The 54,171-nt window shown below is 68.8% G+C and carries 38 protein-coding genes, 1 tRNA gene and 1 pseudogene (1 of these 40 running past the window's edge); 16 read left to right on the top strand and 24 right to left on the bottom strand.

The window, feature by feature from the left end; all coding sequences use genetic code 11:
- The 4 genes and pseudogenes from ABDW59_RS13895 to ABDW59_RS13880 all read right to left on the bottom strand — a co-directional run.
- Window positions 1-311, bottom strand: a pseudogene (locus tag ABDW59_RS13895) (hypothetical protein); the annotation flags it as partial.
- 11 nt (window positions 312-322) lie between these two features.
- Entirely contained in the window at window positions 323-1,273 is a 951-nt protein-coding gene (locus tag ABDW59_RS13890; RefSeq protein ID WP_343630429.1) for a hydrolase 1, exosortase A system-associated, read from the bottom strand.
- Complete coding sequence (locus ABDW59_RS13885) at window positions 1,270-2,154, bottom strand: hydrolase 2, exosortase A system-associated (RefSeq protein WP_343630428.1); 885 nt, start codon at window positions 2,152-2,154, stop codon at window positions 1,270-1,272. The genes ABDW59_RS13890 and ABDW59_RS13885 overlap by 4 nt, the downstream gene beginning before the upstream one ends.
- A gap of 38 nt (window positions 2,155-2,192) precedes the next feature.
- Complete coding sequence (locus ABDW59_RS13880; protein ID WP_343630427.1) at window positions 2,193-2,444, bottom strand: phosphopantetheine-binding protein; 252 nt, start codon at window positions 2,442-2,444, stop codon at window positions 2,193-2,195.
- Between the two features lie 144 nt (window positions 2,445-2,588).
- Between ABDW59_RS13880 and ABDW59_RS13875 the strand changes: the two genes are divergently transcribed.
- The 5 genes from ABDW59_RS13875 (at window position 2,589) to ABDW59_RS13855 (ending at window position 10,569) form a co-directional block, all read left to right on the top strand.
- Window positions 2,589-4,217 carry an acyl-CoA ligase (AMP-forming), exosortase A system-associated gene (locus ABDW59_RS13875; protein WP_343630426.1) on the top strand — a complete coding sequence of 543 codons (1,629 nt, stop codon included), beginning with the start codon at window positions 2,589-2,591 and terminating at the stop codon, window positions 4,215-4,217.
- A 37-nt stretch (window positions 4,218-4,254) separates the two neighbouring features.
- Window positions 4,255-5,508, top strand: coding sequence for a pyridoxal-dependent decarboxylase, exosortase A system-associated (locus ABDW59_RS13870; protein WP_343630425.1), 1,254 nt, complete (start codon window positions 4,255-4,257; stop codon window positions 5,506-5,508).
- A 140-nt stretch (window positions 5,509-5,648) separates the two neighbouring features.
- Window positions 5,649-6,605, top strand: coding sequence for a sialate O-acetylesterase (locus ABDW59_RS13865; protein ID WP_343630424.1), 957 nt, complete (start codon window positions 5,649-5,651; stop codon window positions 6,603-6,605).
- Window positions 6,606-6,772: 167 nt separating this feature from the next.
- Complete coding sequence (locus ABDW59_RS13860) at window positions 6,773-8,614, top strand: aspartyl protease family protein (protein ID WP_343630423.1); 1,842 nt, start codon at window positions 6,773-6,775, stop codon at window positions 8,612-8,614.
- Between the two features lie 104 nt (window positions 8,615-8,718).
- On the top strand, window positions 8,719-10,569 hold the full coding sequence (locus ABDW59_RS13855; RefSeq protein ID WP_343630422.1) for a retroviral-like aspartic protease family protein: 1,851 nt from the start codon (window positions 8,719-8,721) through the stop codon (window positions 10,567-10,569).
- 40 nt (window positions 10,570-10,609) lie between these two features.
- Here the strand turns inward: ABDW59_RS13855 and ABDW59_RS13850 are convergent, their stop codons facing one another.
- From ABDW59_RS13850 to ABDW59_RS13835, 4 genes are all read right to left on the bottom strand, one after another.
- Complete coding sequence (locus tag ABDW59_RS13850) at window positions 10,610-11,077, bottom strand: DUF1203 domain-containing protein (RefSeq protein WP_343630421.1); 468 nt, start codon at window positions 11,075-11,077, stop codon at window positions 10,610-10,612.
- A gap of 116 nt (window positions 11,078-11,193) precedes the next feature.
- Window positions 11,194-12,378 carry a type II toxin-antitoxin system HipA family toxin gene (locus ABDW59_RS13845; RefSeq protein ID WP_343630435.1) on the bottom strand — a complete coding sequence of 395 codons (1,185 nt, stop codon included), beginning with the start codon at window positions 12,376-12,378 and terminating at the stop codon, window positions 11,194-11,196.
- 31 nt (window positions 12,379-12,409) lie between these two features.
- Window positions 12,410-12,655: a helix-turn-helix transcriptional regulator gene (locus ABDW59_RS13840; protein ID WP_343630420.1), complete on the bottom strand. Its 246-nt coding sequence runs from the start codon at window positions 12,653-12,655 to the stop codon at window positions 12,410-12,412.
- Window positions 12,656-12,739: 84 nt separating this feature from the next.
- Window positions 12,740-13,339 (bottom strand): nucleotidyltransferase family protein, encoded by a 600-nt coding sequence (locus tag ABDW59_RS13835; RefSeq protein WP_343630419.1) that lies wholly within the window; start codon window positions 13,337-13,339, stop codon window positions 12,740-12,742.
- 152 nt (window positions 13,340-13,491) lie between these two features.
- Between ABDW59_RS13835 and ABDW59_RS13830 the strand changes: the two genes are divergently transcribed.
- Window positions 13,492-14,511 (top strand): hypothetical protein, encoded by a 1,020-nt coding sequence (locus ABDW59_RS13830; protein WP_343630418.1) that lies wholly within the window; start codon window positions 13,492-13,494, stop codon window positions 14,509-14,511.
- Between the two features lie 15 nt (window positions 14,512-14,526).
- On the opposite strand, the gene ABDW59_RS13825 is transcribed toward ABDW59_RS13830, so the two are convergent.
- The 7 genes from ABDW59_RS13825 to ABDW59_RS13795 form a co-directional block, all read right to left on the bottom strand.
- On the bottom strand, window positions 14,527-23,349 hold the full coding sequence (locus tag ABDW59_RS13825) for a glucoamylase family protein (RefSeq protein ID WP_343630417.1): 8,823 nt from the start codon (window positions 23,347-23,349) through the stop codon (window positions 14,527-14,529).
- Window positions 23,346-23,576, bottom strand: coding sequence for a hypothetical protein (locus ABDW59_RS13820; protein ID WP_343630416.1), 231 nt, complete (start codon window positions 23,574-23,576; stop codon window positions 23,346-23,348). The genes ABDW59_RS13825 and ABDW59_RS13820 overlap by 4 nt, the downstream gene beginning before the upstream one ends.
- Window positions 23,577-23,760: 184 nt before the next feature.
- Entirely contained in the window at window positions 23,761-24,294 is a 534-nt protein-coding gene (sodC, locus tag ABDW59_RS13815) for a superoxide dismutase [Cu-Zn] SodC (RefSeq protein ID WP_343630415.1), read from the bottom strand.
- Between the two features lie 137 nt (window positions 24,295-24,431).
- Window positions 24,432-25,061 (bottom strand): LysE family translocator, encoded by a 630-nt coding sequence (locus tag ABDW59_RS13810; RefSeq protein ID WP_343630414.1) that lies wholly within the window; start codon window positions 25,059-25,061, stop codon window positions 24,432-24,434.
- Window positions 25,062-25,130: 69 nt separating this feature from the next.
- Window positions 25,131-25,221 (bottom strand) — tRNA-Ser (locus ABDW59_RS13805).
- Window positions 25,222-25,293: 72 nt separating this feature from the next.
- Window positions 25,294-26,220, bottom strand: coding sequence for an SPFH domain-containing protein (locus ABDW59_RS13800; protein WP_067063302.1), 927 nt, complete (start codon window positions 26,218-26,220; stop codon window positions 25,294-25,296).
- A gap of 48 nt (window positions 26,221-26,268) precedes the next feature.
- Complete coding sequence (locus tag ABDW59_RS13795) at window positions 26,269-26,700, bottom strand: NfeD family protein (protein WP_343630413.1); 432 nt, start codon at window positions 26,698-26,700, stop codon at window positions 26,269-26,271.
- Window positions 26,701-27,001: 301 nt separating this feature from the next.
- Here ABDW59_RS13795 and ABDW59_RS13790 point away from each other — a divergent pair, with 301 nt between their 5' ends.
- Window positions 27,002-29,362 (top strand): arginine/lysine/ornithine decarboxylase, encoded by a 2,361-nt coding sequence (locus tag ABDW59_RS13790; protein ID WP_343630412.1) that lies wholly within the window; start codon window positions 27,002-27,004, stop codon window positions 29,360-29,362.
- Between the two features lie 127 nt (window positions 29,363-29,489).
- Here the strand turns inward: ABDW59_RS13790 and fabI are convergent, their stop codons facing one another.
- Window positions 29,490-30,272, bottom strand: a complete 783-nt coding sequence (gene fabI / locus ABDW59_RS13785) for an enoyl-ACP reductase FabI (protein ID WP_343630411.1) — start codon at window positions 30,270-30,272, stop codon at window positions 29,490-29,492.
- A 188-nt stretch (window positions 30,273-30,460) separates the two neighbouring features.
- Here fabI and rimP point away from each other — a divergent pair, with 188 nt between their 5' ends.
- From rimP to typA, 6 genes are all read left to right on the top strand, one after another.
- Window positions 30,461-31,147 (top strand): ribosome maturation factor RimP, encoded by a 687-nt coding sequence (gene rimP / locus ABDW59_RS13780; RefSeq protein ID WP_343630410.1) that lies wholly within the window; start codon window positions 30,461-30,463, stop codon window positions 31,145-31,147.
- Window positions 31,144-32,622: a transcription termination factor NusA gene (nusA, locus tag ABDW59_RS13775; protein WP_343630409.1), complete on the top strand. Its 1,479-nt coding sequence runs from the start codon at window positions 31,144-31,146 to the stop codon at window positions 32,620-32,622. Before rimP ends, nusA begins: the two co-directional genes overlap by 4 nt.
- Window positions 32,623-32,698: 76 nt before the next feature.
- On the top strand, window positions 32,699-35,656 hold the full coding sequence (infB, locus tag ABDW59_RS13770; protein WP_343630408.1) for a translation initiation factor IF-2: 2,958 nt from the start codon (window positions 32,699-32,701) through the stop codon (window positions 35,654-35,656).
- A 76-nt stretch (window positions 35,657-35,732) separates the two neighbouring features.
- Window positions 35,733-36,113, top strand: coding sequence for a 30S ribosome-binding factor RbfA (rbfA, locus tag ABDW59_RS13765; protein ID WP_343630407.1), 381 nt, complete (start codon window positions 35,733-35,735; stop codon window positions 36,111-36,113).
- A gap of 57 nt (window positions 36,114-36,170) precedes the next feature.
- Window positions 36,171-37,130 carry a tRNA pseudouridine(55) synthase TruB gene (gene truB, locus ABDW59_RS13760; protein ID WP_343630406.1) on the top strand — a complete coding sequence of 320 codons (960 nt, stop codon included), beginning with the start codon at window positions 36,171-36,173 and terminating at the stop codon, window positions 37,128-37,130.
- Window positions 37,131-37,230: 100 nt separating this feature from the next.
- Window positions 37,231-39,054, top strand: a complete 1,824-nt coding sequence (typA, locus tag ABDW59_RS13755) for a translational GTPase TypA (RefSeq protein WP_343630405.1) — start codon at window positions 37,231-37,233, stop codon at window positions 39,052-39,054.
- A gap of 230 nt (window positions 39,055-39,284) precedes the next feature.
- Here typA and xdp1 read toward each other — a convergent pair whose 3' ends face one another.
- The 3 genes from xdp1 to ABDW59_RS13740 all read right to left on the bottom strand — a co-directional run bounded on the left by xdp1 (window position 39,285) and on the right by ABDW59_RS13740 (window position 43,729).
- Complete coding sequence (gene xdp1, locus ABDW59_RS13750) at window positions 39,285-40,097, bottom strand: exosortase-dependent surface protein XDP1 (protein ID WP_343630404.1); 813 nt, start codon at window positions 40,095-40,097, stop codon at window positions 39,285-39,287.
- 169 nt (window positions 40,098-40,266) lie between these two features.
- Window positions 40,267-43,071, bottom strand: coding sequence for an XrtA/PEP-CTERM system TPR-repeat protein PrsT (gene prsT, locus ABDW59_RS13745; protein WP_343630403.1), 2,805 nt, complete (start codon window positions 43,069-43,071; stop codon window positions 40,267-40,269).
- A gap of 163 nt (window positions 43,072-43,234) precedes the next feature.
- A complete protein-coding gene (locus tag ABDW59_RS13740) occupies window positions 43,235-43,729 on the bottom strand; it encodes a YajQ family cyclic di-GMP-binding protein (RefSeq protein WP_343630402.1) in 495 nt (164 codons plus the stop codon).
- A gap of 175 nt (window positions 43,730-43,904) precedes the next feature.
- On the opposite strand from ABDW59_RS13740, the gene murB reads away from it, so the two are divergent.
- Complete coding sequence (gene murB / locus ABDW59_RS13735; protein WP_343630434.1) at window positions 43,905-44,930, top strand: UDP-N-acetylmuramate dehydrogenase; 1,026 nt, start codon at window positions 43,905-43,907, stop codon at window positions 44,928-44,930.
- Here murB and ABDW59_RS13730 read toward each other — a convergent pair.
- The 3 genes from ABDW59_RS13730 to ABDW59_RS13720 form a co-directional block, all read right to left on the bottom strand.
- Window positions 44,882-46,315, bottom strand: coding sequence for a hypothetical protein (locus tag ABDW59_RS13730; RefSeq protein WP_343630401.1), 1,434 nt, complete (start codon window positions 46,313-46,315; stop codon window positions 44,882-44,884). The two genes, murB and ABDW59_RS13730, sit on opposite strands and share 49 nt — an antisense overlap.
- 273 nt (window positions 46,316-46,588) lie before the next feature.
- The gene (locus ABDW59_RS13725) at window positions 46,589-48,568 is read right to left on the bottom strand and encodes an ATP-binding protein (RefSeq protein ID WP_343630400.1); all 1,980 of its coding nucleotides are present in this window, start codon (window positions 48,566-48,568) and stop codon (window positions 46,589-46,591) included.
- 2 nt (window positions 48,569-48,570) lie between these two features.
- Window positions 48,571-49,101, bottom strand: coding sequence for a molybdopterin-dependent oxidoreductase (locus ABDW59_RS13720; protein WP_343630399.1), 531 nt, complete (start codon window positions 49,099-49,101; stop codon window positions 48,571-48,573).
- Window positions 49,102-49,387: 286 nt separating this feature from the next.
- Between ABDW59_RS13720 and ABDW59_RS13715 the strand changes: the two genes are divergently transcribed.
- A complete protein-coding gene (locus ABDW59_RS13715) occupies window positions 49,388-51,100 on the top strand; it encodes a long-chain fatty acid--CoA ligase (protein ID WP_343630398.1) in 1,713 nt (570 codons plus the stop codon).
- A gap of 209 nt (window positions 51,101-51,309) precedes the next feature.
- On the top strand, window positions 51,310-51,489 hold the full coding sequence (locus ABDW59_RS13710) for a hypothetical protein (RefSeq protein ID WP_343630397.1): 180 nt from the start codon (window positions 51,310-51,312) through the stop codon (window positions 51,487-51,489).
- A gap of 58 nt (window positions 51,490-51,547) precedes the next feature.
- Here the strand turns inward: ABDW59_RS13710 and ABDW59_RS13705 are convergent, their stop codons facing one another.
- Both ABDW59_RS13705 and ABDW59_RS13700 read right to left on the bottom strand, forming a co-directional pair.
- A complete protein-coding gene (locus tag ABDW59_RS13705) occupies window positions 51,548-52,396 on the bottom strand; it encodes a DUF924 family protein (protein ID WP_343630396.1) in 849 nt (282 codons plus the stop codon).
- A protein-coding gene (locus ABDW59_RS13700) for a prolyl oligopeptidase family serine peptidase (protein ID WP_343630395.1) crosses the window boundary here: on the bottom strand, window positions 52,393-54,171 show its 3' portion. Its footprint extends 420 nt past the window's final position; the window shows 1,779 of its 2,199 coding nt (coding positions 421-2,199); its start codon lies off the right edge, out of view — the gene reads right to left on this strand; it ends in the stop codon at window positions 52,393-52,395. The genes ABDW59_RS13705 and ABDW59_RS13700 overlap by 4 nt, the downstream gene beginning before the upstream one ends.

Genomic DNA, 54,171 nt, shown 5'->3' with positions numbered 1-54,171 from the left:
CGATGGTGATTGGGGAAGGCGCGCAGCGTGTAGTCGTACTCGCTGCCGAAGTTGCCGCTGGGGCAGCGGATCAGCGCCTCGCAGGGTTCCAGGAAGTGGGTGTCCTCGACCAGCATGATGGCGCTGCCGTCGCGGGCGCGGCCGCGCAGGTCCTTGTAATCGCGGTAGTCGAAGGGACCGAAGGTGTTGGCCAGCGTGCCGCATCCGGTCTGGGCCTGGGCGACCACGGCGCCCAGGGCGCAGGAGGCGATCAGCGTCACGCGCGCGGCGCGGACCGCGCGGTCGGTGAGGCGTCGGAGGAGGGTCGTCATGCGGGGCTCCGTCAGGCCGGACGGGCGTCGCGGACGAAGTCGGCGGTGAGCCGCTCCACCTGCGCGCGCCAGTCGGCGGTCGAGAAAGTGTGATCCGCCGCGGCCAGGTCGGCGCGGCGCAGTCCGGGGCGCGACAGCAGCCCCTGCCAGGCCGGGCCGCCGTCGCGGCAACGGTCCAGGAATTCCTTGGCGACGACGTCGTCGCCCGACAGCATCAGCAGCACCGGACCGGCGAAGCCGCGCAGGCCGTCGGCCATCTGCTCGGTGTAATGGCGGGTGTCTTGCCGCGTGTCTTGCCGATCGCCCGGGGCGCCGTCCGAGCCGGCGCGCGCGGAACGCGCCAGCGCCAGCTTGCCCAGCAGCTCGCGCAGCGCCGACAGGCCGACGCGGCCACTCAGCAGCTTGCGCCAGAAGGCGGGCTGGCGCAGCCGGCCCAGGTAGTAGTGCTTGACCTGGGCGCGGGCCAGGCTGGCCTCGGTGCGGACCCAGGGGTTGGCCAGGCACAGACCGGCCACGCGCGGATCGCGGCGGCGGTGGACGTAGAGCAGCGCGGCCGACGCAGCGTCGCACAGGCCCCAGAGCACCACGCGGCGCAGCTGCGGGCGCTCGCGCTGCCAGGCGTCGATGGCCGCGGCGACGTCGGCGTCGACATCGGCGAAGTCGCGCATCGCACCTTCGGCGTCGCCCATGCCGCGGTAGTCCAGACGCAGACACGGGGTGCCCGACGCGGCCAGCGCGCGCGCCAGCAAGGTGAACTGGCGATGCGCGCCGACGCGGTACTGCGGGCCGCCAACGATCAGCAGCACGCCGGTGTCGGAGGACGAGGCCGTGATGGCCGGCTCGCTCAGCAGCGCGACCAGCGCATCGCCGTCGCAGTCGACACTGAGCACACTGTCGCGGTGCGCGGGCGACTGCGTGCGCTCGGCCGTGTCAATCGTGGCGGTGAGGGGGCTGGCGCTCATGCGGGCTCCCGTTCGGCGATCTCGAAATCATCCCCGGCCATGAGCGCGGCGAGGCTGGCCTCGATCAGGCGCGGGGCTTCCTCGATCTCGGTGGCGGCCCAGAAGGACGGGCCCTGGCTGACGGACGCGCGCACTTGCGCGCCTTGAGCGCGCCAGGCCGACACCGCCATCTCGGCGGCCGGTGTGAGGCTGGCGTCCTCGCGCGGAGACAGCTCCATCCAGGCGACGCGCGCGATGCGCGGCGAGGGCTTGAGCTGCGCCGCTTCCAGACCCTCGGCCAGCGCGGGCGACAGCGCGTAGCCGGCGATCTCGACGGACTCGCCGCGGGCGAGTTGGTCGCGCATCGCCTGCATGGCGCCCTTGGCCTGACCGCCGATCAGATCGGCGGCCACGCGCAGGCGCATGAACTGTTGCAGCTGGACCTTGCCGGCGGTGACGGGCTGCCACAGCAGCAGGTTCACGGGGCGGAAGAAGTCCAGGCTGTCGACGTAGGCCGCCGGCGCCAGCAGCGCGCCGGCGCGCAGGCCCCAGAGCCACAGCGGCGGCTTGCGCTCATCGGTGACTTGAGCGCGCTGATCCAGCCAGCCCGCGCCCAGGCGGACGTCGTCCTGCCAGGCGGCCCAGCTCGCGTCGCCGAAGTCGCCGCTGCTGTCGCCGCAGCCCAGCAGGTCCATCGTCAGGACCTCGAAGCCGGCGGCGGCAAAAGCGCGGGCGCCCAGCGCGATCATCCGGCGCGACTTGTTCATCTCCTCGCCGAAGGGCGGGAGCAGCAGGATCTGGCCGCGCGCGCCGGTGGGGGCGGGCGATCGCGCCGGATAGTGCGCGCACAGGCGCTGACCGCGTGCGCCGGCATCGAGGAAGAAGACGGAGCTCGCGGCCATGTCGGGGTGCGGCGCGGCGGACGGGGACGGCGCGCCGCTCAGGCGGCCAGCTTGCCGTTGATGAAGTCCAGCAGCGATCCGACGGAGGCGAAGGTGGCGCCGTCGATTTCGTCGTCCTCGACGACGATGCCGAACTGTTCCTCCAGCGCGGTGATCAGGCTGACCACGGCCATGGAGTCCAGCTCCGGGATCGCGCCCAGCAGCGCGGTGTCGGCGTCGAATTCCTTGGCGCGGCCCTCGAGGCTGAGGACGTCGTCGAGGATGGCGAGCAGGTGTTGTTGGGTGTTCATGATCGGGGCGGATCTTAACTGTGGCCCCCTCGGGGAACCCCGGGTCGCGCCCCCCATTCCAAGGGGATCCCGCGCCCTTCGTGCGGTACTGCCGCCAGGGGGCGTGCGATACTTTTTTTCCTCACCGCCACGAGCGACCGCACCGTGACCCGCACAGCGACCGAATCCACCGCCTCACCGGCCGTCGACGCCCACCTGCTCCCGCAACTGATCTGGCAGGCCGCCGACCGCGATCCGGCCGCCGCGGCGCTGCGCGACGGCGCCCGCGCGATGGACTACGCCGCCCTGGCCGGCCAGGTCCGCGCGCTGTCCAACGGCTTGCTGGCCCTGGGCCTGGGCCGGGCCGAGCGCGTCGGCATCTACCTGGACAAGCGCCTGGAGACCGTGGTCGCCAGCTTCGCCGCCCCGGCCGCGGGCGGGGTCTTCGTCCCGGTGAACCCCATCCTCAAGCCCGAGCAGGTCGGCTTCATCGTGCGCGACTGCGAGGTCCGCATCCTGATCACCTCGCGCGACCGGCTGGCCGCGCTGCGGCCGGTGCTGGCGCAATGCCCGTCGGTGAAGCACGTCGTCGTCGTCGATCCGGCCGCCGACGCGACGCCGCAGGGCTGGCACCGCTACAGCGACCTGCTGGACGCGCCGGCCCAGAGCGCGCACCGCGTCATCGACACCGACATGGTGTCCATCCTGTACACCTCGGGATCGACCGGCCGGCCCAAGGGCGTGGTGCTGTCGCACCGCAACATGGTCGCGGGCGCCAAGAGCGTCGCCAGCTACCTGGGCAACCGGCCCGACGACCGGCTGCTGGCGGCGCTGCCGCTGTCCTTCGATGCCGGCTTCAGCCAGCTGACGACGGCCTTCCACGCCGGCGCCTCGGTGACGCTGCTCAACTACCTGATGCCGCGCGACGTGCTCAAGGCGCTGGAGCGCGACCGCATCACGGGCCTGACCGCCGTCCCGCCGCTCTACATCCAGCTGGCGCAACTCGAATGGCCCGCCGCGATCGACGAGAACCTGCGCTACTTCGCCAACACCGGCGGCCGCATGCCGCGCGAGACGCTGAACCTGCTGCGCCAGCGCGCTCCCTCGGCGCAGCCCTTCCTGATGTACGGCCTGACCGAGGCCTTCCGCTCGACTTATCTGCCGCCGGAGGAGGTCGACCGCCGGCCGGACTCGATCGGCAAGGCGATCCCGAATGCCGAGATCCTGGTGCTGCGCGAGGACGGCACGCCCTGCGCCCCCGAGGAGCCGGGCGAGCTGGTGCACCGCGGCGCGCTGGTGGGCATGGGCTACTGGAACGACGCCGAGAAGACGGCCGAGCGCTACAAGCTGCTGCCCGTGGGGGCCGCCGGTCGCGAGGCCGGCCTGCAGCTGCCGGAGTACGCGGTCTTTTCCGGCGACAACGTGCGCATGGACGCTGAGGGTTTCCTGTACTTCATCGGCCGGCGCGACGAGATGATCAAGACCTCGGGCTACCGCGTCAGCCCGACCGAGGTCGAGGAGATCCTGTACGCGACGCAGCTGGTGGGCGAGTGCGTCGCCTTCGGCGTCGACCACGAGACGCTGGGCCAGTCCATCCAGGTGATCGCCACGCCGCCCGTGGGCGCGGCGTCGCTGGACGCGGCCGCGTTGCTGGCGGCCTGCCGCGCCCGCATGCCCGCCTACATGGTGCCGGCCGGCTTCTCGGAGCAGGCCGGCCCCCTGCCGCGCAACCCCAACGGCAAGATCGATCGCAAGCTGCTCAGCACCGAGTGGATCGCGCAGTCGGGCGCTTGAGCCCGCTTCACCCCCAACACGACGACACGACGACACGATGAACGCCCCCGTCAAGGCCCCGCCGCGCCATGCGCCCATGGACCAGTTCGAGGTCCGCGACGGCGTGCTGCAGATCGGCGGCCAGCCGCTGACCCGCCTGGCCGATCGCGTCGGCCGCACCCCGTTCTACGCCTGCGACCGCGCGCTGCTGACGCGCCGCGTCGAGGAACTGCGCGCCGCGCTGCCCGCGACGCTGGAGCTGCATTTCGCGATGAAGGCCAACCCGATGCCGGCGCTGGTCGCGCACATGGCCGGGCTGGTGGACGGCATCGACGTGGCCTCCGGCGGCGAGTTGCAAGTGGCGCTGGACGCGGGCGCCGATCCGCGCGAGATCAGCTTCGCCGGACCCGGCAAGAGCGCGCTGGAGCTGCGTCAGGCGCTGGCCGCCGGCATCCTGATCAATGTCGAGTCCTTCCGCGAGATCACGCTGCTGCGCGAGCTCTGCCGCGAGACCGGCTATGCGGCGCGCGTCGCCGTGCGGGTGAATCCGGACTTCGAGCTCAAGTCCTCGGGCATGAAGATGGGTGGCGGTCCCAAGCAGTTCGGCGTCGATGCCGAGCAGGTGCCCGAGCTGCTGGCCCGCATCGGCGAGGCCGCGGCCGACGGTGTCGGCTTCGAGGGCTTCCACCTTTTCGCCGGCTCGCAGAACCTCAAGCCCGAGGCCATCGTCGAGGCGCAGCTCAAGAGCTTCGAGCTGGCGCTGCGGCTGGCGCAGCACGCGCCCGCGCCCGTGAAGGTGCTGAACCTGGGCGGGGGCTTCGGCATCCCGTACTTCCCGGGCGAGCAGCGCCTGGACCTGGGTCCCATCGCGGAGAACCTGGCGGCGCTGGTCGAGCGCGCGGCGGTCGAGCTGCCTCAGGCCAAGCTGGTGGTCGAGTTGGGCCGCTACCTGGTCGGCGAGGCCGGCATCTACGTGTGCCGCGTCGTCGACCGCAAGGTCTCGCGGGGTCAGGTCTATCTGGTCACCGACGGCGGCCTGCACCACCACTTGGCGGCGTCGGGCAACTTCGGCCAGGTGATCCGCAAGAACTATCCGGTGGCCATCGGCAACCGGATGGATGCCGCTGCGGAGGAGGGCGTGTCCGTGGTCGGGCCGCTGTGCACGCCGCTGGACCTGCTGGGCGAGCGCATGTCGCTGGCTCGCGCCGAGCCGGGCGATCTGGTGGTGGTGTTCCAGTCCGGCGCCTACGGCGTGACCGCCAGCCCGCAGAACTTCCTGAGCCATCCGGCCGCGGCCGAAGTGCTGGTCTGAGCGGGCGATGCCGCTGCGCGCCCTTGCGCGCGGCAGGGCTTCGCGCCGGACCGACAATGCCGGCCGGCCCCTGCCTGACTGGGCCCCGTGATTCCGCCGGCCCGTGAGCGCCGGCCCCAGCAAGAACGCGATCGAGATCGATGACTGAAGAACGGAAGATGCCGCCCTGGGTGGCGGTGGCCATCGGCGCGGTGGCGTTGCTGGCCTGTGGCGGCATGATCACCGCCGGCGTGGCGATGCTGCGCCAGCCTGAGAAAACGACCCCGGCAGCCGCCTTGGAGCGACGCGTGGCGGAGATCCACGGCATGCCGATGACGGCCGGCGATTGCGGCGCGGTCTTCAAGGGCCAGGATCCGGTGATCGTCGTCGTGCTGGGCCAATCGAATGCCGGCAACCATGCCGACCGCGCCGATCCGGCGCAGTCGCCGCTGCCCATGATCCCGGTGCTGCACGAGGGCGGCTGCGGCCTGTCCGGCGCGCCGCTGCCCGGCGGCACCGGCGACGGCGGCAGCCTGTGGCCCGCAGTGCATCAGGCGCTGGGTGGACGCTGGCAAGGGCGCCCCATCGTGTGGTCGGTGATCGCGGTGGAGGGGACTTCGCTGTCCGACTGGAATCGCCCCGACAGCGCGCTGCGGCGCTACTGGCAGACGCAGGTCGATCGCATCAAGGGCACGCACTGGCCGGTCGCGGCCGTGCTGTGGCAGCAGGGCGAGGCCGACGCGCGCGATCGCACCGCGATGGCGGAGTACCGCGACGACCTCGCCGCGCTGCGGACCGACATGGGCATGCGCGGGCTGCGCGCGCCGTGGTATCTGGCGCGCTCGACCTACTGCCCGCCGCATGACGGCGGCCAGGTGCGCGAGGCGGTGCGGGAGCTGCTCGCGATTCCGGACAGCGGCTTCCTGCCAGGACCGGACACCGATTCGCTGAGCCTGCCGCTGCGCAACGGCTGCCACTTCAGCGCCGCGGGCGTGACGCGCGCCGCCGCGCTGTGGGCCGAGGCCTTGCTGCCCGAGGCGTCGAAGGCGCCGGTGTCGACCGGAGCCGGTGGCGCCGCCGCGGGTGCGGGTGCGGCCTCCGGCGTGAAGGCGCCGTAAGCGGGCCGTGAAGCGAGCGGGAGGCGCTCGGCGACCGGCCCGCTCCCTGGTGAAACTCCCTGTGAAAGTCCCCCCATCGGGAGGAATTTTTCGGGCGCGCGAGCGCGTATCGTGCCGGGTCACGACGGGCGGAGGATCGCCCGCGATGCACCCCAAGGGAGGGACGATTGACTGCTCGCTGTGTTGCGCCGCTGTTGGCGCTGATCCTGGCCGCTGCGGCCGCCGACCTGATGGCCGCCGAGGCCGATGCGAACGCGAGTTCGGCGCCGAGCTCGACGCCAACGACGAGTCCGAATCCGAATCGATGCCGGATCGAGACCATGACGCTCCCGGTACGGCTGGTCGAGCAGCGCCCCGTCGCGACGGTCAAGATCAACGGCACGCCCGTGCCGCTGCTGGTGGACAGCGGCGCGTTCTTCAGCTTCCTCAGCCACGCCAGCGCCAAGCAGCTGGATCTCAAGACCCGCCCCATCCCGGACAACCTCCGGGTCTACGGCATCGGCGGGCGCGTGGAGGACCTCAAGGTCGCCAAGGTCGCCAAGCTGGAGCTGGAAGGCGCGGTGATCCCCAACGCTGATTTCATCGTTGGCGGCAGCGAGGTGAACGCCGGGATCATGGGCGTGCTGGGCCGCAACATCCTCTCGGCCGGCGACACCGAGTACGACCTCGCGCACGGCGTGATCCGGCTGGTCTTCCCCAGGGGCGATTGCGAGAAGACGACGCTGGCCTACTGGGCCGGCGAAGCGCCGGTGATCGAGGCGCCGCTGATCAACTACGGCCGCAACGACAGCTCGATCCGCGTGCCCACGCTGGTGAACGGCCAGAAGGTGGTCGCGCTGATGGACACCGGCGCGCCGCTGACCACCTTGCTGTCGGGCGCCGCCTCCAAGGTCGGCATTGCCGAGGCGGACATGAGGCTCATCGGCCGAAGCGGCGGCGCGGGCTCGCAGCTGTCGCGGCGCTGGATCGCGAAGGTGGAGCGCTTCGAGATCGGCGGGGAGAAGGTCAGCAACAACGAGTTCCGCGTCGCGGAGGCGAGTGACGACGAGCACGGCATGCTGCTGGGCCTGGATTACTTCCTCGCGCACCGGGTCTACGTGTCGCGCCTGCAGGGCAAGATGTACGCGACCTGGAACGGCGGCCCCGTCTTCGCCAAGGGCAAGGCGCCGGCCGAGGCCTACGACCAGCGCTATGCGGCCAAGGCCGAGGAGATCGCCGACGACGACGCCGAAGGCTTGGCGCGACGCGGCAATGCCTCGCTGGTGAGCGGCAATCCGGCCAAGGCGCTGGAGGACTTGGACAAGGCGCTGCGGCTGCAGCCGACGGCGATCAACTTCGAGTCGCGTGCGCGGGTGTACGTGGCGCTGAAGAAGCCCAAGGAGGCGCTGGCCGATCTGGACGAGGCGCTCAAGCTGGATCCGAAGATGATCGAGGCGCGTCTGCACCGCGCGACGCTGCGCATGGGCGTGGGCAATCGCGACGGCGCGGCGGCGGATCTGGCGGAGCTTGACGCCCGCCTGGCGCCAAGCGCCAACCAGCGCTTCGCGATGGCGGGCCTGTACATCCGTCGCGACGACATGCCGCAGGCGATCAAGCAATTCGACCTGTGGATTCCGACGCACCAGCGCGACATCGATCTTGCCCGGGCGCTGGGCGATCGCTGCTGGCTGCGGGCGCGGATGAACGTGGAGCTCGACAAGGCCGTCTCCGATTGCAAGGACGCGATCGACGAGGACGGCGATCAGCCGCTGTACCGCACCTACCTGGGCTGGGCGCGGCTGCGCAAGGGCGACGCGTCCGACGCGCGTCGGGACTTCGATCGTTCGCTCGAAAAGCGCAAGCAGCCGTGGGGCTTGTATGGTCGTGGGCTGGCGTTGATGAAGCTGGGCGAGACCGAGAAGGGCCTGCAGGATCTGGAGGCCGCGCGCAAGCTGATGCCGACGATCGACGAGACGCTGAAGCGCATCGGCTTCGAAGGGCTGATGACGGCGAGTGCGCCGGCGCAGTGAGGCGGCAGTGACGTTGCAGTCACGCCGCCGTGATGCGGCGGCAGTGACGACAGGTTGACGACGGGCGGACCACCGCCCGCGTTCGAGATCTCAGGGAGAGAACAATGACATCAGGGTTCCTGAAGGGCAGGGGCCTCGCGCCGCTGTGTGCGGCGCTGCTGGCGCTCGGACTGTCCGGTGCGGCGCGGGCCGCCGATGCGCCGGCCGAGGCGGAGAAATGCCGCGTGCATTCGGTCGAGCTCCCCGTCCGGGTGGTCGGGAGCCGGCCGCTCGTGACGGTGAAGCTCAACGGCCAGTCGGTGCCGATGCTGCTGGACAGCGGCGCGTTCTACAGCCTCATCAGCCATGTCAGCGCCAAGCAGTTGGCGCTGCCCGTGCGAGACGGTCCAGGGAACCTGACTGTCACGGGCTTCACCGGCAACATCGAGGAGTTGCAGGCCACGCGCGTCAAGAGCGTGGAGCTGGGCGGCGAGGAGATCCGCGACGTCGACTTCCTGGTCGGGGGCAACGACCTCGACACCGGGATCATGGGCGTCCTGGGCCGCAACATCCTGTCCATCGCGGACACGGAGTACGACCTCGCTCACGGCATGGTGCGGCTAATGTTCCCGACCAAACCGTGCAAGGAGAAGTCGATGGCCTACTGGGCCGGCGACGCCCCGGTGATCGAGGTGCCGTTGTCGCCGCATTCGACGTCCGGAATTCAGGTCACGACGAAGGTGAATGGAAAGAAGGTCGAGGCGCTCCTGGATACGGGCGCGCCCGGCACCAGCCTGACCATCGCCACCGCGCGCAGGGTCGGGATCGAGGAGTCGGACATGAAGATGCTGGGCCGCGTGGGCGGCGCCGGATCAAAGCATGCGCGGCTGTGGACGACGATGGTGAGCCAATTCGAGCTCGGCGGCGAGAAGGTGACCAACAACCGCTTCCAGGTCGCCGAGGTCAGCACCCGTGAATGGGGCATCTTGATCGGGCTGGACTACTTCCTGTCCCACCGGATCTACGTGGCGCGATCGCAGGGCAAGGTCTACCTGACCTGGAATGGCGGCGCCGTCTTCGCGCAGAGCGAGCTCGAGGGCGAGACGGGTCACTACGACCAGCGCTACGCGGCCAAGGCCGAGACGCTGGCGGACGACGATGCCGAGGGCCTCTATCGCCGCGGCAACGCGTGGCTGGTGCGCGGGCAGGCGACGCGGGCCTTGGAGGATCTGGATCGGGCGGTCCGCCAGAAACCGAACGCAGCGAACTTCGAGGCACGCGCGCGGGCGAAGGCGGCGCTGAAGCAGCCGCGCGAGGCGCTGGCGGATCTCGATGAATCGCTGCGCCTGGATCCGATCTCGACAGGCGCGCGGCTGTTCCGGGTGCCGCTGCGGATGGCGGTGGGCGACACGGCCGGGGCCGGCGCGGATCTGGCGCACCTGGATGCACAGCTCGCGCCGATCGCGAACCATCGCCGGGACCTGGCGACGCTGTACGCGCGACGCGGCGAGAGCGCGCTGGCGATCCGGCAGTACGACCTCTGGATCGCGTCGCACGCGCAGGACGCCAAGGTGGCGGCGGCCCGTGGTGCCCGTTGCTGGATGCGCATGCGGATGAACGCCGAGCTCGACAAGGCGATCGAAGACTGCCGCGAGGCGGCGGACATGGACAAGGGTGATCCGCAATCGCGCAGCAATCTCGGCTGGACCTACTTGCGCACCGGTGACCTGACTCAATCGCTGAAGGCCTTCGATGCGTCGATCAAGCTGATGTCGATGCCGATCGCGCTCTATGGCCGAGGCTTGGCGCGCCTGCGCTCGGGTGACACCGCGCGAGGTCAAGCCGACATCGAGGCGGCGCGCCGGGAGAAGCCGGGCATCGACGGGGAAGTGCGCCGGCAGGGCCTGGACGTCGCGCCGGACGCGCCGCCGGACGCACCGGGGGGCGACGCCTTCGCGGAGACCGAGGACCTTTGAAGATCAGCCTTGAGGGACAGGTCTTGCGGGGCAGCGGCGCTCAAGCCCGCTCGATCCGCGCCGCATAGCAGCCGCGCTTGGCGAAGTGCGTCTGCACAAAGTCGACACGGGGATCGGTGAAGAGGCGCTGGATCAGCGCCTCGATCTGATCGCCGTCGGTGACGTCGGCGTCGACCATCATCCCGGCGGCGTCGAAGGCCCGTAGCGACAGCAGCCGGCGGCGCAGCGCGGGCGGGACCTCGTTGACGCGGTCGAAGCGTTCGCCGTCGCCTTCGCGGATGTAAATGGCGTGCGTGCCGCGATAGGGCGTCGCGACGTCGAGATAGAGGTGATTCAGCAGCAGCACCGTGTCGCCGGGCGCGGCGTCGTCCAGCCCGATCCGATCGGGCGCCGAGCGGGGCGCGTCGACGCGCACGCGCAATGCGCCGAACTCGCGCAGGACGGAGTCGGTCAGCTTGAACAGCGGGCGGAAGGGCGCGGGATCGAGCCCGAGGATGCGGAAGTCCATGTGAGCGCGGCGCGAGGGCCGTCGTGGTCGTTGATGCCGCTCACGATAGGGAGGACCGCCGCGCGGGTCGCGCCGGAAACGGACGTGGAATTCGCTGGTGCGAGCGCGCGAAGCGATTACCGCTCGAAGGTGGACAGAAACCTTTTCGTTTCCGCCTCGACGATGCTCCGCATCCCTGGCACTCGCTCCACCAGCGGCGCCAAGTCATCGAGCGTCGCGAGCACGATTCGCGAGAGCTCGACGATGCGCGCATCCAATTGCGCGCGTGACATGTCGCAAGCCTTTCCGAACTCGAGGATGCCCAGGCGGGCCGCGAAGAAGCTCTTGCTGCCATCGAGGTTCAAGGCCAGGCTGTCCTCGCCGATGTAGACCCGCGTGCACACGATGTCGTAGGCCGGAGCCATGCCCACCGCGCCCGCGATGCCGTCGTAGAGCACGCCGAAGTTCTTCAAGTGCGCGTCGCCGTTGCCCAGCAGGCAGGACAGGACCACCATGTCGAAGAGTTGACGGGTGGCTTGTTGACTCCGACGTGGTGCGCAGTAGAGCTTGAGCAGGCGCAGCACCATCTCGTAGGACCCCTGGTACTTCTTGTCCGGCGCCCACGTCGTCAGGCTGAGGATGTCCTCGAACCCTAGCTGCCTCCCATCGGCGGGCCTGTCGAAACGCCGCATGATGAAGAGCTCCCCGTCCTCGGACAGAAAGAACTCGGGTACCGGGACCCCCGCACGCTTGACCGCGGTCATGCAGATGTATTCGTTGATCGACAGGGCAGGAAACTCGTCCAGACCGGACTTCACGATCAGATCCGAGGTGGGCAGCACGGCCTCGTACTCCGGCGCCATCGCCTCGCGTTCCGGCACGAGCACTTTGGGCTGCACGCCGCTCACGCCGCTGCGCATGACGTAGTCGTCGACCAGTCGAGCAAAGAGCTCGCGAGATCCTTTCGCCGCCAGCAGGTCGGCAAGTCGTTCGCCTTCGCCGGGCTCGCGCGCCGTTGGCGCGCTGCGGCTGTCGAGTGAGAAACGAAGGCGGCCTATCGGGTCCTGCGAGCCGATCACGCTCAGCAGGAACAGCGGATCCATGCCCGAGCTCTTTGCCAAGCGGTTCCGCAACTGCTCCAGCACGAACCCTTCGGGCAGGTTCATGTGGAAGACAGGATGCAAGGTGTCGTGCGTGTAGGGAAGCGCCCGCATTGGCATCGTCAGCGAAGGCGCACGGGCAGCATTGGCGTCGTCGGCGAACGTGAACACGTAGCCGCTTTCGCGCTGCAGCGTGCCGCTCAGACCCTCGGGCGTGAACACCGCCAAGCGATGAGAGGACGGGGCGGAGAGGTCAATCATTCCCGTCCCCGATCAGCGCGCGTATCTCGTCCATCGTGGGGCGCTGCTGGAGCACGACGCCGAGCTCGGCCCCCATCGCTGCGGCAACGCGCGCATAGGCGCCAATGGAGACGGTGGGACGGCCTGCCTCGATGTGGACGACCTTGAGGCGTGGCACGCCCGCCAGCAACGCCAACTCCGTCTGGCTGTGACCACGCTGCAACCGCATCGCTTTCAGCGCCTGCGCCAGATGCAGCATTCCGGTTTCTGGATCTGCCATTGATGTATCACATACGATACTTTGATGCTTGTAAGTATGGTTTGTGATACATGCCAAGTCAAATCAGGCGCCTGACGCGGGCTCGTGAACGGGCTCCACAATCCTCAACCACGGCCACCGCTTCTGATACGACGCCGCCTTCCTCTCGAAGAGATCCCGATGCGGCGTGAGCGGATTCATCGCAAGCACGCCCTCGTAGAGCAGTTCCAGTCCATACGGCGCATAGATCTCCCCGGGCCGGACGCCGACGCAGGTCGACGGCACCAGAAAGCGCTCGATCCCGTCGCGCGAGCAGGTCAGCGCCTCATACGGATGACCGAAGTCCTCCTCGTACCAGAGGTGCACCCGCGCCTGATTGATCGCCTCGATCGTGATGCCCAGATCGCCCAGCACCTCGTTCACCCGCGCCTGCACCCGCTGCTCCGCCTCGCGGGTCAGGTCTTGCCCGTCGAAGTAGAAAAGGTCGTAATCCTTGATGTCCGACTCCGGCGGCCGGCCCATGCGCAGGTTCCACACGCTCTGGAACAGGCAGCCCGCGACCAGCCAGCCATCGGGCAGCGCCAGCTGCTCCCAGCGATCCAGGATCGCGCGGTTGTGGCGGTTGCTGAGCAGGTCGGCCAGGAAGCGCTCGCGCAGCGGCAGGGGGATGAGGGTGTCGGACATGCGGGCCATTCTGGCGGCTCCGACGACAGGCGGCGGGTCGGTGGAATCACTCTCTTGCCTTGCGCGGAAACGCCCTGGGATTGTCGAACGCTCCGGTCCGGGCGCGGGACTGCGGCGCACTTCAATTCGGCCACGGCCGCAAGGTGCCCTCCATGGCGACGCTTCCCGATTACTTCGATCCTCACTCGCAACTCGCACGCCATTGGGACCGGACGCTGGCCGAGTTCGCGGCACCGCAGTCGCCTCCCATCGACCCGGTGCTCGCCGAGCGCCACACCATTCACGCCGGTCTGCTCGCCGCGATCGTCGACAGCTGGTGGAACGGCAATTCGCGTGGGGCTCGAGACTCGGACTACCCGATGCGCGCCGCGCAGCGCCGCGAGGACGGGTCCTACCTGGGCGACCGGCTGGGCGATCGTTATCTCGGCCACAACATCGCCGCGATCGCTGTCGACGCCACCGGCCGTGTGCGGGACCTGGACTTCAATCACAACGCGCTTTACGACAGCTCCGTACAGCACGCGGAGGCGCGACTGGTCCGACGCTTGTTCGACCTGGACGGGCTCGATGCGCGTGACGGGGCGACCGGTGACGACGGCCGGCGTCGCACCTCGCTGGACGGCATCACGATCTTCACCTCGCTGGAGTCCTGCGCGCAGTGCGCCGGCATCATGGCCCTGGCGCGCTTGCCCCAGGTGTTCTATTTGCAGCCGGACCCCGGCCAGTATCTGGTCGCGCAACTGCTCCATCGCCTGTCGGATACGCCGGTCGCCCTGCACCTGCCGGCGTCGGCCTTCGGCTTCCCCGCATTCGACCAGCTCACCACCGCCTATGCGAGCTTCCGCCAGTCGCTGGCGAAAGGCGCCTTCTTCTGGCGCTCGACGACGGAGCCCTCGCACATGGATCGCACACCGGCCGTCACCAGCTTTCTCTGCACGGATGCCGCGCGCGAGATCTATCGGCAAGCCGCCTCGGACTTCGCAGGGATGACGTGCCGTTTCCCGGACGCCCGCCCCGGACGGGCCGGCGAGTCGACGCCGTCGCCCGGCGAGGCTGGCGATGACGGCTCCCGCTGCGATGTGCTGAGCAACGCGGAAGTCTTGGCGGACGCGCGCCGCTTTCTGGACTACGCCACACGCAGCGCGCGGCGCGGAACGCCGCATTTCAACTGAGACCGGGCGCCCGCGTCACCCCTGCGCATTGCCCGGGGCGCTTGAGGCCCCGAGCGCCGAGGCACTCGGCAGCTTCACCATCTCCGGCACGCTGAGCACCACCAGTGCCTGATCGGGCGCCAGCGAGGCCAGCTCCACCGACTCGCCCGCCGACTCGCGCCGCGCGCCCGGCTCGCGCGCCAGCGCGGCACGGCAGGCGCTCTCGTTGGCGCAGACGATCACCCGCAGCCAGCGGCCCTCGTGGCGAAGCTTCACCTCCACCTGATCCCAGTGCACCGGCAGGCAGGCCTTCACCCGCACCCGGCCCTGCTCGACGACCACGCCGCAGATGGACTCCAGCGACGCCCGCAGCAGCCAGCCCGCCGAGCCGCTGTACCAGCTCCATCCGCCCCGCCCCACCCACGGCGCCTGCGAGTAGACGTCGCCCGCCATCACGTAGGGCTCGATCGCGTAGATCGGCCCCAGACGCGGATCGGCCCAGCGGTGGGCGGGGCTCAGTCCCGTGTAGACCTGCCACATCAGATCGCGCTGTCCCAGCCGCGCCAGCGCCATCAGCGCCCACACCGCCGCGTGGTTGTACTGGCCGCCGTTCTCGCGCACGCCCGGCGCATAGGATTGGATGTAGCCCGCGCTGGGCTGCGCCACCGCCAGCGGCGGATGCAGCAGCCGCGCCAGCTTGGCCACGGGATCGATCAGGTGCGCGCTGGCGCTGGCCATCGCTTGCCGCGCATGCGCGGGATCGGCCGCGCCGGTCAGCACCGCCCAGCTCTGCGCGATCAGGTCGATGCGGCATTCCGAGTTCTGCGAGGAGCCCAGCGGCGATCCGTCGTCGAAGAAGCCCCGCCGGTACCAGGCGCCGTCCCAGCCCGGGCCGTCCAGCGCCCGCACCCAGCCGTCGCGCGCGGTCTTCCAGCGCTGCGCGCGCTCTTGCTCGCCGCGCGCCGCGGCCACCGGCGCGAAGTCCTCGATCACCTGGCACAGGAACCAGGCCATCCAGACCGACTCGCCCTTGCCCGCGTGGCCGACGCGATTCATGCCGTCGTTCCAGTCCCCGGTGCCGAACAGCGGCAGCCCGTGCGCGCCGCTGTCCAGGCTGCGGTCGATGGCACGCGCCGCATGCTCGTAGATGGACGCGGACGGCCCGTCGGTGCGCGGGCTCTCGTAGATGTCCTCGGCGCCCTCGGGCACCGTCTGGCCGATCAGGAAGGGCTCGGTGTCGTCGAGCAGCGAGAGGTCCCCGGTGCGCGTCAGGTAATGCGCGAGCGCATAGGGCAGCCACAGCCGGTCGTCGGAGAAATGCGTGCGCACGCCGGCGCCGCCGGGCTCGTGCCACCAGTGCTGCACGTCGCCCTCGGGGAACTGCCGCGCGGCATTGCGGCGGATCTGCTGCGCGAGCAGCTGCGGCGCGACATCGGTCAGCGCCATCGCGTCCTGCAACTGATCGCGATAGCCGAATGCCCCGCCCGCCTGGTAGAAGCCGGCCCGCGCCCACATCCGGCAGACCAGCGTCTGATAGGGGAGCCAGTGATTGGTCAGCGCGTCGAAGCGCGGATCCGGCGTTTCGACCTGGATGCCGCCCAGCAAGGCCGGCCACTGCTGACGCTGCGCGGCGAGCCGCTCCTGCGGATCGACCTGCCAGGCCGACTCCATCAGCGCATGCGCCTCGTCGGGCGAGCGCGCATGACCCAGCAGCACCGACAGCTCGGCAGGCTTGTCGCCGTCCAGATCGATGCGCGCGCCCAGACCCGCGCAGGCGTCGAGGCCGCCGCCGCAGCGACGGCTCAGCGCCGTGGGCAACACCATGCGGCCCGCGCCGTCGAAGAACTCGCGCCGATCGCAGGTCCAGTCCTGCGTGTCCAGCCGAACGTTGCGCGAGCTCGGGCGGATGCACAGCGCCGCCGTCGCGTCGCCGAAACCGCCGAGATGATCGCGCTGCGTCGCCTGCAGCGCGAGCGCCTGCGCGGGCTGCGGCAGACCCGCGCCCAGCGGACCGACCGTGAGCCAATCGCTTTGCGTGGTGACCGACAGCCGCTCGCTGCGCGCGCTGCCCAGCTGCCATTCCGCGAGCGCCACCAGCCGCAGCCGGCGTCGAACTCGCGCATCGCCGCGCCCGTCGGCGCGGATCGAGACCTGCACCTGCTTGATCGCCGTATCGCGGTCCACGCACCAGCACAGCTCCACCGTCAGGTCGCCCAGATGCTGGCGGCTGCGGGTGTAGCCGATGCCGTGCTCGATCGCGATCGGCGCGGCGCGATGCAGCTGCCGGCCCAGCGGCCAGACGCGCTCCTGGTCCAGGTCGTGCAGCAGCAGCCACTCGCCGGGCGGATCCAGCAGCGGATCGTTGGACCAGGGCGTGACCTGGTGCATGCGGCTGTTGCCCGCCCAGGTGTAGCCGGCGCCGAGCTCGGTGACCTGACAGCCGAAGTCCGGATTCGCGAGCACGTTGACCCAGGGCCGCGACGGATGCCGGTCCGGCGAGACGTCGAAGGAGAAGCCGCCATGCGCCGCGTCGAAGCGGCCTTCCGGCGCGCGCGGCGCGGCGTCCGGCGACGGGCGTTCCGCCAATGCGTGTGCGACCGGCAGGCGCTTCGCCTCGTCGGCGGGCCGCAGGTCCTCGATCCAGCGCTCCAGCTGCTGCGCCAGCGCGCGGCCGTCGGCCTGCAGCCGGAGCCGCGTCAGCATCTGCAGGGTGAGCCGCTCGTCCGGCAGCAGGTCCGCGTCGCGCAGCACGTGCAGCGCCGAGGACAGATGCGCCGGCCGTCCCTGGTCCTCACCCTGGAGCCGCGATTGCAGCGCCTGCAAGGCCTGCTGGACCGGCGCGAGGTAGGAGGGCGGCTCCTCGTTGAGCACCACCAGATCCACGCCCACCGCGTGCGAGGTCCACATCCGCAGCGCCTTCTTCAGCGCGCGGACCAGGTCGATGCCTTCCTCGCCGCTGATGGTGACCGCCAGGATGGGCCGGTCGCCCGAGATGCCGAAGCGCCACAGCGCGCGCCGGTCCACGCGGCCCGCGGGCAGGCGCGGATGGGCGGGCTCGCGCGCGGCCTGGCCGGTGATCAGCGTGTTGAGCTGCAGCAGCGCGCCCCAGGTCGCGGTGTCGAAGCTCAGCTCGCGCAAGCGGATGCCGCCCATGGTGTGGGACATCGACGCCGCGCGTTCCACATGCGCCGGCTGGCGGTACTTGTCGACCAACGCCGCCAGCAGATCGCCGTCGCGCGAGGCCGCCGTGCAGAAGGTCAGCCGCAGCGTCGCGCCGGGTGCGAGTTCCACCGGCACGCGGATGCCGGCCACCGGATCGAGGCCGGTGTCCAGCAGCCGGCCCGGCTCGCCCTCGGCGCCGGGATCGGCCCTCTCCGCGACGTCGTCGACGAAGACGGCGCGCGCATCGCCGACCGGCCGCGTCGAGCTGCCGTATCGGCCCAGCCAGCGCGCGCGGTCGGCGATGGGCGTGACCTCGCCCACGCTGAAGTGGCCGGCGGCCAGCGCCGAGGCGTCCGCGCGCGGCACCACGTGGTCATGCGGCATCGCCGGCGTCACGCCGTTGGCCACGCCGTTCTTGGCCGTGCCGTTGCGATGCGGACGCAGACCCACCGGCCCGCCGTCGTCGATGCCGGCGAGGAAGTGCACCGCGCGCATCGCCGCTTCGTCGAAGAGGCGAGGGCGGCGGCGCAGATGCAACGCGTGCTCGGCGGCGTCCCAGCGTGCCTGGATGAAGAGGTTGGAGAAGGCCGGGTGTGCCTCGTCGCCACGCAGCGGCGCCAGCGTCGCCTCGAAGCAGGAGACCAGCTCCAGCGCCATCGGCCGCTCGCCGTGATTGGTCAGCACGATCTGGCGCAGCTCGCAGTCGTCCTCGGGGCTGACCCACACCGTCGTGCAGGCGTGCAGGTCGCGCCAATGCGCCTCCAACAGCACGCGCTCGGCCTGCATGCGCGCTTCGTAGCGGGCGCGCGGATCGGGCGCGGGGCGGGCGGTGGTGCTGAACCAGTCGTCCTCGCCGGCGCGGCGCAGGAAGAGGAAGTTGCCGTGCTGATCGCGCAGCAGGTCGTCGCGCCAGCGCGTGACGCCCACGCCGTCCCAGTTGCTGTAGCCGCCGCCGTGACTGCGCAGCACCACCGAGTAGCGGCCGTTGGTCAGCATGTGCGTCAGCGGCAGGGACTCGGCCAGCGGCTCGCTCTCGCGCACCATGCGGGTCTTGCGCTCCAGGCGCTTGCGCGGTACCACCTCGACCGGCGGCAGCGACAGCGGCGCCACCTCGCGCGGCGCGCGCTCGTGCAGCAGCGTCGCGACCGCCTTCAGATGCGGGTCCGACATCAGCCAGCGCCGCGGCGCGTCGTCGCACAGCAGATTGCACAACGCCGCGAAGCCCATGGCCTGGTGATGCGCCATGTAGGTCTGCACCAGCGTGTAGCCGGCACCCGCGGTCTGGCGCTGCGGCGTGTAGTCGACCGCCTCGATGAACCCGAAGGCGCCGCGCGCGCCCAGGCGCTCGTAGGCCTGCAGATTGGCCACCACCGCGACCGGCGCCACCAGCGCCGCCATCACCGCCGCATAGGGCGCGATGACGCGCTCGTCGGTGGCCAGGCGGGCCAGCGCCAGCGTCTGCACGCCTTGCGGGCCGTACTGGTAGGCCAGGGTGTGGTCCTGGCCCGCGATGGCCGATTCGGAGATGCCCCAGGGCGTGCCTCGACCGGTGGCCTCGATGCGCTGCTCGGCCACCGCGGCGCGGATGGCGCGGCCCAGCGCGCTGGAGGCGGGCTCGCGCAGCACCAGCGAGGGCATGAGGTACTCGAACATCGAGCCCGACCAGGACTTCAAGCCCAGCGATTCGCTGACGCCGTCGCGCGAGAAGAAGGGCCGGCCCAGCGCGCGCCAGTGCTCGGGCGGCAGATCGCCCTTGGCGATCGCGACCAGACTGGTCAGACGGGCCTCGCTGGCGAGCAGGTCGTAGTGGTTCTCGTCGAGCTGCTGCGCGTCGCCGCGCCAGCCGATGCGCAGCAGGCGGCGCTCGGTGTCGAACAGCGGGCGGTAGTCGGCGGCCAGCCCCAGGACCCGGAAGCGGGCGGCCAAATCGCGCAGGCGCAGACGCGCCTCGGCATAGGCGGCGCCGTGGTCGCGCCAGTAGGACTCGAGCTGCGCGATCAGGTCACGCAGCAGCCAGTGCGTGGGCGTGGCCGTGTAGCCCTGGGCGGCGGCCAGCGTGTCGAGCTCCGCGCGGGCGGCGGCCACGCGGGACCGCAGCACGGCTTGCTGCTCCTCGGCCTGCGCGGCGGCGTTCTCCGGATCGATCAGCGCGGCCACCAGCGCGGCGCCGGCCGACAGCACGCCATCGGAAGACAACGGCGGCTGGATCACGCGCAGCCGATGCAGGGTGCGGGTCAGCGCGTCGCGCGGCGCGGCGGCGGCCTGCTCGGTGGAAAGCTCGGCGGCCAGCTCGCAGGCGCGGGCGACGGCCAGCAGATGCGCGGAGCAGTTGCCGCTGTCCACTGCCGAGACATAGCCCGGCGCCAACACGACCAGCGACTCGGTGTCGTACCAGTTGTAGAAGTGGCCGTTCCAGCGCGGCAGGCGCTCCAGCGTGTCCAGCGTCGCGGACAGGCGCTCGGTCATCGAGACCAGGCCGATGAAGCCGAACTCGCGCGCGCAGGCGACGGTCAACAGGTACAGGCCGATGTTGGTCGGCGAGGTGCGATGCGCCACCAGCAGGTGCGGCGTGAGCTGGACGTTGTCCGGCGGCAGATGGTTGTCCGCGGCGCCGACGTGATGGTCGTAGAAGCGCCAGGTGTCGCGGGCCAGGGCCCAGAGATAGTCGCGGCCCTGCCGGTCGAGCGCGGGCTCCTGGCGCAGCAGCGGCGCGCGTGCGGCGCTGGCCCACCAGATCCACAGCGGCGACAGCGCCCAGACGATCAGCAGGACGACGGTCACACCGACCTGCACCGGCGCGCCCAGCAGCGCGGCCAGCACCAGCACGCCGCCCAGCACCGCGGCGGCGACGGGCACCCGCAGATGCTGCTGGACGAGGGCAGACAGATCACGCTTGGCGGCGGCCTGCGCGGCGGCCGCGGTGGTCCATTCCAGCAGGTGACGGCGTGACACCCATTGGCGCCACAGCGCGCGGACGATGGCGTCCAGGTACAGCAGCGACAGATGCAGCAGCAGCGCGAGGTGCCAGGCCGCCAGGCCCAGCGCGCGCGCTACGTCGTGGCCAGTCTCGCGATAGAAGTGGCGCAGCGCCAGGCCGTCGCGGCCCGGCACCAGTCCCGCCAGCGCGCCCACCAGCGGTCCGATCGCGAAGGCCGCGGCCACGACCAGAAGCGTCAATCCCACCGGCAGGACATCGCCGCCCAGCGCGAGCAGCAGCAGCCCCAGCGACATCGGCGCCACCAGCGAGCGACGCAGGTTGTCGATCAACTTCCAGCGGTTGATCGTCGTCAGGCCGTAGCGGCCGGCGCGCGCCATGAAGGGCAGCAGCTGCCAGTCCCCCCGCGTCCATCGATGCAGCCGTGCATGCGCGACGTCGGCATGCATCGGCGAGTCCTCGACGAGGGTGATGTCCGAGACCCCCGCGCAGCGCGCCAAGCTGCCTTCCAACAGGTCGTGACTGAGGACCTGGCCCTCGGGCAGGCGCTCGCCCAGCGCTGCGTGGCAGGCGCGCACGTCCAGCAGGCCCTTGCCGGTGAAGCTGCCTTCGCCGAACAGATCCTGGAAGATCTCCGAGCTGACCGCGCTGTAGGGATCGATGCCGAACTGGCCGACGAAGAGCCGGTGGTAGGGGGTGCTTGCCTTGTCCTCCGGCATCGGCGCGAGCACGCGCGGTTGCAGGATGGCGTAGCCCTCGACGACGCGATGGCTGGCGGCGTCCACCCGCGGACGGTTCATCGGATGTGCGGCCGTGCCGACCAGCGCGCGCAGGCGGCCGGGCGGCATGTCGGTGTCGGCATCCAAGGTGATCAGGTGGCGCACGCCCTGGGCCGGCGTCGACAGCGGCCCCAGGTCGACGAAGGGAGAGCTCTCGCCGCGTGTGGCCAGCAGGCGCAGCAGCAGCTCGATCTTGCCGCGCTTGCGCTCCCAGCCTATCCAGCGGCGCTCTGTCGGCGACCACTCGCGCTGGCGATGCAGCAGCAGGAAGCGCGGACCGCCGTCGGCCAGCGGGCCGTGGCGCTCGTTGAGCGCGGCGATCGCGTCGGCGGCGGTGACGACGATCATGGTGTCGCCAGGCTGGTGTTCCTCGTAGGCATCGGCGTGATCGCTGAGCAGCGCGAACTGCACCAGCCGCTCGGGATTGGCCAGGTGATGCTGCTCCAGCTGCGCCACCAGCGGCGCGACCGAGGCCTCGCTGGGCAGCAGCACCGGCATCACGACCAGGGTGCGCTCCTCGTCGGGCAGGCCGCCGCTGAAGTCCAGCTTCGGCAGTCGGTCGGGTCGTGCCAGCTCGCTGATCCAGCGATTCGTCAACGCGACCACGGCCTCGCCGATCGGCCCGGCGGCCAACAGCGCGGCGGTCCACCACATCCAGGCCGGCGCGTCGACGCGGGCCTGGCTCATCAGCCAGTACAGACCCAGCAGTCCGAGCAGCAGCAGCCCGCTCAAGTAGGCCGCGGCCGACCAGCGATGGCGCTGCTCGGTGTCATGCGGTTGCCAGCGGCGCTCGGGCATGCCCAGCACCGCATGCAGCGTGGGCCGGCCGGCGCCGCGCCACCAGTAGATGGGCGCGCTGCGGCGATCGGGTTCGCCGTCCACCGGTGCGCCCGCGCGGCGCGTCAGCTCGATCAGGCGTTGAGCGATCTCCAGCTCGGTGCGCGCGCAGCGGCGCGCCAGGCGTTCGATCTCATGCAGCGTCAGGTCTTGCGTATCGGTGGCCTCGGCGGCGTAGACCGGCGATTCCGCCAGGGTCTGCATCACCGGGCTGACCGACTGGATCAGCTTGCGCCAGTCGGTCTGGTCGATGCGGCGCAGCGCGGTGATCGCGTTGCGGATGCTCTGCAGGTCCTTGATGGACTCGTCCTGCTGACGGGCCAGCGATTGTGCCGGCGCGGGCAGGCGCGTGCTGAGCCAGGCGGCGACCTCGCCCATCAGCGGCTGCGGCAGCTCCTCCATGCGGTGGTCCAGCTGCAGCCAGAAGGCCTCGGCCACGCCGCGTTCCTTCATGCGCGGTTCCAACTCCTGGATCCAGGCCATGCCGTGCTCGGCGGGGTGGCCGTCGTACCAGTGGTGGACCAGGTCGCGCGCGGCCTGCAGCGTGGCGAAGCGCTCGGCCAGTCGGCGCAGGTTCTCGACGAGCACCACCCGCAGCGTCGTCGGCAGCGCCCAGAGCTCGGCCAGCGAGAGCGCGCTCTCGCGTTGATAGGCGCGCAGATAGGCCGCCAGCAGGTCGATGTCGAAGCCGCCGTCGGTGTGTGCCACCCAGGCCCAGGCGATCCCGTAGATGCGCGGCAATCCGGCCAGGGGTTCATCGCGCAGGCGCGGCAGCAGGCGGAAGAAGCCGCGCGGCAGACCTCGGCGGACCTGATGGGTCTGCTCGTCGATCAGCGCGGCGTTGTCCAGCAGCCATTTCCCGGCGGCGCCGAGGTGGCGGAAGTCGCGATGGCGTTTCTCGATCAGGCGCCGCGTCTGCTGGAGCATCGCGACGTTCTCGTCCAGGCGCGGAAAGAACTGGCCCGCGCCGGCGGTGCCCTGCACGGCTTGCGCCAGGGCGAGACTGCGCCCGTGCTGCTCGAAGCGGGCCAGGCCGAACAGCACCGCGCGCACGGGCGGCTCGATCGGCCCGAGCGCGGGATTCAGCAGCGCAAGTTCTTCCGCAACTTCGGGGACGGGCGCTTGCGCTCGCTCGGCGCCGGTCATAGCCAGTGAGCGAACAGTCCCAGGGTGATGGCGCCGAGTGCGGCGGTGGTGGCGAGTCGCGGCAGCACCAGGCCGTGCAGTCGTTCGGCCATCAGCGCGACGCCGAACCATCGGCCACGAGCCTTGGCGCACTGGATCAGATGGCGCTGCAGGGCCGTCTGGTCAACGGACGGCAGGCCCGTCGGGAGCAGGGAGGCCGAGGCGACAGGGCCAAGCGGGCGGGTCATGGTTTGTTCCTCTCTACACGTTCTGAAACTTGAGGTTTCAACTTGGCAAGCCTCATGCCTGCCTGGGCGTGGAAACCCGAAAGAACGGGCGGGTGAGAGGACGACGGCCCGCGCTCCAGGAGAACGCGGGCCGCCGGGACGGATCGGACCGTGAAGTTCGCGGCAAGGCCGCGACGTCGAGTTGTTACTGGATCACGCCGCAGGCGATGCGGGCGCCTCCGCCGCCCAGCGGGGCGGGGTGGTCCGAGTGGTTGTCGCCGCCGGCGTGGACCATCAGCGCGTGGCCCTTGATGTCGGCCAGCTTCAGGCGCGGCGCGAGCACCGGCTGCGAGGCCTCGCCCTCGCCGTTGACGTACAGCGGCGGCAGGTCGCCGAGGTGGCCTTCGCCCCAGGGCTCACCGTGCTTGCCGGTCTTCTTGGGATCGAGGTGACCGCCGGCGCCGTCGGCGGGGACGGGCTTGCCATCTTTCTCGCCCGCGGCGCAGGAGGGGTTGGCGTGGACGTGGAAGCCGTGCAGACCGGGCGGCAGGCCGGTGAGCTTGGGCGTGAAGACCAGGCCGTACTTGGTCTCTTCCATGGTCACCGTGCCGACGGGGCCGCCGTCGCCTTGAGGGGTGGCGACCTTGAGGGTCACGGTGGCCGACGCTTCCGCGGCGAGCGCGGCGGACAGCGGCGCGCAGGCGATCAACGCGGCGGCGAGCAGGGGACGCAGGGTCATGGGGGCTCCTTGTGATGCCGGATCAGGACGGTCGACGCGGACGGCAATCGGCGTGCCGCGCGAGCGGGAGGATGGTCGCGGAAATCCGCGGTGGGAGGGGATGCCCCTGTGGGGAGGAGGGGCGTGCCGCCGCGAGGTCAACGCGCCACGATCAGCCGCAGGCCCAGCGCCACGAAAACCGCGCCCGCGACGCGGTCCAGCCAGAGGCCCGCGCGCGGCTTGCGCTGCAGCCATTGGCCGATCGCGCCGGCGAAGTAGCCCAGCAGGCCGAACAGCACCGCGGCCTGCAGCGTGAAGACCACGCCCAGCGCCGCGGTCTGCGCGGCGACGTGGCCGTTCGCGGGGATGACGAACTGCGGGAGGAAGGACAGGAAGAAGAGCACGACCTTGGGGTTGATCGCATTGGCGAAGACGCCCTTGAAGAACAGCCGCGTGAGCGAGTCCTCGACCTTGGACGCGTCGCCGACCTGCGCGCCGCCGCTGCTGCGCAGCGCCTTGATGCCCAGCCAGATCAGATAGAGACCGCCGGCGACCTTGAGCGCGGTGAAGGCCACGGGCGAGGCCGCGATGAGCGCGCTGACGCCGATCGCCGCCAGCACCGTGTGGCTCAGGCAGCCCAGCGCGCAGCCCAGGCCGAAGGCCATGCCGTGACGGCGGCCCTTGCTGACGCCCATGCCAAGCACCATCAAGTTGTCAGGACCAGGCGACGCGGTGATGAGCAGCGCGGCCAGCAGGAAGCCGAGGAGTTGGGCGGAGGTCAGCAGCATGGGGCCGGATGATAGCGAGCAAGAAAAAACGCCCCGCGACTTGCATCGCGGGGCGTTTTCATTGGGTCTTGGCGGAGAGAGAGGGATTCGAACCCTCGGTAGGCTATTAACCTACACACGCTTTCCAGGCGTGCGACTTAAACCACTCATCCATCTCTCCGAAGCCCGCCATCATAGCGCAGTTTTCGACCTCGAAAAGAAAGTCGTCGACTGCGCGTCCTGAAAGCGTCGCTCAGCGCCCCGGCTGCACCAGCTTCTCGTTCTTGATCAACGACATGGCCGTGCCGATCAGCCCCGAGACCTCGCTCATGTTGGCGGGCACGATCATGGTGTTGTTCTTCTGCGCGAGCTGCGAGAAAGCCTCGACGGCCTTCTCCGCCACCTTCAGCTGCACCGCGTCGCCGCCGCCCGGCTGCTGGATCGCCGAGGCGATCTGACGAATCGCGTCGGCGCTGGCTTCCGCCACCGCCAGGATCGCCGCCGCCTCGCCCTGCGCCTTGTTGATCTCGGCCTGCTTCTCGCCCTCGGAACGCGCGATCGCGGCTTCCCGCTCGCCGGTCGCGATGTTGATCTGCTCCTGGCGACGGCCTTCCGACGCGGCGATCAACGCGCGCTTCTCGCGCTCCGCCGTGATCTGCGCCTGCATCGAGCGCAGGATCTCCGCCGGCGGCGTCAGGTCCTTGATCTCGTAGCGCAGCACCTTCACGCCCCAGTTGAGCGCTGCCTCGTCCAGCGCCTGCACCACCGAGCTGTTGATGACGTCACGCTCCTCGAAGGTCCGGTCCAGCTCCATGCGGCCGATCACCGAGCGCAACGTGGTCTGTGCCAACTGGGTGATGGCCACGATGTAGTTGCTCGAGCCGTAGCTGGCGCGCATCGCGTCGGTCACCTGGAAATACAGGATGCCGTCCACCGTCAGCTGTGTGTTGTCCTTGGTGATGCAGACCTGGCTGGGCACGTCCAGCGGGATCTCCTTGAGCGAGTGCTTGTAGGCCAGCCGGTCGACGAAGGGCACCAGGATGTTCAGGCCGGGCGTGAGCGTGGCGTGGTACTTGCCGAGCCGCTCCACGACCCAGGCGTTCTGCTGCGGGACGACCTTGACGGACTGCACGATGAACACGATGGCCACGAACAGCAGCACCAGTGCGACGATTTCCATGAACGGGACTCCTCCTCGAGAGACGTTGCAAGCAACGGGGAAAACAGCTCAGGCGGGTTCGAGCAACAGGCAGCTGCCCTCGACCGCGCGGATCACATGGCGGCCTTCGTGCGGCTGGCCGGAGCCGATGAAGCGCGCCTGCCAGGAGGCGCCGCGGTAGCGGACCTCGGCCGTGCCGTCGGCGCGCCACAGGGCGACATCGAGGCTCTGGCCGATGTCGAGGTTCACATTGGGGTTCTCGTTCGCGGGCGCGCGCGGATGACGGCGCTGCCGGCGATGCCACCAGGTCACCGCGCCGCCGCCGACCAGGGCCGCGAGCACCAGCTGCGCCCAGAACGGCCCGCCCAGATGCGCCGTCAGCGCCGCCGCGGCCGCGCCCAGCGCGAGCATCAGCAGATAGAAGGTCGTGCCGCTGGCGAGTTCCGCCATCACCAGACCGCCGCAGATCACCCACCACCAGGTGGCGAGACTCCAGTCCATCGCATCCTCCTGCGTCTGCCGAGCGTTCCCTGAGCCGCCCGATCATTCTTGAATGCGGGGCAGTGTACGCCCCGGGGCGCTCTGCAAACGCTTCAAGCGACCCCTCCTGAAGCAGGAGCTTCCCTCCGGAATTCGCCCATTCGGGTCCACCGGGGAGGGGGTGTCGGCCCCCCTCGGGCGGGGCGGTTGCCGTCCTGTTTCCACGACAAACCCGGATGGACACTTGCGTGACGCGGCGGTAGCCCTACACTTCGCGCCTTTCGTGTTCGCCCCCCTGTTTTTCCCGTTCCCGGAGAGGCCCATGACGCCGCGTTTCCGCTTTCCCATCGTCATCATCGACGAGGACTACCGCTCCGAGAACACCTCGGGTTTGGGCATCCGCGCCCTGGCCGACGCCATCCAGAAGGAAGGCTTCGAAGTGCTGGGCGCGACGAGCTATGGCGACCTGAGTCAGTTCGCGCAGCAGCAGTCGCGCGCGAGCGCCTTCATCCTGTCCATCGACGACGAGGAGTTCTCCGGCAACGGGGATGGTGCCGAGCTCGACCCGGCCGTGCTGAACCTGCGCAAGTTCATCCAGGAGATCCGCTTCAAGAATGCGGACATCCCCATCTATGTCTATGGGGAGACGCGCACCTCGCAGCATCTGCCCAACGACATCCTGCGCGAGCTGCATGGCTTCATCCACATGTTCGAGGACACGCCCGAATTCGTGGCGCGTCACATCATCCGTGAGGCCAAGAGCTACCTCGACGGCCTGGCGCCCCCGTTCTTCAAGGCGCTGATGGATTACGCGCAGGACGGCTCGTACTCGTGGCACTGCCCGGGACACTCGGGCGGCGTGGCCTTTCTGAAGAGTCCGGTCGGCCAGATGTTCCACCAGTTCTTCGGCGAGAACATGCTGCGCGCCGACGTGTGCAACGCCGTGGAGGAACTGGGTCAGCTGCTGGACCACACCGGCCCGGTCGCCGAGAGCGAGAAGAACGCCGCCCGCATCTTCAATGCGGACCATTGCTTCTTCGTCACCAACGGCACCTCGACGTCCAACAAGATGGTCTGGCACCACACGGTGGCGCCGGGCGACATCGTGGTGGTCGACCGCAACTGCCACAAGTCCATCCTGCACAGCATCATCATGACCGGCGCGGTGCCGGTCTTCATGACGCCCACGCGCAACCATTACGGCATCATCGGTCCGATCCCGGAGAGCGAGTTCTCTCCTGAGGTGATCCGCGAGAAGATCGCCAAGAACCCGCTGCTCAAGGGCGTGGACGCCAAGAAGGCCAAGCCGCGCATCATGACGCTGACGCAGTCGACCTACGACGGCGTGCTCTACAACACCGAGACCATCAAGGGCAAGCTGGACGGCTGGATCGACACGCTGCACTTCGACGAGGCGTGGTTGCCGCATGCGGCCTTCCACAACTTCTACGGCTCGTACCACGCGATGGGCAAGCATCGCCCGCGTCCCAAGACCGCGATGGTCTACGCGACGCAGTCGACCCACAAGCTGTTGGCGGGTATCTCTCAGGCCTCGCAGGTGCTGGTGCAGGACTCTCAGAACGTGAAGCTGGACAAGCATCTGTTCAACGAGGCTTACCTGATGCACACCTCGACCAGCCCGCAGTACTCGATCATCGCCAGCTGCGACGTCGCGGCCGCGATGATGGAGCCCCCGGGCGGCACGGCGTTGGTGGAGGAGTCCATCAGCGAGGCGCTGGACTTCCGCCGCGCGATGCGCAAGGTCGAGAAGGACTACGGCAAGGACTGGTGGTTCAAGGTCTGGGGGCCGGACAAGCTCGCGCCCGAAGGCATCGGCAAGGCGGCCGACTGGATGCTCAAGGCCAACGAGAAGTGGCACGGCTTCGGTCCGATCGAGGCCGGCTTCAACATGCTGGACCCGATCAAGTCCACCGTGATCACCCCGGGCCTGGACATGAGCGGCAAGTTCGCCAAGACCGGCATCCCGGCGAGCATCGTCACCAAGTTCCTGGCCGAGCACGGCGTGGTGGTGGAGAAGACGGGCCTGTACTCGTTCTTCATCATGTTCACCATCGGCATCACCAAAGGCCGCTGGAACACGCTGCTGACCGCGCTGCAGCAGTTCAAAGACGACTATGACCGCAATGCCGCGATCTGGCGCATCCTTCCCGACTTCGTCGCCGCCTTCCCGCGCTATGAGCGCATGGGCCTGCGCGATCTGTGCCAGAGCATCCACGAGGCCTACGCGTCCGGTGACATCGCGCGCCTGACGACCGAGGTCTATCTGTCGGATCTGGAGCCGGCGATGAAGCCGTCGGACGCGTATGCGCACATCGCGCATCGCAAGACGGAGCGCGTCGAGATCGACAAGCTGGAAGGCCGCGTCACGACCGCGCTGCTGACGCCGTATCCCCCGGGGATTCCGCTGGTGATTCCCGGCGAGCGCTTCAACAAGCGCATCGTGGATTACCTGATCTTCACTCGCGAGTTCAACGCCAAGTTCCCGGGCTTTGCGACCGACGTCCACGGACTGGTCGCGGAAAAGGGCGCCGATGGCGTGACCCGCTATTACGTGGATTGCGTGGTCGACGCCACGGACACGACGCCATCGAATGCCGCGAAGGAAGCGACCGGCGTCAAGGAGGCGAAGGGGGTGAAGCAGGTGGCGCGGACCAAGAAGTAATCGGCTTCGTTGGCGCCATATCGTTGGCGCCATCGCGGCTCCCTTCCGGGTGTCGCGCCCAAATGAAATCAGGCCCCGCGGGGCCTGATTTCGTTGATGCCGACGATGGTTGCGAGGAGGAGAGGGCTTATTCGCCGCCGGCCATCGCGCCGTGGCTGAAGCCGCCGTCGACGTAGATGATCTCGGAGCTCACGCCCGCGGCCAGGTCCGACAGCAGGAAGGCGGCGGTGTTGCCGACGTCCTCGATGGTGACGTTGCGCTTGATGGCGGCGCTGTCGGCGAACTGCTTGAGCAGCTTGCCGAAGTCCTTGATGCCCGAGGCGGCCAACGTCTTGATCGGGCCGGCGGAAATGCCGTTCACCCGAATGCCCTTGCTGCCCAGGCCGTAGGCCAGGTAGCGCACGCTGGCTTCCAGCGAGGCCTTGGCCAGACCCATGGTGTTGTAGTTCGGGACGAAGCGCTCGGCGCCCAGATACGACAGCGTCAGCAGGGCCGAGCCCGGGCGCAGGCGGCTCTGCGCGGCCTTGGCCATGGCGGGGAAGCTGTAGGCGGAGATGTCGTGGGCGATGCGGAAGTTCTCCCGCGTCATGCCGTCCAGGAACTCGCCGGCGATCGCCTCGCGCGGGGCGAAACCGATCGAGTGCGCGAAGCCATCGAACTCCGGCCAGTGTTGGCCGAGTTCCTCGAACATGCGGTCGATCTGCTCGTCGCTGCCGACGTCGCAGTCGAACACCAGCTTGGAGTTGAATTCCGCCGCGAACTCGGTGATGCGGTCCTTGAAGCGCTCGCCCACGTAGCTGAAGGCCAGTTCAGCGCCCTCGCGGTGGCAGGCCTTGGCGATGCCGTAGGCGATCGAACGGTTGGACAGCACGCCCGTGATCAGCAACCGCTTGCCGGCGAGAAATCCCATGTCTGCTCCTGGTATTCATTGGTTCGGGGGAGGCGGGATTCTCGCACGCCCCATGCGCGACAAATGTCTCAGCCTTGTCGGCATGCTGTTTGCATAGTACACTTCGAGCTTCGCTGAGAAAGTGAACGTTGGGCGGATTCATCCAGCCCATTTTTTTTGGCCGTCCCACAGGATAGAACCCTTCGTCGATGAATTTGAGCTGGCAAGCCGTTGTTGAGAAAACCGTGACCGGGCTGGGTTACGAGGTGGTGGGCTGCGAACGCAGCGCCGGGGGCTTGCTGCGCGTTTTCATCGACAAGCCGCTGGTGAACGGCCAGGAACCCGAGCAACCGGTCAACGTCGAGGACTGCGAGCGCGTGACGCGCCAGCTCCGCTACGTGATGGAAGTCGAAGAGATCGACTATCAGCGGCTCGAAGTGTCGACCCCCGGTCTCGACCGTCCGCTGAACCATGCCGGCGACTACGCCCGGTTCACCGGTCACGATGCGGAAATCACCCTGCGCGAGGCATTCCAGGGTCGCAAGAAATATAAGGGCGTCCTGGCGGCGGCCGAGGGCGTCGCGGACGACGCACTGGCCCAGAGCACGGCCTGGCGCTTGATCTTCTCCGACGGCAAGACCGAACAGGTGCTGGACTTCGCGCTGGACGAAGTGCGTTCGGCCAAGCTGGTGCCGGAGATCGTTTTCAGGAATCGGGCGTCGGGAACGGCGACCGGTGCCGCGGCTGGCAAGGCCGCGGCGAAAAAGAACACGGGCTTGGCGCCCGGATCGGAATCTGCTGACGCGGCGGCTGCGAAGCCGAAGGCGTCCAAGAAGAAGAGCAACGCCAAGTCCCGGCAGACGGATGACAAGGTTGACGGAGGTCTCGATCAATGAACCGCGAACTGTTGATGCTGGTGGACGCCATCTCGCGCGAGAAGAGCGTGGAGCGCGATGTGGTGTTCGGCGCCGTTGAGGCGGCACTGGCTTCGGCCACCAAGAAGTTGTATGGCGGCGAGGTCGACATCCGTGTGGCCATCGACCGCGACACCGGCGAGTACGAGACCTTCCGCCGCTGGCACGTCGTCCCGAACGAGGCCGGGTTGCAGAATCCGGACTCGGAGATCCTGCTGTTCGAAGCCCAGGAGCAGATCGCCGACATCGAGGTGGACGACCACATCGAAGAGGGCGTGGAGTCCGTGCCCATCGGCCGCATCGGCGCGCAAGCCGCCAAGCAGGTGATCCTGCAGAAGATCCGTGACGCCGAGCGCGAGCAGTTGCTCAACGACTTCATGTCGCGCGGCGAGAAGATCTTCGTCGGCACGGTCAAGCGTCTGGACAAAGGCGACATCATTGCTGAGTCGGGCCGCGTCGAAGGCCGGCTCAAGCGCAATGAAATGATCCCGAAGGAGAACCTGCGCACCGGTGACCGCGTTCGCGCCGTGATCCTGGGCGTGGACCCCACGCAGCGCGGCCCGCAGATCATGCTGTCGCGCTCGTCGGGCGAGTTCATGAAGGAACTCTTCGCCCAGGAAGTGCCCGAGATCGAGCAAGGCCTGCTGGAGATCAAGAACGCCGCCCGCGACGCCGGCAGCCGCGCCAAGATCGCCGTGGTCTCGCACGACAAGCGTGTCGACCCGATCGGCACCTGCGTCGGCGTGCGCGGCTCGCGCGTGAACGGCGTGACCAACGAGCTGGCCGGCGAACGCGTCGACATCGTGCTCTGGTCCGAGGATCCGGCGCAGTTCGTGATCGGCGCGCTCGCGCCGGCGAACGTGCAGTCGATCGTCGTCGATGAAGAACGTCACGCCATGGACGTCGTGGTCGACGAGGAAAACCTCGCCATCGCGATCGGTCGCGGCGGCCAGAACGTGCGTCTGGCCTCGGAGCTGACCGGCTGGAAGATCAACATCATGACCGCCGAGGAATCCGCCGCCAAGCAGGCCGAGGAATCCGATTCGGTGCGCAAGCTGTTCGTCGACAAGCTGGACGTGGACGAGGAAGTCGCCGACATCCTGATCGCCGAGGGTTTCGCGACTTTGGAAGAGGTCGCCTACGTCCCGATGCAGGAAATGCTGGAGATCGAATCCTTCGACGAGGAAACCGTCAACGAGCTGCGCACCCGAGCCAAGGACGCGCTGCTGACGATGGAAATCGCCCGCGAGGAAAAGGTCGAAGAGGTGTCGCAGGACCTGCGCGATCTGGAGGGCATGACGCCCGAGCTGATCGCCAAGCTGGCGGCTGGTGACATTCATACCCGTGACGACCTGGCCGACCTGGCCGTCGACGAGTTGGTCGAGATTTCGTCCCTGGACGAGGCAGCGGCACGCGCTTTGATCATGAAGGCGCGCGAGCACTGGTTCAACGCATAACGCCCCGGGCACACGCTCGCTAGCGACACAAGCGAACCAGACCGCTCCGCCTACACAAGATTTAAGGATTTCAATAATGGCCGTGACCACCGTCGCCCAGCTGGCCGCAGAGCTCAACAGGCCTGCGACCACGTTGCTGGAGCAGCTCCAGGCTGCGGGCGTCAGCAAGGCGTCCGCCGAGGACACCCTGAACGAAAGCGACAAGGAACGTCTGCTGGACCATCTGCGCACCGCGCATGGGACCGGCGGCGCCGAGCGCAAGAAGATCACCCTGACCCGCAAGTCGACCAGCGAGATCAAGCAGGCCGACGCTTCGGGCAAGGCCCGCACGATTCAGGTCGAGGTGCGCAAGAAGCGCGTCTTCGTCAAGCGTGAGGACGGTGTCGATGACGCCGCCGCCGCCGCCGCCGAGGAAGCCGAACTGAAGCGCCGTGAGGAAGAAGCCCAGGCGCAAGCCGAGGCGCTGCGTCGGCAGGAAGAGGAACTCGCCCGCAAGATGCGTGAGCGTGAGGACGCCGAGCGCGCCGCCCGCGAAGCTGAAGAGAAGCGTCGCGAGGACGAGCGCCTGGCTCGCGAGGCCGCCGAGGCCGCCGCCGCCGAGGCCGCCGTGAAGGCCGCCGCCGAAGCGGAAGCCCGCAAGGTCGCCGAAGCTGCCAAGTCCAAGGCCGAAAAGGCCGCCGACAAGGCGGCTGAGAAGGCCGCCGCCGAGAAGGCCGCGGCTGAGAAGGCTGCTGCCCCGGCGCCTGCTCCCGCCCCGGCGCCCGCGCCCGTGGAGCCCGCCAAGCCGGTGCTGCGCGTGGTCAAGGCCGCCGACGTGGCCGCCGACGAGAAGGCTCGCCAGGCGGAGCTTGAGCGCCGCCGCAAGGCCGCCGAAGCCGAAGCCGCCGCCATCCGCGCGATGATGAACGCACCCAAGAAGGTGCTGGTCGCGAAGAAGGAAGAGCCCAAGCCCGAAGCCGCTGCCGCGGGCATCAAGGGCACCATCCACAAGAAGCCGGGCGCCGCTCCGGGTGCTGCTGGCGCGACCGCGTCGGCGGGCGCCGGTGCGAAGCCGGGCGACAAGAAGTCCGTCAAGTCCGAGAAACTGTCTTCCAGCTGGGCCGACGACAAGAAGCGCGGCACCCCCGGCAAGCCGGGCGGCCGTGACGCAGGCGCCGGTGCCCGCCCGGGCGCCGCCGGCTGGCGCGCGCCGGGCCGTGGAGGACCTGCCGGTCGCCGTGGCGGCCGCGACGATCGCGGTGCTTCGCAGTCCAACTTCCAGGCTCCGACCGAGCCGGTCATCCAGGAAGTCCACATTCCCGAGACCATCTCCGTGGCCGATCTGGCGCACAAGATGTCGGTGAAGGCTTCTGAAGTGATCAAGCAGCTGATGAAGCTGGGCCAGATGGTCACGATCAACCAGCAGCTGGATCAGGAAACGGCCATGATCCTGGTCGAGGAAATGGGCCACAAGGCCTTCGCCGCCAAGCTGGACGATCCCGACGCCTTCCTGGAAGAAGAGGGCACCGAGACCCAACACGAACTGCTGCCCCGCGCGCCGGTCGTGACGGTGATGGGCCACGTCGACCACGGCAAGACCTCGCTGCTGGACAGCATCCGCCGCGCCCGCGTGGCGGCTGGCGAAGCCGGCGGCATCACTCAGCACATCGGCGCGTATCACGTCGATACGCCGCGCGGCATGGTGACGTTCCTCGATACCCCGGGTCACGAGGCCTTCACGGCCATGCGCGCCCGCGGCGCCCAGGCGACGGACATCGTCATCCTGGTCGTGGCCGCCGATGACGGCGTCATGCCGCAGACCAAGGAAGCCATCCACCACGCGAAGGCCGCCGGCGTTCCGATCGTGGTCGCGATGAACAAGATCGACAAGCCCGATGCCAACCCCGAGCGCGTGAAGAGCGAGCTGGTGGCCGAGGAAGTCGTCCCGGAAGAGTTCGGCGGCGAGTCCCCGTTCGTCCCGGTGTCGGCCAAGACCGGCCAGGGCATCGACGATCTGCTGGAGCAGGTGCTGCTGCAGGCCGAAGTGCTGGAACTCAAGGCCCCGAAGGATTCGATGGCCAAGGGTCTGGTCATCGAAGCCAAGCTGGACAAGGGCCGCGGCCCGGTCGCGACGGTGCTGGTGCAGTCCGGCACGCTCAAGCGCGGCGACGTGGTGCTGGCGGGCTCGACCTATGGCCGCGTGCGCGCCATGCTGGACGAGGACGGCAAGGCCGCGACCGAAGCCGGTCCGTCCATCCCGGTCGAGATCCAGGGTCTGACGGAAGTGCCGCGCGCCGGTGATGAATTCATGGTGCTGGGCGACGAACGCCGTGCCCGTGAAATCGCCACCTTCCGCGCCGGCAAGTACCGCGACGTCAAGCTGGCCAAGCAGCAGGCCGCCAAGCTGGAAAACATGTTCGCCGACATGACCGCCGGCGACGTGCAGACGCTCCCCTTGATCATCAAGGCCGACGTGCAGGGTTCGCAGGAGGCGCTGGCCTCGTCGCTGCTCAAGCTGTCGACCGAAGAGGTCAAGGTGCAGATCGTGCACGCGGCGGTGGGCGGCATCAGCGAGTCCGACATCAACCTGGCGATCGCCTCCAAGGCCGTCGTCATCGGCTTCAACGTGCGTGCCGATGCCGGCGCGCGCAAGGTGGCCGAGCACAACGACGTCGACCTGCGCTACTACAACATCATCTACGACGCCGTGGACGATGTGAAGGCGGCGATGGCCGGCATGCTGGCTCCGGAGCAGCGCGAGGAGATCATCGGTACCGCCGAGATCCGCACCGTGTTCGTGGCGACCAAGATCGGCACCATTGCCGGTTCGATGATCACCAGCGGTCACGTGACCCGCAACGCCCGCTTCCGCCTGTTGCGCGACAACGTGGTGGTCTACACCGGCGAGATCGAGTCGCTCAAGCGCCTGAAGGACGACGTCAAGGAAGTCCGCGAAGGTTTCGAGTGCGGTATCAAGCTGAAGAACTACAGCGATATCAAGGAAGGCGACCAACTGGAAGTCTTCGAAATCAAGGAGGTCGCGCGCACGCTGTAATCCAGCGCGCCGCTGCCCCCACGCCCGGCGGGTCGTACCGCCGGGCTTTGTTGTTTGAGAGAGTGAGGAAAGAGCCATGCGTCACAAGCGATCTATCCCCAACCGCGGTCTGCGCGTGGCGGACCAGATCCAGCGCGACCTGGCCGAGCTGATTCGCGAGTTGAAGGACCCGCGTATCGGCATGGTGACGATCAGCGGTGTCGAGGTCACGCCCGATTACGCGCACGCCAAGGTCTTCTATTCGCTGCTGGTCGGCGACGCGAAGGCCACCGGCGAGGCGCTGAACGAGGCGGCCGGCTTCCTGCGCAACGGCTTGTTCAAGCGTTTGCAGATCCACACCGTGCCCTCGCTGCATTTCCATTTCGACCGCACGACCGAGCGCGCCGCCGAGATGAGCGCGCTGATCGCCAAGGCGAATTCGGCCCGCGTGAGGGACGACGAGACCACCGAGGACTGAGCGTCCTCCCGACGAAGAGAGTGAAAGACGGCCCTCCGAGAGGAGTGCCGCATCGTGATGAGCGCAGTAGCCCCCCGCCCGAAAATCGTGAAGCGCGCCGTGCATGGCGTGCTGATGCTGGACAAGCCGCTCGGCCTGACCAGCAATGACGCATTGCAGAAGGTCAAGCGCCTGTTCCGCGCGGAGAAGGCCGGCCATACCGGCACGCTGGATCCGCTGGCGACCGGGCTGCTCCCGCTGACCTTCGGCGCGGCGACCAAGTTCAGCCAGGTCTCGCTGGAGGCCGACAAGGGCTATCGCGCGACGCTGCGCCTGGGCATCACCACGACCACCGGCGACGGCGAGGGCGAGATCGTCGAGCAGCGCGACGCGGTCGCGAAGTCGCTGGACGTGGCCACGATCCGCGCCGCGTGCGCGGAGTTCAAAGGGCAGATCTCGCAGCTCCCTCCCATGTTCTCGGCGCTCAAGCACCAGGGCCGGGCGCTGTACGAGCTCGCCCGCGAAGGCGTGACCGTCGAGCGCCAGCCGCGCACCGTCACGATTCATGTGCTGGACATCGTCCAATGGCAGGCTGACGAGTTGCTGCTGATCATCGATGTGCGCTGCTCCAAGGGCACCTACATCCGCACGCTGGCGGAGGACATCGGCGCCAAGCTGGGTTGCGGCGCGCATCTGGCGGGTCTGCGCCGCACCGCCAGCGGCCCGGTGGCCATCGAGCAGGCGGTCACGCTGGAGCAGCTCGAGGCGATGGACGACGAGGCCCGCCTGGCGCTGCTCAAGGCCCCCGACAGCCTGCTGGGCGAGTGGCCCGAGGTCGAGCTGAGCAATGACGAGGCCGGCCGTTTCCTGTCCGGCATGCGCCGCCGGGTGACGGTGGCCGACATGCCGCAGGTGCGGGTCTACGGTCAGATGCCACGGGCCTTCCTGGGCAGCGCCCATGTGACGGCCGGCGAGCTGATCGCCGACCGGCTGCTCAGCCCCGCCGAGATCGCCACCATGCTGGTCCAGGCGGCCTGAACCCGATCCGAATCCGAATCCGAATCCGATTTCAAGCGTTTCCAGAATCCCCCCGACTTCCTCCGAATCCAAGAGAAAGCCTTCTTAGCGAAAGCGTCCCATGAGCAAGCAAATCCGCAACATCGCCATCATCGCCCACGTCGACCATGGCAAGACCACCATGGTGGACCAGCTCCTGCGTCAGAGCGGGACCTTCGCCGATCACGAGAAGGTCGTCGACACGGTGATGGACAACAACGCCATCGAACGTGAGCGCGGCATCACCATCCTGGCCAAGAACTGCGCGGTCAGCTGGGAAGGCACCCACATCAACATCGTCGACACCCCGGGACACGCGGACTTCGGCGGTGAAGTCGAGCGCGCGCTGTCGATGGTCGACGGCGTGGTGCTGCTGATCGACGCCCAGGAAGGCCCGATGCCGCAGACGCGTTTCGTGACGAAGAAGGCGCTGGCGCTGGGCCTCAAGCCCATCGTCGTCGTGAACAAGGTCGACAAGCCGGGCGCCAAGCCGGACGCCGTCATCAACGCCGCCTTCGACCTGTTCGACAAGCTGGGCGCCACCGACGAGCAGCTGGACTTCCCGGTCGTGTACGCCTCGGGCATCAACGGCTGGTCGTCGCTGGAAGAGGGCGCGCCCGGTGAGAAGTGGGGCGAGGACATGTCCGCCCTGTTCAACACCGTGCTCAAGCACGTCCCGCCGCAAAAGGGCGATCCGAACGCGCCGCTGCAGCTGCAGATCTCCGCGCTGGACTTCTCGACCTTCGTCGGCCGCATCGGCGTGGGCCGCATCAGCCAGGGCACCCTGAAGCCGGCCATGGACGTGGTCGTGATGGAAGGTCCGGACGGCAAGACGACCAAGGGCCGCATCAACCAGGTGCTGACCTTCCAGGGTCTGGACCGCATGCAGACGAATGAAGCCGGCCCCGGCGACATCGTGCTGATCAACGGCATCGAGGACATCGGCATCGGCGTGACCGTGACCAGCCCGACCAATCCGGCGCCGCTGCCGATGCTGAAGGTCGACGAGCCGACGCTGACGATGAACTTCTGCGTCAACACCTCGCCGCTGGCGGGTCGCGAAGGCAAGTTCGTCACCAGCCGCCAGATCTGGGATCGCCTGCAGAAGGAACTGCAGCACAACGTCGCGCTGCGCGTGAAGGAAACCGACGAGGACGGCATCTTCGAGGTGTCTGGCCGCGGCGAACTGCACCTCACCATCCTGCTGGAGAACATGCGTCGTGAGGGCTACGAGCTGGCCGTGTCCAAGCCGCGCGTGGTGTTCCAGGACATCGACGGCGTGAAGTGCGAGCCGATCGAGCTGGTCACCGCCGACGTCGAGGAAGCCCATCAGGGCGGCGTCATGCAAGCGCTGGGTGAGCGCAAGGGCGAGCTGGTCAACATGGAACCGGACGGCCGTGGCCGTGTCCGCCTCGAGTACCGCATCCCCGCCCGCGGCCTGATCGGTTTCTCGAACGAGTTCCTGAACCTGACGCGCGGCTCGGGTCTGATCTCCAACATCTTCGACGGCTACGAGCCGCACAAGGGTGACATCGCCGGCCGCAAGAACGGCGTGCTGATCTCGATGGATGCGGGTGAGATCTTCACCTACGCGCTGGGCAAGCTGGACGACCGGGGTCGCATGTTCGTCAAGCCGAATGACCCGGTGTACGAAGGCATGATCGTCGGCATCCACAGCCGCGACAACGACCTGGTCGTCAACGCGACGCGTACCAAGCAGCTGACCAACTTCCGCGTCAGCGGCAAGGAAGACGCGATCAAGATCACGCCCCCGATCGAGCTGACGCTGGAATACGGCGTCGAGTTCATCGAGGACGACGAGCTGGTCGAGATCACGCCGAAGTCGGTGCGTCTGCGCAAGCGCCATCTGTCCGAGAACGAACGCAAGCGAGCTGCGCGTAGCTGAGGCTACGCTTCGCTCGCAAGCGAGGAAGCAGTGGGCTCCCCCAGCTCCCTCCGAGAGGGGGCTCCAGCATGACCTGGGCGCACCCTGACGGGTGCGGCGGGGTGCGCAGTCCCGATCAAGAACGCCCGATGCAGCAATGCATCGGGCGTTTCTCATTGGGCGTCGGCGTTGTGCGTGCGGGCGAAAAAAATGGCGACCCCGAAGGGTCGCCATTTGCGGAGCAGGGAGGCTCAGCGTTGAGCTTGCTTGCGGCGGCGGATGCCGATCACGCCGAGCAGGGCGATCGAGGCCAGGGCCAGAGAGGCAGGCTCGGGGATCTTGGCCGTGCCCTTGGTGCCGGCCACCGAGTACAGCTTGGTGAAGTCGTAGCCGGTGAAGCTGGTGCCCACGCCCATGGTCAGGCCCGACGTCGTGCCGGCCGCGCCGGTGGCCGCGCCGCCCAGCTGCGTGTTGTAGGCGGTGATGATCCACCAGCTCGAGCTGATGTTCTGCGAGTTGATGGTCTTGGCCGTGCCCGTCACCAGGTCGGCATAGCTGCCCACCAGGCTCCAGCCCGACGAGGTCAGGTTGCCGGCGTTCTTGCCGACGATGGTGTTGGCCACGTTCACGCCCGACGTCGATCCGGTGTAGGCCAGCACGGTGATGTCGCTGTCGTATTGGGTCCAGCCGACGGTGACCTGCGTCAGCTTTACCAGGTCATCGAACTTCAGCAGGATCAGGTCTTGATACCCGTAGTTGTCCAGGCCGTGATTGGGCGACTGGGAGTCGCCGCTGGGCGCGGTCACGCCGAAGCCCAGGCCGTTGTAGTACGCCAGGGTACTCTGCGCGAAGGCGCCGGTGCTGACGTAGGCGCCGCTGCCGTTGGTGTTGATCGCGGCGGAGTAGGCCGAATAGGAAACGTTCGGCGCCTCGTCACCCGACTCGATGCAGTTGGACACGCAGGTCCCCGCCTTCCAGGTCGAGATCGCATGCGCGCTCAGCGGCAGCAGGCTGGCCAGCGCGACGGTGGCGATGCCGATCAGGCGAGTGTGAAGTTGACGCATGGTGTTTCCTTGCTTTCGCTCCGGACGGAGCGTCCCATTGACTTGTTGAGCGGTCTGAACGCAAGACCTGGGCCAGACCTGCCAAGTCCTTGCACCACAAGGACTTGTCGCAATTTCCTTCGGTTTCCGCGAAGCAAATGTAAGTTTTTCTGACAAGCCGGAGCACCCTTCACCTGAGGGTTTGGGCCAGGGCGCTGGCCTCCTTGTGACTTTCGAACGACTTGCTGCGCAGCGCGGCGTCCAGCTCTTCGCGCGCTTCCTGCTTACGGCCGGCCTTGGCCAGCACGGCGGCGAGGTGGTAACGGATGTCGGGGCTGCCCGGCTCGCGCAGGCGAGCGTCGCGCAGCAGCTGCAGCGCGCGGTCGGCATTGCCGGCCAGGTGTTGCGCCCAGCCCGCCGTGTCGATCACCGCCGCATTGCGCGGATCCAGCGCCAAGGCCTTCTCCGCCGTCTGCGCGGCCGCCGCGGCATCACCCTGGCGGATCATCGCGTTGGCCAGGTTGTTGAGCGCCTCGACATCGTTGGCCTTGAGCTTGAGCGCCGCCTCGTAGCTGCGACGCGCCGCCGGGAACGCGCCTGAGCGCGCCTGCGCGTCGCCCAAGGCCTTCCACACCGCCAGGTCCTGGGGTCGGGTCTTGAGCCAGCGCTCGGCCAAGTCTTGCTCACCGCGGCCGGACGGATCCTGCCGACCCAGCGCATGCATCAGCGCGAGCAGGCTGCCGCTGCTCGGCTGCAGCTCATGCGCCTTGCGCAGCGCCTCGACGGCCTGCGCCGGCTGATTGCGGGCCTGGGCGACGTCGGCCAGCAGCATGTAGCCGACCGCCTGCTTGGGTTGGAGCTGCACGACCTGGCGGGCCTGCTTCTCCGCCAGCGTTGGATGGCCCTGCTGCAGCGACACCGTCGACGCCAGCGAGAGCGCGCCCACATGCTGCGGTGCCGCCTGAAGCGCCTTGTCCAGGCTGTAGGCCGCGCCGGACAGATCGCGCGCGTCGAGCTGCAGAGCGGCAATCTGCGTCAACGGATCCGGGCCGAAGCCCGAGCGCCGCGCCGCGTTGGCCAGCGTCGCTCGGGCGCCGGTCAAGTCGCGGTTGGCCAGTTGCGCGCGGGCATAGGTCGTCAGGGTCTGCGGATCGTCCGGCGCCTTGGACAGCAGCTTCTTGGCCGCGTCGAAGGCCGCGGCGGGCTGGTCCTGCTTGAGCAGCCAGGCCACCAGGGCCTGATCGGCGCGCGTATTGCGCGGGCCGCTCAGGTCGGCGGCCTTGGCGAGCCAGCGCTGCACCTCGGCCGGCTTGCCGCGGGCCTCGTTCAGCAGGGCCATCTCGTAGAGCGCGTCGACGTTCTTCTCGTCGGCCTTGAGCAGCGCATCCAGACGCGCTTGAGCGGCGTCGAACTGGCGCTGCGCGATCTCGACGCGGGCCAGTCCCAGCTTGGCATCCACCAGCGAGGGATCCAGTTGCGCGGCCTTCTGATAGGCGTCGCGGGCGCCGGCCAGGTCGTTGGCGCCGCGCCGCGCCAGACCCAGCATCAGCCAGGCGCTGGGACTGCGAGCGTCCTGCTTGACCATGCGCTCGGCGATGGACACGGCCTTGGCGGACTGGCCGTTGCGCAGATGGAGCGTCGCCAGCGCCATGCCGGCGTAGTTCTGCCTGGGGTCGCGCTGGAAGGCGTTCTCGAGCTCCGCGACCGCGCCGCCAAGCTGACCGCCGCGCATCAGCGACAGACCCAGCGCGGTGTGGAACTCGGGCGCGTCGCGCGTGCGCAGCGCCTCCTGCATCAACGAGGCGGCGCGCGCATGGCGTCCCTGCGCCATCTGCAGCGAGGCCATCATCACCAGCGCCTGGCCGTCACCCGGATAGGCTTTCAGATAGGCCTCCAGCACCTCGCCGGCGCGGTCCAGATTGGGCTCGGCCACGTAGACCTGGGCCAGCAGCTTGGACAGCGGGCTGTTGGGCGTCTGACGCTGGGCGTACTCGAGATAGGGCTTGGCCTTCTCCATCTGACCCAGGCCGTAATGCGCCAGGCCGTTGAGCATCAGCGCCTGCGGCCGGTAGCGGATGAACTCGATGGGCACGGGGTCGAGCTGCTCGGTGACCTCCTTGAGCGCGGCCCGGGCGGTGGCGGTGTCGCCGCGGCGCTCGGCCAGCACGGCGTTCAGGTAGAGCGCGCGGGGCTCGGTGGGGGCGGTCTTGAGCAGGTTCTGCACCTGCGCGAGCGCGTCGGCGTCTCGGCCCATGTCCAGCAGCAGGCCGGCGCGCGCCAGCTGTGCATCGATGTGGGAGGGATCCGCGGCGAGGGCGCGCTCGTAGCCCTTGAGCGCCTCGTCCAGGCGACCCTGGACGTGAGGGATGGTGGCCTTGTGATACAGCGCCTCGGCGCTGCCCGGTTGCAACCGGATCGCTTGGTCCGCCGCCAGCGTGGCCTTGTCGAACTGACGCGCGCGGACCCGCAGCGGGATCTCGGCCAGCCAGGTGTCGGCGTTGTCGGGCGGGATCGCACGGGCGGCTTCGATCTGCCCTTGCGCGCGGACCGGATCGCCCATGTCGGAGTAGGCGGCCGCGCGCACCAGCAGCAGCGCCTTGCGCACCGCGTCGGGCAGGCCGTCGGGGGTGAGCGCGGGCTGCTTGAAGACCTCGGCCTGCTTGCCCTGGGCGACCAGGGACTGCGCCAGCGGCACCACCACCTCGGCCCGGTTGATGCCTTGGGACAGCGCCTCGTTGAATTCGATCTCGGCCGCGGCGGCCTCGCTGCGTGACAGCAGGGCCTTGCCCAGCAGCACGTGCACGGTCAGCATGCGCGAGTCCTGCTGGAGCGCGTTCTTGAGTTGCAGGATCGCGCCGTCCACGTCCTTGCGTTCGAAGCGCTTGAGCGCGTCCTCGTAGTAGCGCGAAGCCTTGGCGCTGTCGGCCTGCGCCAGCGTAGCGCCCAGCGCCAGCGATGCGGCGGCCGCCGCCGCGAGCCATCGGCGAGAAGTCATGTGTCCCCCGTCCCCAACCTGATGTCGTGTCGTGTGTCGTCGCGCCAAAAGAAGCAGGGCCGCGAAGGGCCCTGCAGACGCGCCCGCGATCGTCGCGCGAGCCGGCGATTTCCGGGTCCCCTCGAACAGGGGCCCGGGCCCGCGGGAGCGGGATTCCCGCGACTTACTTCCGGTAGTTGTCGAAGCTCAGCGGCAGCTCGGACAGGTCCTTGCGCAGCACGGCCTGGGCCGCTTGCAGGTCGTCGGTGGACTTGCCGGTGATGCGCACGATGTCGCCCTCGATCTGGGCCTGCACCTTGAGCTTGCTGTTCTTGATCGCGGCCACGACCTTCTTGGCCTCGGTCGCCTCCAGGCCCTTCTTGATCTTGTAGACCTGCTTGACGCGGTCGCCGCCCAGCTTCTCGATCTTGTCCTGCTTGTCGACGAAGCCCAGCACGATGCCCTGCTTGGTGAGCTTGGCGTAGAGCACGCCCTCGATCTGCTCGAGCTGAAACTCGGCGTCGCCGGTGGCGTGGATCTCCTTCTCCTTGTCCTTCCATTCGATCGCGGCGCTGGTGCCCTTGAAGTCGAAGCGGGTGGTGATCTCTTTTTCGCTGGCGTCCACGCTGTTGCGGACCTTGACCATGTCGGGCTCGAGAACGGTGTCGAAGCTGGGCATCGTGTGTGTGCTTTCCTTGTGAGGGCGGGGCGGCGAGGTCGCTCGCGAACGCGGGTTCGGGGCGTGGACCGCCTCCGCAGGCGTTCGGCCAGGGGATAGTCCGAGGGATATGGGCGAGAATTCTGCCATGCAGTCCTCCTCCGCTCACCCCGCTTCGAATGACCGCCGCGACGGCTTGGTCATCGAGACCGACGTCAATCTCAAGCCGTACAACACCTTCGGCCTGCCCGCGACCGCGCGCCGCCTGGTGCGCATCCGCGAGGAGCTGGACGTGCGGCGCGTGGTCGACCATCCCGAGCTCGGCCGCGCGCCCAAGTTCGTGCTGGGCGGCGGCTCGAACCTGGTGTTGACGCGCGACCTGGACGCGGTCGTGCTGAAGATGGAGATCCCCGGCCTGCGCGTCGAGGAGCGCGAGGACTGCTGGATCGTCGAGGCTGGCGCCGGCGTGACCTGGCACGAGGCGGTGGCCTGGTCGCTGGAGCAGGGCGTGCCGGGCCTGGAGAACATGGCGCTGATCCCCGGCACCGTCGGGGCCGCGCCGGTGCAGAACATCGGCGCCTACGGCGTGGAGCTCAAGGACCGGCTGGAGAGCGTGGACGTGGTGGACCTGACGACCGGTCGCCGCGTGGAGCTTCCCGCGTCGGTGTGCCGCTTCGGCTACCGGGACAGCGTCTTCAAGCAGACCGGCTACGGCGGCCTGGCGGGCAAGAGCGTGATCACCAAGGTGCGTCTGCGCTGCCCCAAGCCCTGGGAGCCGCTGCTGGGCTACCTGGACATCGAACGCAAGATGGCCGAGACCGGCATCGCGTCGCCGGACGCGCGCCAAGTCTTCGACTGGGTTTGCGAGATCCGCCGCGCCAAGCTGCCGGACCCGGCGCGCATCGGCAACGCGGGCAGCTTCTTCAAGAACCCGGTGGTGAGCGCCGAGCAGTGCCGCGACATCATCAGCCGCGACCCGCACATCGTGCATTACCCGATGCCCGACGGCAGCTTCAAGCTGGCCGCGGGCTGGCTGATCGACGCCTGCGGGTGGAAGGGCAAGAGCGTGGGCGGCGCCGGCGTCTACGAGAAGCAGGCGCTGGTGCTGGTCAACCGCGGCGAGGCCCGCGGCGCCGAGGTCGTCACGCTGGCGCGCGCGATCCAGGAAAGCGTCTACGGCCGCTTCGGCATCCGGCTGGAGCCGGAGCCGGTGGTGGTCTGAGACGGCGGGTCTTTCACGCAGACGGCCTTGCGGCGGTCCGGAAACCTCACGGCTGTCAACTGTTCGATGAAGTTGGCGTGTCCGGCCTCCGGGGTGAGCAGGCGGATCGGACACGTCTGCATGCCGTAGAAGATATTGCCGACGAGCTTCACGTCATTCGGGCCCGTGTGCTCGTCCCCGCTGCCATTGACGGCGAACTCCACGCTCAGCGGCGAGCGGGTGAAGGTGGAGTTGTAGACGCTGACGCGTTTGGGCGGCGCCTTGTGGTCGGGGTCCTTGGCGAAGGTCAGCGGCGTCTCGTTGAAGTAGTTGCCCTCGAAGCTCACGTCCCAGGGGTTGAGCACTCGGAACGGGGTGGCGGTAGACAAACCGTTGAACGAGTTGTCGGACACGTGCAGACGCCGCGGCGAAACGAGATCCGCCATGGCGCGACGCGAACGAGGGCCCACGGTGGAGGATGTCGGCGGGCTCAGCGCGACTGCGTTGCGGAGCAGATCCACCGAGGCGGACGTCGTCGACTGGATGGCGCTGAAGTAATGGCCCTTGTCGACATACGCCCCCTTTTCGGCGCTCAGCATGGCAGCGGCCAGTTCGGGCACGCGGGCAGGGATGCCACTCAGCCCGTACTCCGTCAACCGGTGGGCATCGATGGCGCCGATGAGGTTCTCCTTGATGATGACCTTGGCGGTGTCCGGCGGCGTCTGCGCCTGACCGATGGCGGTGTCTTTCGCATCCTTCACGCGTCCGATTTGGATGCCCACCCCGGGTTCACCCGACGTTCGCCACAGCACGTTGCCCTCGATGGTGTGGTCGCCGCGCGCGACCATGATCTGCGCCTCCTTGCCCTTTGTTCCTGCGATGCCGACCCAGCGGACCGTCGACGCCGGCAGCGCGTCCAGCACGATTCGGGTGTTGTGCAACTGCAGACCTTCGATGCGGACGCCGGCGGTCGCCTTGTCCCCGCGAAACACGATGTTGCCGCTGCGCTGGCCGGTGTTCACCAGTCGCGTCTCGCCGCTCGTGGCGCCTACCAGACCCGTGCCGGCGCGTAGCTTCAGAGGGCCGGTGAACGCGTAGCAGCCGGCCGGCAGGTACAGGCTGGAGCCTCGCTTGAGCTGCTTGAGCGCATCGCGCAGGCGATCGCCGAGGTCGTCGCCCGTCGACACGTTGCAGGCTTGCGGCCGGATGTCGAAGTCGATCGCGCAGACCAGCTTAGGCGGACCTTGCTCCGGCGCGGGCAACTTGTCCTTGCCGCAGTCACGCCTGTTGTCCGAGGTGTCGGACGATGTCACGGATGCGGACGTCGTGGCGAACGAGGCCAGGGGCGTGGCGCTCTCCTGCGCGAGCAGGGGCGGCGCCGCCATGGCCATCGCCAGCGCGAGCACTGACGAGATCAGGGTGCCTGGGACGACGGAGCGATCGGGCTTGAATTTCAACGCGGACATGGGTTCCTCTTCAGCGCGGCGCGCACGGTGCGCCGCAGAGGGAATTCCAAGCCTTTCGCGTCGATTCGGACATGGCCTCGCCCTGCGTCTCGCGTCGTGGCGACACGCCTGCACGCGCGATGAGGGACCGCATTGCAGGAGGAGGATTCAGCGACCGGACGGGACCGTCCGAAAGGCCGGCCGGCTGGCTGGCGCCTCGGCAACGCCGCTGGCTCAGGCCGCTTCCGGGCGGGCCGACGACGGCGCCACCGATTGCAGGCAGACGCGCAGCGTCTCCAGTTCGACCGGCTTGGACAGGAAGGCCGAGATGCCGGCCTCATCGGCTCTTTGGCGCGACTCCTCGAAGGCGTCGGCCGAGAACGCCACGATGGGCAACTGCCCGCGCGGTGCCGGCAACTCGCGCATCGCGCGCGTGGCCTCGAAGCCGTCCATCTGCGGCGTGTGCAGATCCATCAGCACGACGTCGAAGGGCTGCTGCCGCAGCGCATGCAGGGCTTGCAGGCCGTTCTCGCACAGCGTCGCGCGATGACCCAGCCGCTCCAGCATCGCCTCGATGACGAGGCGGTTGGTCGGGTTGTCCTCGCTCACCAGCACGCGCAGTCCGGTGACGGGCGTGGTGATCGCGTCGTCCGACGCTTCGGTGCGGGAGGGGGCTCGCGTGCCGGCAGTCTGCGAGAGGCTGGGCGGAGCGACGGACGCGGCGGCTGAGATCGGCGCGGCCGGCGAGCTGGCGGCGTTCGACGCCCTGGCCTCGGCGGGACGCGTCGGTTTGAATTCGGTGCTCGGTCGCAAAGGCAGCGCGAGCGTGAAGCGCGCGCCCTGACCCGGTGCGCTCGCGACGTGGATGTCGCCGCCCATCGCACGCGCCAGGCGCCGCGAGATCTCCAGCCCCAGGCCCGCCCCACCGTGACGCCGCGAGGTGCTCGCGTCGCCCTGGCTGAAGCGCTGGAACAGGCGTGCCTGCGTGTCCAGGTCGATGCCGGGACCGGTGTCGCTGATCTCGAACATCAGCAGGTCCTCGCCCAGCGCGCCGACGCCGCGCTGTACGCGGAAATCGATCTGGCCGCGGTCGCAGAACTTCAGCGCGTTGCTCAGCAGGTTCAGCAGGATCTGGCGCAGGCGCGTCGGGTCGGCCTGTACCCAGCCGGGCACGTCGTCGTCGACCTTGAAGCTCAGCGCCAGCCGCTTGGCCGCGGCCTGCGGACGGCTCAGCGCTTCCAGCTCATGCGCCAGCGCGCCCAGTTGCAAGGGCTCCGGCGCGATGGACAGGCCGCCGGCCTCCATCCGCGTCACGTCCAGGATGTCGCCCAGCACCGCCAGCAGATGGCGCGCGCAGTCGTTGGCAGCCTTGAGCTGATCGCTTTGCGCCGGCGTCAGCGGCGCCTCGCGCACCAGTCCCAGCATGCCCAGCAGGCCCTGCAGCGGCGTGCGCAGCTCGTGGCTCATGTTGGCCAGGAAGACGGTCTTGGCGCGGTTCGCGGCATCGGCTTCGCGCTGCGCCTCGTGCAGCCGTCCGGCCAGTGCCTGCTGCTTCAGGCCGTAGCGTTCCAGCCCACGGAACTGGCGGTAGATGACAGCCGCGAACAGCAGCGTCATCGCGGACAGCGCCGCCGTCAGCGCCAGGCTGATCTGGCTCTGACGCCGCACCACCTCGTTGCGCTGGGTGACGTCCTCGGCGACGTGGTGGGTGGAGGTCAGCGAGAGCTCGCGGATCGGATCGGCCAGCGGCTCCATGCGGTCCATGACCGCGCGCAGGCGCTCGGGGTGCTCGCGGATCAGCTGCGCATTCAAGGGCAGCGCATCGGCCCAGCGGACGAAGCCCTGCGCGCGCGCCACCGTGCGCTGGTAGTCGGGGTGATGCGCCAACACCTGGGCCGCGTGCTCGCTCTCGACCAGGTTGAGCCGGCTGACGAAGATCTCGTAGCGCTGCGCCACTTGGTCCGGGTCGACGCCCATGCTGGGGCCGGCGGCCTGCTCCAGCGCCAGGCGCAGCTTCAGGTACTCGGTCTCGAACTGGAACAGGCTCCAGACCAGATAGTCGTCCTGGTAGCGCCGGGTCCCGTTGAGCGCCTCGTACTGCCGGGCCTGCAACCAGGCCACGCCCGCCATCGCCAGCATCAGCAGCAGGCCCATGGCCGCCACCAGCCAGCGCCAGCGGCGCTGCTTCTGCTTGATGAGGGCGGCGCGGTCCATGCTCAGCGCAGCTCCAGGCTGGTCAGCTGCCAGGCGGAGCGTCCGTAATAGACGCTGTTGCGCAGCTCGGCGTGCTTGTAGAAGGGATAGATCAGGAACAGCGGTCCCTTGTCCCGCACCGCCATTGGCTTGTCGTCCAGCAATCGCGCGACGATCACGTCATAGCGGCGCGCGTCCTCGAGCGGGACGACGACGCGGTAGTCGTTGAGCGCACGCGCCTCGACGACCTTGCCCTGCGCCCCGGCCAGCGCCAGCACGTCGCGCAGGAGCGGGCCGGTGAACTTGCGCGTGCCGGGATACCAGGGCGTCTGGGTGCTGAAGCTGACTTGCGGGAGCTTCTCCAGCATGGCCATGTCGAAGACCGCACGGCCGTCCCGATTGGGATGGCGCAGCGAGCCGCCGACGCTCAGCACGACCGCGCCGGCGGGCTCGGCCAGCGGCTGCTCGGCCTGCCGCGCGTGGGCGGGCAGGGCCATCGTCAGGACACAGGTCATCAAGCCCAGCATCAGGGCGGAACGGCGCGCGATCGGCATGGACGGACAGGGACGGTCGGCGCCGGCTTCGTGGGCGGCGCTGCTATCGGTGAAAGCCCGCATGCTACGCGCGGCTCCCCGGCCCATGACCTTGGGGGACCACCCGATTGATGGGGCCCGAGTCGGATTTCCGCCACAGTGCCGGGGGCCGTCCGGACTCCGGTCCTCCCCGAGGGCTGTCGCTGCGGCGACAAGCGGGGCGGGGCGTCGGTCGGAAGATCGGCTGAAACGACGATCTCCAAGATCGCGAAGATCGAGAAGACCGAAGAATCAGGAGACACAACCGATGACGCGCGTGGTCACCCCCCGTCCCGAGAACGTGGACGTCCAGTACAGCCATTGGCCGCAGCGCTTGCCGCGACGCCTGGCGATTCCGGCCACCTCGCTGTGGTTCAACCTGCAGGTCGCGGCGACGCGCTATCCCGACAAGGCGGCGACGCAGTTCCTTGGCGCCTCGCTGAGCTACGCCGAGATGCGCCGCCAGGCCGAGGCGCTGGCCGGCTGGCTCCAGGCGCAAGGCGTGGGCAAGGGCGACCGGGTCGCGCTGTTCATGCAGAACTGCCCGCAGTACCTGATCGCCTTCTATGCGGTGAACCGCGCCGACGCGGTGGTCGTGCCGGTCAATCCGATGAACCGCGAGGACGAGTTCGGCCATTACCTGACCGATCCCGAAACCAAGGTCGTGATTTGCAGCGGCGAGCTGGCGGGCATCGTGGCCAAGGCCGCGGAGCGCCTGCCCGACGCGCAGCGGCCCCGCGCGATCCTGGTCACGCAGTACTGGCAGATGCTGCCCGAGGGCGGCCCCGATGCCGATTGCGGCGCGCCCGAGACCATGCGGAGCTGGCTGACCGCGCGCCATGAACTGCCGCCCGGCGCGACCGACTGGCGCGAGGCGCTGTCGGCGGACCTGCAACCCGGACCGCACACCGCGGGGCCGGACGACATGGCGATGCTGCCCTACACCTCGGGCACGACGGGCCTGCCCAAGGGCTGCGTCCACACCAACGCGACGCTGATGTCCAACAGCTGCGGCGGCTGCCAGTGGGGCTACGCCAGCGCGGAATCGGTGGGGCTGGCGGTGGTGCCGATGTTCCACATCACCGGCACGCTGTATGGGGTGCTGGGGCCGGTGTTCACCGGGATGACGCTGGTCATCATGCCGCGCTGGGATCGGGAGCTCTGCGGGCGATTGATCTCGCGGCATCAGGTCACGCATTGGACCTGCATCCCGACCATGATCATCGACCTGTTCGCGAGTCCCAATTACCGCAGCTTCGATCTGACCAGCCTGCGCTATCTGAGCGGCGGCGGCGCGGCCATGCCCAAGGCGGTGGCAGAGCGGCTGCTGGAGGAGTTCGGGCTGACCTTCGCCGAGGGCTACGGGCTGACCGAAACCGCGGCGCCCAGCCACGGCAACCCGCCGGAGCGCGCCAAGCTGCAGTGTCTGGGCATTCCAATCTTCGGCGTGGACTCGCGCATCGTCGATCCGACGACGCTGGAGGAACTGCCGGTCGGCGAAGTGGGCGAGATCATCACCCATGGGCCGATGGTCTTCCACGGCTATTGGCAGCAGCCGGAGGCGACGGAAGCGGCGTTCGTCGAGCTCGACGGGAAGCGCTTCTTCCGCACCGGCGATCTGGGGCGGATGGACGAGGAGGGCTACTTCTTCATCACCGACCGGCTCAAGCGCATGATCAACGCGAGCGGCTACAAGGTCTGGCCGTCCGAGGTCGAGATGCTGCTGTATCGGCATCCGGCGGTGCAGGAGGCCTGCGTGATCGCGGCGAAGGACGCGTATCGCGGCGAGACGGTCAAGGCCGTGGTCGTGCTGCGCGCCGAGGCCAAGGGCAAGACCACCGACAAGGACATCGTCGACTGGGCCCATGAGCACATGGCCGCCTACAAGGCGCCGCGCATCGTCGAGTTCGTCGAGACGCTGCCCAAGTCCGGCAGCGGCAAGGTGATGTGGCGGTTGCTGCAGGAGCAAGAGGCCAAGTAGCTCCGGCACGATCGCCTGTCGGACGCGCTTCCCCCGAAGGTCGTCCCCCTCACGCCCCTCCACGGAGGGGCGTTTTGCGTCTGGCGCGGCAGCCTCGATCGGAAGAGACGGGTCGCATGAACACACCACCTGTCAAAGCCATTGACCGTGCGGCGTCGGCTGCGGACCATGCGTCCCTCGCCATCAAGGTGGCCAAGCTGGAGACCTCCGTGGAACACGTCGAAACCGAGATCAGCGACCTCAAGACCGAGCTGCGCGAGTTCCGCAAGGAGGTTCGCGCGGACATCATGGCCATCCGCACGCACGACTTCCGACTGATCTTCGGCGCGCTCATCGCGGTGACCCTCGGACTGGCCACGCTGATGGCACGCACCTTCCAGTGGATCTGACCGCTCTCTCCGATCTCTCCTGGCCGACCTGCGACGCCACCCGGCGCCAGGTCTTGCCTCAGAAGCGCGAGCCCGGCTGCTTCAGGAACTCGATCTCCTCGGCGGTGCTCGCGCGGCCGAGGATCTCGTTGCGATGCGGGAAGCGGCCGAAGCGCGCGATGACCTCGCGGTGCCGATGCGCATAGTCCAGCGCATCCTTGAGCCGCGCGTCCTCGGCCGCCAGCGCTTCAAAGGTCGCGACGCTGCGATCTTGCATCGCGAGATCCTCCGCATGCTCCAGCGGCATGGTCACGAACCAGCGCTCCAGCGGACCCAGCTCCTGCGAGCACGGCAGCAGCGCGAGCGCGGCCTCCAACGCCAGCGCATCGCCGGCAAACGCGCGCGGCGTGTCGCGATGGATGTTGCGAGTGAACTGGTCCAGCACCACGATGCGCGCCAGCGCGCCCCAGGCGGTCGAATCCCATTCGCGCAAGCCGCCGGCCAAGGCCTGATCGACCACCGCGCCGAAGCGCTCGCGCAGGCGGGCGTCGAAGGCCGGATCCTTCTTGAACCACTGCGTCAGCACCTGGCCGTCCTGCTCGCCGCCGGGCGCGCCGAACCATTCGTTGAGCACGCGTTGCGCGGGCGCGGGCGTGAGCAAGCGCTGCCAGCGCGGATGCCGCAGCAGCCAGTGCCGCACATAGCTGCAGCCGGGCACCAGCTGCAGCGGGAAGGTGGCCAGCCAGCGCGCGGCCGTCTCCACCAGTTCCGACGCCAGACCCTGCCCGCGCAACTGAGCCGGCACGCCGGTGTGGGTGATGATCAACTGCTCGCCGTGGCGCTCATAGTCCAGTCGGCATTGCAGCCCGGGTTGGGGCTGGGCGAGAAAGCATCTTGCCTCGGGCAGATGCTGGATCACGAAATTCACGTCGCATCTCCACGCTGAGCCTCCCTGCCGAGTTGCAGCCACAAGTAGCTGAATTCCAGGGCTTGCAAGAGCGCGCGCTGCTGGTTGTCCGCCGCGCCGCCATGGCCGCCCTCGATGTTTTCGTAATAGAAGCACGCCTGCCCGAGGGCCTGCATGCGAGCCGCCATTTTCCTCGCGTGGCCGGGATGCACACGGTCGTCGCGTGTCGAGGTGGCGAAGAGCGCCCTCGGATAGGCCACGCCCGCCTTGAGCTGCTGGTACGGGCTGTAGGCCGCGATGTGCGCCCAGTCCTGCGGGTCGTCGGGGTCGCCGTACTCGGCGATCCAGGAGGCGCCCGCCAGCAGCAGGTGATAGCGCTTCATGTCCAGCAGCGGCACCTGGCACACGACCGCGCCGAACAGCTCCGGCCGCTGCACCATGCAGGCGCCCACCAGCAGTCCGCCGTTGCTGCCGCCCTGGATGCCCAACTGCGCCGGCGTGGTCAGGCCGCGCGCGATCAGGTCCTCCGCCACCGCGATGAAGTCGTCGAAGCTGCGCTGCTTGTGCGCCAGCGTCGCGGCCTGGTGCCAGCGCGGGCCGTATTCGCCGCCGCCGCGGATGTTGGCTACCACCAGCTGTCCGCCTCGCGTGAGCCACGCCCGGCCGTTGACGCCCGAGTACCACGGCTGCAGCGAAACCTCGAAGCCGCCGTAGCCGTAGAGCAGCGTCGGCATCGGCACCGGCGTTTGCTTGTCGTCATGGCCATGGCCACGCGAATGCCCGGCCGCCGCGTCGTCCCGCCCCGTCTTGCCGATCACGAAGTACGGGATGCTCTCGCCGTCCGCGCTGGTGGCGAAGAACTGCCGCACTGACAGCCCCGTCGCGTCGAACTGCGCGCCGCGCTGCTTGAGCGGCTCGCGCTCGTCGCTGCCGGCTCGCGCCAGGCTGACGCTGTCCGGGCTGAGGAAGTCCGCGTAGTGCAGCAGATAGTCGTCGCCCAGCGGATCCTCGCGCAGCTCCAGGTCGTGCAGACCCTGCAAGCCCAGCGTGCCGGGGAAGGGCGCCTTGACCTGGCGCAGCGCCGGCGGATGGCGGCGCAGGTCCCACTCCTCGAGCCGGCTGGCCACATGCTCGCTGATGTTGAGCAGCAGGTGATGCCGCGTCAGCTCGTAATCCTCCAGCGAACGGCCCGCCGTCGGCGAGAACATCACCCGCAGGTGCTTGTCATGGCGCTTGTCGTGCTGCTCGCTGCGCCAGAACTCGGCTTCGTCCAGCAGCAGCAGCGAGCCCGCCGGATAGGTCGGCCCATGCGGGATCGCCCAGTCGCTGCGCGGGCGCAGCAGCATCCACGGCCCTTCCAGATGGACGCTCATGTCGCTGGGCAGGTCGATCAGGACGAACTGCCCGTCGCGCCACAGGAAGCGCGACGAGTTGTAGAAGTCCAGCTCTCGGCTGAAGACCACCCGCTCGTGACCCGGCGTGCGGTCCACCGAGGCGCTCACCGACACGTCGTGCGTCTCGCCCTCGAAGATCACCGGCGCCGCGTCCAGCGGCGTGCCGCGGGCCCAGCGCCGCACCTGGCGCGGGTAGCCGGAATCCGTCAGCGAGTCCGGCCCGAAGTCGCTGCCCACCAGCAGCGTGTCCGCGTCCAGCCACTCGACGTCGCTCTTGGCCTCGGGCACCAGGAAGCCGCCTTCGGACGGCGGGATGAAGCGCAGCGTCTCCAGATCGAATTCGCGCAGCTCGTGCGCATCGGCGCCGCCGTCGGACAGCGACACCAGGCATCGCCGGTACTC

Source organism: Roseateles sp., from assembly GCF_039595295.1.
In the GTDB taxonomy this organism is placed as follows: Bacteria; Pseudomonadota; Gammaproteobacteria; order Burkholderiales; family Burkholderiaceae_C; genus Roseateles.
The sequence above is the reverse complement of the archived record's forward strand: the minus strand, read 5'-3'. Positions and strand labels throughout refer to the sequence as shown.

Bases quoted from the DNA above. Each gene is read 5' to 3' on its own strand.
- ABDW59_RS13740 (WP_343630402.1), bottom strand. From the start codon at position 43,729: ATGCCCAGCTTCGACACCGTTCTCGAGCCCGACATGGTCAAGGTCCGC.
- ABDW59_RS13720 (WP_343630399.1), bottom strand. From the start codon at position 49,101: ATGCCGATCGCGCGCCGTTCCGCCCTGATGCTGGGCTTGATGACCTGT.
- ABDW59_RS13810 (WP_343630414.1), bottom strand. From the start codon at position 25,061: ATGCTGCTGACCTCCGCCCAACTCCTCGGCTTCCTGCTGGCCGCGCTG.
- infB (WP_343630408.1), top strand. From the start codon at position 32,699: ATGGCCGTGACCACCGTCGCCCAGCTGGCCGCAGAGCTCAACAGGCCT.
- ABDW59_RS13885 (WP_343630428.1), bottom strand. From the start codon at position 2,154: ATGGCCGCGAGCTCCGTCTTCTTCCTCGATGCCGGCGCACGCGGTCAG.
- ABDW59_RS13825 (WP_343630417.1), bottom strand. From the start codon at position 23,349: ATGACCGGCGCCGAGCGAGCGCAAGCGCCCGTCCCCGAAGTTGCGGAA.
- ABDW59_RS13870 (WP_343630425.1), top strand. From the start codon at position 4,255: ATGAACGCCCCCGTCAAGGCCCCGCCGCGCCATGCGCCCATGGACCAG.
- ABDW59_RS13800 (WP_067063302.1), bottom strand. From the start codon at position 26,220: ATGGAAATCGTCGCACTGGTGCTGCTGTTCGTGGCCATCGTGTTCATC.
- typA (WP_343630405.1), top strand. From the start codon at position 37,231: ATGAGCAAGCAAATCCGCAACATCGCCATCATCGCCCACGTCGACCAT.
- ABDW59_RS13820 (WP_343630416.1), bottom strand. From the start codon at position 23,576: ATGACCCGCCCGCTTGGCCCTGTCGCCTCGGCCTCCCTGCTCCCGACG.
- ABDW59_RS13725 (WP_343630400.1), bottom strand. From the start codon at position 48,568: ATGGACCGCGCCGCCCTCATCAAGCAGAAGCAGCGCCGCTGGCGCTGG.
- ABDW59_RS13715 (WP_343630398.1), top strand. From the start codon at position 49,388: ATGACGCGCGTGGTCACCCCCCGTCCCGAGAACGTGGACGTCCAGTAC.
- ABDW59_RS13835 (WP_343630419.1), bottom strand. From the start codon at position 13,339: ATGTCCGACACCCTCATCCCCCTGCCGCTGCGCGAGCGCTTCCTGGCC.
- rbfA (WP_343630407.1), top strand. From the start codon at position 35,733: ATGCGTCACAAGCGATCTATCCCCAACCGCGGTCTGCGCGTGGCGGAC.
- fabI (WP_343630411.1), bottom strand. From the start codon at position 30,272: ATGGGATTTCTCGCCGGCAAGCGGTTGCTGATCACGGGCGTGCTGTCC.
- ABDW59_RS13840 (WP_343630420.1), bottom strand. From the start codon at position 12,655: ATGCTGCATCTGGCGCAGGCGCTGAAAGCGATGCGGTTGCAGCGTGGT.
- rimP (WP_343630410.1), top strand. From the start codon at position 30,461: ATGAATTTGAGCTGGCAAGCCGTTGTTGAGAAAACCGTGACCGGGCTG.
- ABDW59_RS13865 (WP_343630424.1), top strand. From the start codon at position 5,649: ATGACTGAAGAACGGAAGATGCCGCCCTGGGTGGCGGTGGCCATCGGC.
- nusA (WP_343630409.1), top strand. From the start codon at position 31,144: ATGAACCGCGAACTGTTGATGCTGGTGGACGCCATCTCGCGCGAGAAG.
- sodC (WP_343630415.1), bottom strand. From the start codon at position 24,294: ATGACCCTGCGTCCCCTGCTCGCCGCCGCGTTGATCGCCTGCGCGCCG.
- prsT (WP_343630403.1), bottom strand. From the start codon at position 43,071: ATGACTTCTCGCCGATGGCTCGCGGCGGCGGCCGCCGCATCGCTGGCG.
- ABDW59_RS13790 (WP_343630412.1), top strand. From the start codon at position 27,002: ATGACGCCGCGTTTCCGCTTTCCCATCGTCATCATCGACGAGGACTAC.
- ABDW59_RS13850 (WP_343630421.1), bottom strand. From the start codon at position 11,077: ATGGACTTCCGCATCCTCGGGCTCGATCCCGCGCCCTTCCGCCCGCTG.
- ABDW59_RS13855 (WP_343630422.1), top strand. From the start codon at position 8,719: ATGACATCAGGGTTCCTGAAGGGCAGGGGCCTCGCGCCGCTGTGTGCG.
- ABDW59_RS13890 (WP_343630429.1), bottom strand. From the start codon at position 1,273: ATGAGCGCCAGCCCCCTCACCGCCACGATTGACACGGCCGAGCGCACG.
- ABDW59_RS13880 (WP_343630427.1), bottom strand. From the start codon at position 2,444: ATGAACACCCAACAACACCTGCTCGCCATCCTCGACGACGTCCTCAGC.
- xdp1 (WP_343630404.1), bottom strand. From the start codon at position 40,097: ATGCGTCAACTTCACACTCGCCTGATCGGCATCGCCACCGTCGCGCTG.
- ABDW59_RS13795 (WP_343630413.1), bottom strand. From the start codon at position 26,700: ATGGACTGGAGTCTCGCCACCTGGTGGTGGGTGATCTGCGGCGGTCTG.
- ABDW59_RS13830 (WP_343630418.1), top strand. From the start codon at position 13,492: ATGGCGACGCTTCCCGATTACTTCGATCCTCACTCGCAACTCGCACGC.
- truB (WP_343630406.1), top strand. From the start codon at position 36,171: ATGAGCGCAGTAGCCCCCCGCCCGAAAATCGTGAAGCGCGCCGTGCAT.